The organism is Lwoffella lincolnii, from assembly GCF_002014765.1.
In the GTDB taxonomy this organism is placed as follows: Bacteria; Pseudomonadota; Gammaproteobacteria; order Pseudomonadales; family Moraxellaceae; genus Psychrobacter; species Psychrobacter lincolnii.
Genome location: NZ_MUYT01000015.1, coordinates 1 through 55,829 on the forward strand (window position 1 = coordinate 1; position 55,829 = coordinate 55,829).

A 55,829-nucleotide genomic window follows, 5' to 3' on the forward strand; every position below is an offset into this window, starting at 1 on the left:
GGGCTTCACCGTCTTGCAGAAGGAATCCCCGAACGATAGGGAGGGGAGGAAGTCAACTGCATAACAGCCAAAGCATCGTTTTTGGCACTAAATTCACATGCCTTTGCTACCTCTTTATATAAGAAAGGTTGGCAGGGCTTAAAATTATTTTGCTTTTGGTTGTTATTGATATGACAACACCAAAAGACATGTTTAGGAGCTTGCTGGCATGGCTAACCAGAGAATCCGTATTCGACTCAAGTCATTTGATCATCGATTGATTGACCAGTCAGCACAAGAGATTGTGGATACCGCTAAGCGTACTGGTGCACAAGTGTGTGGTCCTGTTCCACTACCCACTCGCATCGAACGCTTTAACGTATTGACCTCGCCACACGTAAACAAAGACGCTCGTGACCAATACGAAATCCGTACTCATAAACGCATGGTTGACATTGTTCAGCCAACTGACAAAACTGTCGATGCGTTGATGAAATTGGACTTGGCTGCTGGTGTTGATGTTCAAATCGCATTGAGCTAATCACTTATTTGATGGTTCAACTTAATTAAGACAAATCATAGAGGTTTAACATGGCAATCGGTTTAGTCGGTAAAAAATGCGGCATGACCCGTGTCTTCACTGAAGCAGGCGTATCCATTCCTGTTACAGTGGTTGAGGTCACTGCAAACCGCATAACTCAAGTAAAAACAGAAGCAACAGATGGTTACACTGCCATTCAAGTGACCACAGGTGAGCGTCGTGACAGCCGTGTCACCGCAGCCCAAAAAGGTCATTTTGCCAAAGCAGGTGTGGCTGCAGGTCGTGGTATTTGGGAATTTCGTGCTGAAGAAGCTGAATTAGAAGGTCGTGAATTGGGTAGTGACATCTTGGCTGATTTGTTTGAACAAGGTCAATTGGTGGATGTGACTGGTCAAAGCAAAGGTAAAGGCTTTCAAGGTGGTGTAAAACGCCATAACTTCAGAACACAAGATGCCACTCATGGTAACTCAGTATCCCATCGTGTGTTGGGTTCAACAGGTCAAAACCAAACCCCAGGTCGAGTATTTAAAGGTAAAAAAATGCCAGGTCAAATGGGTAATAAACGGGTAACCGTTCAAGGCCTTGAAGTCATCTCGGTCGATGCTGAAAAAGGCATTCTGGTCATTAAAGGTGCCATTCCTGGTGCCAATGGTGGCGATGTCATCGTACGTCCGTCAATCAAAGCCTAAGCAAGGGGATTAACGTGAATTTAAAAACAGTTACAGGTGCGGCGGTAGAACTTTCTGACACAGCTTTTGGTCGTGAATATAACGAAGCATTAGTACATCAGGTGGTAACAGCCTATTTGGCGGGAGCTCGTCAAGGCACACGTGCCCAAAAAACCCGTGCCGAAGTTTCTGGCGGTGGCAAAAAGCCATGGCGTCAAAAAGGGACTGGTCGTGCTCGTGCAGGCTCTATCCGTAGCCCAATCTGGGTTGGTGGTGGTCGTGCTTTTGCTGCTAAACCACAAGATTGGTCACAAAAAGTGAACAAAAAAATGTATCGTGGTGCGATGCAGTGCATTTTGGCTGAGTTGGTTCGTCAGGATCGTTTGATTTTGGTTGACCAAATCAGCGTTTCTGCACCAAAAACCAAAGAACTGGTAGCCAAATTGGCAGAACTTAAAGCACCAAGAGCTTTAATCGTAACCAACGAAGTTGATGAAAATTTATATTTAGCAGCCCGCAACATTCCACATGTGAATGTATTGGGTACTAGAGAAGTAGACCCAGTTAGCTTGGTTGCGTACGACAAAGTCATCATGTCTGTCGAAGCAGCAAAACAATTTGAGGAAGCACTAGCATGAATAACGCAAGACTTTATCAGATTATAAAGAAACCCATCTATTCTGAAAAAACTCAAATGCTTGAGCCTCAAGGTGTACAGACATTACAAGTCGCTAGCAACGCCACTAAGCTTGAAATCAAAAAAGCAGTTGAGCTTATGTTTGATGGCGTAGAAGTGGTCAAAGTAAACACCTTAAATGTCAAAGGTAAAACCAAACGCTTTGGTCGTACCATTGGTCGTCGCCAAGATTGGAAAAAAGCGTATGTCACGCTAAAATCTAATCAATCATTGGTTGATGAAGAACCATCACAGGCTGACGCTGGTGAAGTAAATAATACTTCAGCTAGTGAAGACACTGCCAATAACGAATAAGGATACTCATCATGCCTATCGTAAAAGCAAAGCCGACATCACCAGGTCGCCGTTTTGTCGAAAAAGTGGTGCATCCACACTTACACAAAGGTCGCCCTTATGCACCTTTGTTGACTTCAAAATCAAAGACAGGTGGTCGTAACAATAACGGTCGTATTACCACTCGTCACATTGGCGGTGGTCATAAACAGCATTATCGCATCATCGATTTTAAACGCACCAAAGATGGCATTCCAGCCATCGTTGAGCGTATTGAATATGACCCTAACCGAACAGCTCACATTGCCTTATTAAAGTATGCTGATGGTGAGCGTCGCTACATCATCGCTCCTAAAAAATTAAGCGTTGGTGATACTGTACAATCAGGTGAAGGCTCACCAATCCGTCCAGGTAACTGTTTACCACTTAAAAATATTCCAGTGGGTACAGTGATTCACAACATTGAGTTAAAAATTGGCAAAGGTGCTCAGATGGCACGCTCTGCTGGTGCAGCCGTTCAACTGTTGGGCCGTGATGGTACTTACGCCTTGATTCGTCTACGTTCTGGTGAAACTCGCCGTGTTCACATTAATTGTCGTGCCGTTATTGGCGAAGTCTCGAACACAGAGCATAATCTAAGATCACTAGGTAAAGCAGGTGCATCACGTTGGCGTGGTATTCGTCCGACTGTCCGTGGTACTGCCATGAACCCGATTGACCACCCACATGGTGGTGGTGAAGGTCGTAACTTTGGTAAGCACCCAACCAGTCCTTGGGGTCAGAAGGCTAAAGGTCTTAAGACACGCTCTAATAAGCGTACTGACAAAATGATTATCCGTCGCCGTCGTGCCAAGAAATAAAGGAAAAATTTCATGCCTCGTTCATTGAAAAAAGGTCCATTCATTGATGTGCACTTGTTTGAAAAAGTCGAACATGCGTTAGATACTAACTCACGCAAACCAATAAAAACTTGGTCACGTCGCTCAATGATTTTGCCTCAAATGGTTGGTCTAACCATCTCTGTTCATAATGGTCGTACTCATGTACCCATCATTATTAGCGAACAAATGGTTGGTCACAAATTAGGCGAATTTGCCCCCACCCGTACCTACCGTGGTCACGGCATAGACAAAAAAGCTAAGAGATAAGGTGCTTACTATGGAAGTAACTGCAAAACTACGCGGTGCCGCCATTTCGGCACAAAAGGTCAGACTTGTCGCAGACGAAATTCGTGGCAAATCAGTAGAACGTGCACTTGATATTCTTGCCTTTAGCAACACCAAAGGTGCTAAACTGGTTAAGAAGTGCTTAGACTCAGCCATTGCCAATGCAGAACACAACAATGGCTTAGACATTGATACCTTGCGTGTTTCTACCATCTATGTGGATGAAGGAATTACCCTAAAGCGTATCTTACCTCGTGCTAAAGGACGTGCTGACCGTATCAGCAAACGTACTTGTCACATCACCATCAAGGTAGGAGAATAATCATGGGTCAAAAAGTTCATCCAATCGGAATTCGTTTAGGTGTCGTCAAAAAACACAATGCCAACTGGTATGCTGATCCTAAGCAATATTCAGAGTTTCTGATTAACGATTTGCAAGTACGTGAATATTTGCGTAAAGAGTTGCAAAGTGCCATGGTCAGTAACATCACCATCGAACGACCAACGGGTGCAGCTAAGATTACCATCTCAACTGCTCGTCCAGGCATCGTTATTGGCAAAAAAGGTGAAGACATCGAAAAGTTACAGAAGCAACTGACCAAAATCATGGGTGTGCCTGCTCAAGTAAGTATTGAAGAAATCACATCACCTGATTTAGATGCTCGTTTGGTTGCTGATGGCATTGCTAGTCAGCTAGAACGCCGTGTGATGTTCCGCCGTGCCATGAAACGTGCGGTACAAAATACCATGCGTTCTGGTGCTGAAGGCATCAAAGTTGAGCTTTCAGGTCGTTTGGGCGGTGCTGAGATTGCTCGTACCGAATGGTATCGTGAAGGTCGTGTGCCATTACATACCTTGCGCGCTGACATTGACTATGCGTCAGTTCGTGCTGAAACCACTTATGGCACCATCGGTGTCAAGGTTTGGATTTTCCGTGGTGAAATTCTAGACGGCATGGACCGCATTTATCATCCAAAAGAAGAAGACAAAGCCCGTGCACCTAAGCAACGTCGTGGTCGTGGCAACCGTCGCAACTCAGACAGAGGTTAATTATGTTACAACCAAAACGTACCAAATTTCGCAAAATGCAAAAAGGACGTAATACTGGGTTAGCTCAACGTGGTAACACGGTTGCGTTCGGACAAATTGGTCTTAAATCTGTTAGCCGTGGTCGCATGACTGCTCGTCAAATTGAAGCGGCACGTCGTACCATCACCCGTAAAATTAAACGTGGTGGTAAGATTTGGATTCGTGTGTTCCCAGATAAACCCATTACTGAAAAACCATTAGAAGTGCGTATGGGTAAAGGTAAAGGTCCTGTAGAATATTGGGTAGCCGAAATCAAGCCAGGGAAAATGTTGTATGAAATTGAAGGTGTGAGTGATGAATTAGCATCAGAAGCCTTAAAATTAGCTGCAGCAAAACTTCCTTTCAAAACCACCATTGTTAAGCGGACGATAATGTAATGAAGATCAGTGAATTACGTGAAAAATCAGTAGAAGAACTGACCCAATTACTTGATGAAAAGCAATTAGCCGCTTTTCAGTTGCGTATGGCAAAAGCAATTGGTCAGTTGGGCAACACGCATGAGATTAAACAAAATCGTCGCACCATTGCCCAAATTAAGACTTTGATTAATGAAAAACAGCGAGGCGACGCATGAGCGAGAATAATCAGCAATCATCAACCGTTGGTGTGGTGACTGGCAAAGTCGTTAGCGATAAAATGGACAAATCCATTGTTGTGCTAATCGAGCGTCAAATCAGACACCCAATGTACGGCAAGCAAATCCGTCGTTCAACCAAGCTTAAAGCTCACGATGAGAATAACGTTTGTCAGCAAGGTGACATTGTCCGCATCAAAGAGACCAAACCTTTTTCTAAAACCAAATCTTGGGTTTTAGTAGATGTGGTTGAAAAAGTAAGTCAAGTATAATTAAATTGCATAAGTTGTTTGTATTTGATAGTATGTATGCCCCTTAATAGGGAATGGCTTTATATACAGAATATACAGACAATTTTTGCTTAAGTTGGAGTAACGCGATGATTCAGACTGAAACAATGCTGGAAGTTGCAGACAACAGCGGTGCAAGGCGAGTTCAGTGCATTAAAGTACTGGGCGGATCTCATCGTCGTTATGCATCAGTCGGCGACATCATTAAAGTCACAGTAAAAGAAGCCATCCCTCGTGGTCGTGTTAAAAAGGGCGACGTAATGAATGCGGTGGTTGTTCGTACCAAAAAAGGCGTACGCCGTCCAGATGGATCGGTGTTACGCTTTGACGACAATGCGGCGGTATTGTTAAATAATAACAAAGCACCGATAGCCACTCGTATCTTTGGTCCAGTAACTCGTGAATTGCGTAGTGAACAGTTTATGAAAATTGTTTCACTAGCACCAGAAGTATTGTGAGGAAAACCATGGCTAAGTTACGTAAAGGTGATACCGTTGTTGTTATAACCGGTAAAGACAAAGGCAAGCAAGGAACAATCCTTGCTGTTAAAGATGATAAAGTGAAAGTAGAAGGCATTAATATTGTTAAAAAACACCAAAAACCCAACCAAATGACGGGTCAAGAAGGTGGCATTATCAAAAAAGAAGCTTTCTTACACATTTCTAATGTGGCAATTTTTAACCAACAAACCCAAAAGGCTGATCGTATTGCTTATCAGATAGACGAAGATGGTAAAAAACAACGCATCTATCGTTCAACTGGTGAAGTGGTGGCGACAGCATAACTCACTAAGGGTCATAGTAATGGCAAGATTAAAAACTTTATACAATGACCAGCTCAAACAACAGATTAAAGAGGAGCTGGGCTTAAATAACGTGATGGAAGTGCCTAAAATCACTAAAATCACACTCAATATGGGTGTTGGCGGTGCCGCTCAAGACAAAAAAATTCTTGAGGGTGCGGTCAGTGATATGACAGCGATTGCAGGTCAAAAACCCGTAGTAACCAAAGCACGCAAATCAGTGGCGGGTTTTAAAATTCGTGAAGAATGGCCCATTGGCTGTAAAGTCACTTTGCGTGGCGAACGCATGTACGAATTTTTGGATCGTTTGATTGCCATTGCTATTCCACGTATTCGAGATTTCAGAGGCTTTTCTCCAAAGGCATTTGATGGTCGAGGCAATTACTCTTTGGGTATTAAAGAGCAAATCGTTTTTCCTGAAGTTGACTTTGATAAAATCGATCGCATTCGTGGTCTTGATGTTACCATCACAACGACAGCAAAAAATGATGACCAAGGTCGTGCGTTACTAAAAGCATTCGGCTTCCCATTCAAATAAGGTAAAGACGTTATGGCAAAAAAGAGCATGATCAATCGTGAATTAAAACGTGAAAAAATGGTCGCTAAGTACGCTCAAAAGCGTACTGAGCTTAAAGCAATCATCAGCGATATGAATGCCAGTGACGAAGAGCGTATGGACGCAATGTTGCAATTGCAATCATTGCCACGCAACTCTTCTCCTGTGCGTTTACGCAATCGCTGTGGTATTACTGGTCGTCCACATGGATATTTCCGCAAGTTTGGTCTATCACGCAATATTTTGCGTGAACGTGTCATGCAAGGCGATGTCCCCGGTGTACGCAAGTCAAGTTGGTAAGGATTAGGGAGTATCATCGATGAGTATGCAAGATCCTGTTGCAGATATGCTAACCCGTATCCGCAATGCCCAAGCAAGAAATAAAGTATCTGTTGCCATGCCTAGCTCAAAGTTACGCAAATCCATTGCTGATCTGCTGGTAACCGAAGGTTATGTGGCTTCAGCAGAGGTTGAAGAAGGCGACAATGGTCATAAGACATTGACCATTGAGTTAAAGTATTACAATGGTAAGCCTGTGATTGAGCAACTAAAACGCTATAGCCGACCAGGTTTGCGTCAGTATCGTGGCAAAGATGAAATCCCCAGTGTTAAAAAAGGATTGGGCGTTACCATTGTTTCTACCAGTCAAGGCATCATGAGCGATCGTTCTGCTCGTGAAGCAGGTATTGGTGGTGAAATTATTGCTTTCGTAGCATAATTTCATCATAACAATCACATTTTTATAACAATCACATTTTTATTAGAATGTGCTTTTGAAATGGATAAGTTAATTGGATTGATGCCATAGGCTTATTAAAACCCTTTAAGTTGGCTTATTAACAATTTAATTTGTTGCTATGCTTGCTTTTGTGATAAACTAACGGGTTTGACACTCGTTAGTTTTTCATTATTGGTCTTGTCATTTTTTATTTTATTCATTATCTATTTTTAACGATTGAAAAATGATTAAAAGCAGAAAGTGGCTAATTTTTTTATCTCTAAGGAATTTTTTATGTCTCGTGTGGCTAAAGCCCCTGTGACGCTACCAAAAGGTACGACTGTCACTTTGAACGATCGGCAGGTAGAAGTTAAGGGCAAAAATGGTAATTTGTCTTTGCACCTGCATGAATTGGTCGAGCTAAAACAAGAAGATGATGCCATCATCTTATCGCCTGTTGCTGATACTCAAGATGCGTGGATGCACACAGGCACGGTACGTGCTCTGTTAAACAATATGGTGCAAGGCGTCAGCGAAGGATTTGAACGTCGCTTACAACTCATTGGTGTTGGTTATCGTGCCCAAGCGGCTGGTAACAAAATAACATTAAACGTCGGTTATTCACACCCTATTGAATACACTTTGCCAGAAGGTGTCAGCGTTGAAACCCCAAGCCAGACTGAAATTATCTTAAAGTCTAGCGACAAGCAAAAATTGGGGCAAGCTGCTGCCAATATTCGTTCGTATCGTCCACCAGAGCCATATAAAGGTAAAGGGATTCGCTACAGCGATGAGCATGTGGTTCGTAAAGAAGCTAAGAAAAAATAAGATAAGGTGAGCTAATCATGTTTGATAAAAAATCGGCTCGTCTGCGTCGAGCTAAAAAAACCCGCGCACATATTCGTCATTTAGGTGTTCATCGTTTGGTGGTTAACCGTACTCCTAAGCACATCTATGCTCAAATCATCTCCCCTACGGGTGGTGAAGTCATTACCCAAGCATCTACTTTAGATGCCAGCTTACGTTCTGGTGCGACAGGTAATATTGATGCTGCCACTTCTGTCGGTGCTTTGATTGCTGAGCGTGCTAAGTCAGTGGGTGTCACTAAGGTTGCATTTGACCGCAGTGGCTTTAAATATCATGGTCGAGTTAAAGCATTGGCAGAAGCCGCTCGTGAAAATGGACTGGAGTTTTAATCATGGCAAAAATTGAACAAACAGACGGATTGGTGGAACGCTTAGTTTCTGTTGACCGTGTGGCAAAAGTAGTAAAAGGTGGTCGTATTTTTTCTTTCACTGCCCTAACTGTGGTTGGTGATGGTAATGGTCGTGTTGGTTTTGGTCGTGGTAAAGCTCGTGAAGTACCTGCAGCCATTCAAAAAGCACTTGAAGCTGCTAAACGCAACATGATTACTGTGGAATTAGATGGTACAACACTTCAACACCCTATTAATGCTCGTCACGGTGCTTCTAAAGTATACATGCAGCCAGCTTCTGAAGGTACAGGTGTGATTGCTGGTGGTGCTATGCGTGCTGTATTGGAAGTGGCTGGTGTTGAGAACGTATTGGCAAAATGCTATGGCTCAACCAATGCTGCTAACGTGGTACAGGCAACTTTTAAAGGGTTGCGTGACATGACTTCTCCTGAACAGATGGCCGCCAAACGTGGCAAATCTGTTGAAGAGATTTTGGGCTAATCAGAGAATAGGTGAGTTAGATGAAAACGATGAAAGTCACTCAGACGAAATCAGGTGCCCATCGCCTAAAAAGCCATAAGGCTTGCCTAAAAGGCTTGGGCTTGCGTCGCATCGGTCATACAGTTGAGGTGGAAGATACCCCTTCAACTCGTGGCATGGTCAATCGCATCAACTACATGGTTAAAGTGGAGGAAGCGTAATGGGACTGAGATTAAATGAATTATCGCCAGCTCCAGGTGCTAAGAAAAAAGCACTACGTCGTGGGCGTGGTATTGGCTCAGGTCTTGGTAAAACAGGTGGTCGTGGTGTAAAAGGTCAAACTTCTCGCTCAGGTTCTAGCATTCCTGCTGGTTTTGAAGGTGGTCAGATGCCGATTTATCGTCGTCTACCTAAGTTTGGTTTCACCAGTAAAATGGCAATGACCACCGCAGAAGTGCGTCTTTCTGAATTAAACAAAATTGAAGGTGATGTGGTGAGTATAGACACATTGAAGCAGGCGAATATCATTCGTCGTGATATGCAACGTGCTCGCATTATCTTATCAGGTGAAGTCAATAAAGCCTATACATTTAAAGGTGTTAAAGTCACCAAAGGTGCCAAGCAAGCCATTGAAGCGGCTGGTGGTAGCGTCGAGGAGTAATAAGCTGTGGCTAAATCGAACACATCAATGACCTTAGCAGCAGTTCCGCTTAATCCAATTGCTTTTATCCGTAAGTATGATGAGTTATGGAGACGGCTGTTGTTTTTAATTGGTGCCTTGATAGTGTATCGACTTGGTTCACACATTCCTGTGCCAGGTGTTAATCCTGACGCCCTAGCAGATTTGTTTTCACGTAATGAAAATACCATTTTGAGCATGTTTAACATGTTTTCTGGTGGGGCGTTAGAACGTATGTCCATCATGGCGCTGGGTATCATGCCGTATATTTCAGCATCCATTATTGTGCAGATGATGTCTGCTGTCATTCCTTCGCTTGAGGCGTTAAAAAAAGAAGGGGAGTCAGGTCGTCGTCAAATCAATAAATACACTCGTCAAGGCACATTGGCTTTGGCTTTTGTGCAAGCAGTTGGTATGAGTACAGGCTTAATAAGTCAAAACTTAACCCTTACTCAAGGTTTGGCATTTTATATTCCTGCAGTGTCATCATTGGTTGCAGGAGCGATGTTTTTGATGTGGCTTGGTGAGCAAATTACCGAGCGAGGCGTTGGTAATGGCATTTCAATGTTAATTTTTGCCAGCATTGTTGCCAGTATGCCAGGCATGTTGGCTCAAACGTTTGAGCAAGTACAACAAGGGCAGATGAATTTGATTTCATTGTTTTTGTTTGCCTCCCTTGGCATCGGTGTGACGGCGGGCATTGTTTATATAGAACGAGCTCAGCGTCGTGTGCCTGTTAATTATGCCCAAAAACAAGCCCAAGGTCGTAAAATTTATGCTCAGCAACAATCACATTTGCCTTTAAAGCTGAATATGGCAGGCGTTATTCCTGCCATTTTTGCCAGCTCACTTTTGTTAGTGCCTGCAAGTTTGGGGCAATGGGTAAGCCAGTCACCAAACCCAACGACATTACAGTCTATTTTGCAAAACATGGTGCTGGTGTTATCACCTGGGCAACCGTTGTATCTGATGCTATTTGCAGCGATGATTATTTTCTTTTGTTATTTTTATACGGCTTTGGTGTTTAGTCCTAGAGAAGTGGCAGAGAACTTAAAACGCAGTGGTGCCTATGTTCCTGGCATTCGACCTGGGTTACAGACTGAGCGTTATTTGGACCATGTGCTTAATCGCTTAACTTTCATTGGTGCCATGTACATGACTGTCATCTGCTTGATGCCTATGGTATTACAATCATCATTTGGTGTGCCTTTTTATTTGGGTGGTACGTCTTTGTTAATCATGGTGGTCGTTATCATGGACTTTGTGGCTCAATTGCAGGCACATTTAATGACCCATCAATACCATGACCAAGGTTTGATTTAATTTTTTACTTTTATCTACAGGAGTATGCTATGAAAGTTCAAGCATCTGTGAAAAAAATTTGTGGCAACTGTAAAATTGTTCGTCGCAAAGGTCGTGTTCATGTTATTTGTAGCTCAGAGCCTCGTCATAAACAGCGTCAAGGCTAAGAGAAATAAAAACTTGAATTTTATTGGTGGATAAGCTATTATCCGCTCCTTGCCAAGATGATTTATTTGTATTTTTCTTTTTATCACATACAAATGATTGGTCAGTAGGTAAGTTCATCACATCATGAAAAGGTCATATGAATGGCTTTTTTGTCAATGGAGAAAAATCAATGGCTCGTATTGCCGGCGTTAACATTCCGGATAACAAGCATGCTGTTATTTCATTGACTTACATTTTTGGGATTGGTCGCACCACTGCCAAGCAGATTTTATCTGCTGTTGGCATTGAACCGACCACCAAAGTCAGTCAGTTAGATGATGCTCAGCTTGACGCTATCCGTTCAGAAGTTGCAAATCATACCGTCGAAGGCGATCTTCGCCGTGAGGTTTCAATGAATATTAAACGTTTGGTTGATTTGGGTTGTTACCGTGGCTTGCGTCATCGTCGCAATTTGCCTGTTAACGGTCAACGTACTAAAACCAACGCACGTACCCGTAAAGGGCCACGTAAAGCAATTAAAAAATAATCAACTTAGGAAGCTAAAAGATGGCTAAAGACACTCGCAGTCGCAAAACTAAAAAAGTGACTCGTCGTTCAGTATCCGAGGGTATTGCCCACGTTCATGCGTCTTTTAATAACACCATTATCACCATTACCGACCGTCAAGGTAATGCTTTGGCTTGGGCCACCTCAGGTGGACAAGGCTTCCGTGGTTCACGTAAATCTACCCCATTTGCTGCTCAGGTGGCAGCAGAAGTTGCTGGTAAAGCTGCACAAGAATATGGGTTAAAGAATGTCGATGTTTTGGTTAAAGGACCAGGACCCGGCCGTGAGTCTGCGGTAAGAGCATTGGGTGCTTTGGGTTATAAAATTAACAGCATCAGTGATGTAACCCCCATCCCACATAATGGTACTCGTCCGCCTAAAAAGCGTCGTGTATAAGACGGATTAAGGAGACTCAAACATGGCCCGTTATATTGGTCCAAAACTTAAATTGTCTCGTCGTGAAGGCACAGATTTGCAATTAAAATCTGGTGTGAAACCTTTTGACGTAAAGACAAAAAAAGCGGGTAAAGCACCCGGTCAACATGGCAGTAGCCGTAATAAAACGTCAGAATATGCCCAACAATTACGTGAAAAACAAAAAGTTAAACGTATGTATGGTGTGTTAGAGCGTCAATTCTCAAACTACTATAAAGAAGCAGCTCGCATGCGTGGAGCGACAGGTGAAAACTTGTTACAAATGCTAGAGCGTCGTCTTGATAACGTTGTGTATCGTATGGGTTTTGGCTCAACTCGTGCTGAAGCTCGCCAACTGGTCAGTCATCGTTCTATTTTGCTTAAAAAGGCAGGGCGTGATGAGTTTGTGCGTGTGAACATTCCATCTATTCAGTTACAAGATGGTGATGTGATTGCTGTGTATGAAAAGTCAAAAGAACAGTTACGCATCAAAAATGCCATGGAGTTGGCCTCTCAGCGTGGCATTCCTGAGTGGTTAGAAGTTGATACCAGCAAAATGAGTGGCACTTTTAAACATGCGCCAGATCGTATTGATTTACCAGCTGAAATTAACGAAAACTTAATCGTTGAGCTGTATTCTAAGTAACCATCATATCAATATTATCAATCGAGGTGACACCATGATGCTAAATGCAACCGAGTTTCTTACACCGCACACCATTAATGTGGAAACGGTTGATGAAACCACTGCAAAAGTCACGCTCGAGCCGTTAGAACGTGGCTTTGGGCATACCCTAGGTAATGCCCTTCGTCGTATATTACTTTCCTCCTTGCCTGGTGCTGCTGTTATCGAAGCTCAGATTGAGGGTGTTGAGCATGAGTATTCAACCCTTGAGGGTTTGCAAGAAGATGTGCTGGATTTGTTGCTTAACTTAAAAAATCTTGCCATCGTATTGCACGATGACCATGAGGCCAATTTAAGCATTGATAAAAAAGGTCCTGGCGTCATCACAGCTGCTGACCTTGTTTTGCCTCATAATGTCGAAATCATGAACCCTGATTTGGTGCTTGGTACACTCAGTGACCGTGGATATCTTCAGATGCGTCTGCGTGTGGTTATTGGTCGTGGTTATCAACCTGCTAATCAGCGTCGTGAAACGGCAGACAGTAAAGTCATTGGTCGTTTAAAGTTAGATGCCAGCTTTAGCCCAATAGTCAAAGTTTCTTATCAAGTTGAAAATGCTCGTGTTGAGCAACGGACTGATTTGGATCGTTTGGTAATCAATCTTGAAACCAATGGTACGATTGATCCTGAAGAGGCTATTCGTAAAGCTGCAACGATTTTGCAACAGCAAATCTCCATCTTTATCGATTTAGAGACAGAGGAAGCCCCAGAGCCAATCAAAGTGAAAGAAGAAATCGACCCAGAGCTATTGCGTCCTGTGGATGATTTGGAGCTAACGGTTCGCTCAGCTAACTGCTTAAAGGCAGAAAATATTTATTATATCGGCGATTTGGTACAGCGTTCAGAGACTGAATTGCTAAAAACACCGAACTTAGGTAAAAAGTCATTAACCGAGATTAAAGACGTATTGGCGTCTCGTAATCTAGAATTGGGTATGCGTTTGGATAATTGGCCACCATCTGATTTGCGTGTTGATGATCGTTTTTCGTACCGTAGCCGTTAACATTTAAGGATACTTGACCATGCGACATCGTAAAAGTGGAAGAAAGCTGGGTCGTACCAGCAGTCATCGTAAGGCAATGTTCCAGAACATGACCAACTCTTTGTTTGAGCATGAACTGATTAAGACCACATTGCCAAAAGCAAAAGAACTTCGCCGTGTTGCCGAACCATTGATCACGTTAGCAAAACAAGATTCGGTGGCTAATCGCCGTCTTGCTTTTAGCCGTATGCGTAACAAGGATATGGTAGGCAAATTATTCAGCGAATTAGGTCCTCGTTATCAACAACGCCCAGGTGGTTATTTACGCATTATTAAATGTGGTCATCGTGATGGTGATAATGCCCCAATGGCTTATGTTGAGTTGGTAGACCGTAATCAACAATGATATTTATACCAGCTAGGTTTTTATGCCAGCTAAAAAATCCCAGTAAATGCTGGGATTTTTTATTGCTGGTTATTTATAATTTATTACCTAGTTTGATTTATTATTTGGGTTGGTATGGTTATGATTAGAACACCAATGTACTAGAATCAACAGCACCTTCTCGAATTACCATAGGGCTATTGTTAGTCATATCAATGATGGTGGTTTGTTCGGTGGTAAGCAATCCTGCATCAATCATCAAATCTACTTGATTAGATAAGGCTTGTTCAATAATAAAAGGGTCATCTGTTTGTAGTTCTGTGTTTGGTAAGTGAATTGAGCTGGTTAACATGGGTTCATTAAGCTCAGCTAATATGGCTTGAGCAATGGGATTGGCTGGAACACGAATGCCGATGCTGTGTTTTTTTGCGTGTGCCAGTTTTTTTGGTACGTCTTTGGTTGCGTTGAGGATATAAGTGATGGCAGCTGGGGTGTTGGCTTTTAATATTTTAAATTGTTGGTTGTCGATACTGGCATAAGTGGCAATTTCGCTTAAATCTCGACATAGTAGGGTAAATTGATGCTTATCGTCCAGTTGACGAATGTGTTTAAGCTTTTGTAAGGCTAACTTACTGCCGATTTGACAGCCAAAAGCATAGCTGGTGTCAGTGGGATAGATGATGAGTTGGTCTTGTTTGAGTGCGGTAACAACTTGTTGGATTAAGCGTGGTTGTGGGTTTTCTGGGTGGATATAAAGTGTTTGCATGACATTCCTAATGATTGATTTTATTGGATAATAATTGGTTTTCTTGATAAGAATAATATGTCATGGATAATCTAATGCGACTGATGGTTTATGTTTGCTTTAGCATGACATGACATTGTGATAAGGCTTGTAGTGCTTTTTTTGCTGATGGGGGTGGGTTGGTCATCATGCTTTCATGGTGTTTTTTTAGCGCATGTACAAATGTTTCAGATGCCTGTTTACCAGAAAAATCATCTAAACTTGGGCAAAATGGCAAGCCAATGTGTTGACAAAACGCTTTTTCTAATGCTTGTGGTCTGGCTTCTACGTTTTCAAAGGCTTGTTGTTGTTCAGCCGTGCGTCCACAAGGAGCATACCAATAGCCATAGTCGTCCAGCTGTCGCCGTTTTTGCCCCGCCAAGCAATAATGGGCCATTTCGTGTAATAGGCTTCTTGGGTAGTTGGCTTTATAATAGATGATGGCAGGGGTGTTTTTGGTAGGGGCTTGATAAAAAGGCTCTTCTGCACCACCGATGATCTGCACATTAAAACTGGCTTCAAATACTTGTTTTAGTATGGCACAGTAATCGTCATCTGTGTATGGGGGATTGTTTGTGTTCATGGTATCGGTTGTATCGGTTGTATTGATTGTGTCGGTGTCTGCGAAACTTTGCATCTTCTGTCCATGGCTATGTGTTGGTGTATTGGGTGTTTTTGGTTGGGTGTTTTTAATGGCTACTTGGGTTTGATGTGGTTTGCCCCCATTTTATTTGGCTTGTTGCTTTAAGATGCCCAGTTTGCCCCAGTTCAGTCATGACAATCACTGGCAATGACTGATAATGACATAATGACAGTGAAAAGGATAATTATGAGTACTTCTACTACAAGCGTCAATAGGATAAATCAAGCAATGATAAATCAGGCATCAGAAAAAACCTTGCCCAAACGTTTGGATTTGAATAAATGGCAAGACACGGGTTTTTTTTGGCAAGGGAATTTGCCTTTATCATCATTTTCTCGTTTAGCGAATTTATGTGATGACGGTGATGCCACTGATGTGGTTTGTCAGTTGTCATGTACATTGAAAAAATCGGGTCAAATTCTATGGTTATCATTTTCAGCAAATGCCAACTTACCGATGCAATGTCAGCGTTGTCTTGAGCCTGTTGATGTGATTTTGGATAAATCACATCGCCTTGCTTTGTTGACAGACAATACGCAATTATCAGCAGTGCCAGAGCAAGACCATGTGCTTTTGGCAGATTTACCAGACTATGATGAAAAAGAGCAAATGTTGCCTTTGGCGATGCTGTTAGAAGATGAGCTGTTGCTTGATTTGCCTTTATCACCAAAGCATGAAGATTGCAAAGTTAGGCTACAGCAAGTGGGCGAGTTGCCTAAGGTCAAAATGGACAATCCATTTGCGGTATTGGCAACATTAAAAAATTGATGCTGTCCTTTTGATGTGAGAGATGATGTGAAAAAATTTCAGTAGATTGAATATGGTCTTATTTAATGCTTTATTTATGATGCTAAATTGCGTATAATTGGGGGTTTATTGTATTTGGTTATATTTGGCTGATTTTTAGCACCAATCTGTTTTTTTGTTACAGAATTTTTGTTATAGATTAGTATTTTATCGAATTTAGAAGCACAGGAGTTATCTCATGGCTGTTCAACAAAACCGCAAAAGCCGTTCACGCCGTGACATGCGTCGTTCACATAACCATATGTCTGTGGCTGAGCTGAGCGTCGATGCCACCACTGGTGAAAAACATCGCCGTCACCACATGACCAAAGATGGTTTTTATCGTGGTCGTCAGTTATTCACTGTTAAGCAAGACGACTGATTTGCTTAATTGATGGGGCAGTTTATGCCGATAAATTGTTCTCAATATTTTTTAACATGATTGATTGTATTGACTGTTTGGTAAGTGGTCATAACCAAGTGATTTGTTCTTCAATAATATGGACAAATCACTTGGTTTTTTATTGTTTAAGCCATGTGGTTTAAGCTTGTTGTTTAAGTTTTGTTGCCACTTATTCAAAAAAAACTTGCTCAAAAAAACCTTGTTAAGTTAGCAGGCTAACATAAAAATACTTTTACATTCAATCATTGATGTTTAGTTATTCATTCATATTATTTAATTAATCATTCATATTTAATCAATCACCATTCATGAGTGTCGGCATGAGTACAGCTGAAAATAACGCAAAAGCCAGTTTGGGTAAGCATGGTCATATGGACAGCAAGCATCGCATTGCTGTTTTGTTTCCAGGGCAGGGGTCACAGCAGGTAGGTATGCTCAGCGAGCTTTGGGACAGTTATCCTATGATTGAGCAAACATTTACTGAAGCCAGTGATGCTTTGGGATTTGATTTGTGGCAGGTGTGCCAAGATGATGTGCTGTTGGCACAGACTCAATACACACAGCCTGCTTTGTTGGCTGCCAGTATGGCACTGTGGCGAATAATTGAGCCTAAATTGCAATATTCTCCCATTTATTTGTTGGGTCATTCTTTAGGTGAATTTAGCGCATTGTGTGCATCAGGGGTATTCAGTTTGGCTGATGCGGTGCGATTGGTGCATCAGCGTGGTCAGTTTATGGCATCGGCGGTGATGGGCATGGATACTAAAATGGCTGCCATTTTGGGCTTGGAAGACAGCCAAGTTGCCAATATGTGTGAGCAGATAGGTGATATGAATCCTACAGCATTGGTTGACCCTGCTAATTTTAATAGCCCCGGACAAGTGGTGGTGGCTGGTAATGCGATTGGGGTGGATGCGGTGATTGAGCAAACTCAAACCTGTCATGGTAAAAAGGCAGTACCGCTAAAAGTGAGTGTGCCATCACATTGTCGGTTGATGACTCCTGCGTGTGCCAAACTCAAAGATAAACTGGATAATATTGAGTTTTTACCTGCCAATATCAATGTTATCCAAAACCGTCACGCACGAGTTGAACAAAGTACGGATGAGGTTAAGACTGCTCTGGTTGAGCAGTTAAACCACCCAGTACGATGGTCTGAAAGTATGCAAATGTTGGCAGACATGCACATTGATGTGTTAATTGAATGTGGTAGCGGTAATGTGTTGAGCAATTTAGCAAAACGCCAAGCTGATCCCATAATCGCTTATCCCACAGACAAAATCAGTCGTTTACAAAAATTAGATGAGATATTGTTATGAGTCGTAATATCGCTTTGGTGACAGGAGCCAGCCGTGGCATTGGCAAGGCCATTGCTAAACGCTTGGCAAAAGAGGGCTACTTTGTTATTGGCACAGCAACCAGCAATGCAGGGGTAGAGGGCATTGATGCGTATTTGCATGAGTTTGGTGGCATTGGTCGGATACTCGATGTGCGTCAGCAAGAAAATATTGATAAGCTTTTTGAAGAAATCGAAAGTGTCTATGGCAATGTGCAATTATTGGTGAATAATGCAGGCATTACCCATGATGGCTTGCTGATGCGTATGAAAGATGAAGATTGGCTTGATGTGCTTGAGACCAATTTATCATCTGTCTATCGCATGAGTAAACGTGCCATTCGTGGCATGATGAAAGCTCGTAAAGGTCGCATCATCAACATCACATCTGTGGTGGCTCAAATGGGCAATGCAGGGCAAGCCAATTATGCGGCAAGTAAGGCGGCGGTTGAAGGTTTTACCCGTACCTTGGCTCGTGAGGTTGGCTCTCGGCAAGTTACCGTCAATTGCGTGGCTCCCGGTTTGATTGAAACCGACATGACTGATAAGCTAGATGAGCGTTTACTCAACTCCATGCTTGATGCTGTGCCTGTTGGGCGTTTGGGTCAGCCTGAAGACGTGGCAGCGGCGGTGATATTTTTGGCAAGCGATGAAGCCAGCTACATCACAGGGGCAGTATTGGCGGTAAATGGTGGCATGTATATGTAAGATTTTGTTGATTTACCCACCAACACAAAACGGTCAGACAAAATAAAGGGGAGAATTGTGCAAATATTATTAGCCAATCCAAGAGGGTTTTGTGCTGGGGTTTATCGTGCCATTGCCATTGTCAATCAAGCTTTAGAACGTTTTGAACCGCCCATTTATGTGCGTCATGAAGTGGTGCATAATAAGTTTGTGGTGTCGGATTTGGCAGCTCGTGGGGCGGTGTTTGTTGAAGAATTAGATGAAGTGCCAGATGGCTCAATCGTGATTTTCTCGGCTCATGGGGTATCAAAGGCGGTGGAAGATGAAGCCAAACGCCGTGATTTGACCGTATTTGATGCCACCTGTCCACTGGTTACCAAAGTGCATATTGAAATCAATAAATTTGCCAAAACAGGCATGGATGCAGTTTTGATTGGACATGCAGGACATCCAGAAGTTGAAGGCACGATGGGACGTTTTGATCCGCAATATGGCGGACGCATTCATCTGATTGAGGACATTGCAGACGTTGCTAAGTTAGACATGCCAAAGAACAGTGAACTGGCGTTTGTTACCCAAACCACTTTGTCTATAGATGACACCGCAGGGGTGATAGATGCCTTAAAAGATAAATTTCCCAAAATTCATGCCCCACGTAAAGATGACATTTGTTATGCCACTCAAAACCGTCAAGATGCAGTTAAGCAACTGGCGGATAAATGCGATGTGGTATTGGTGGTAGGCTCACCCAATTCGTCCAATTCCAATCGCTTGCGAGAATTGGCTGAACGCATGGGCTGTCAAGCGTATTTGATAGATAATGCCAGTGAAATGGATAAAACTTGGTTTGATGGTATTCAAACGGTTGGTGTGACAGCAGGGGCATCTGCTCCAGAAGTACTTATTCAAGAAGTGCTTAGACAGCTACAAAATTGGGGCGGCAGTTTGCCTAAAGAAATTGAAGGAATCGCTGAAAACGTTACTTTCAGCTTACCAAAAGAATTAAGAGCATCACCCACTGATGCGTCTACTTAAAAGTGGCGTTAAAAATACCTTGAAAAATTATCGCCTTGTCCTTATTTGATGTCATAACTGCTTGGTATTTATTCACCATAAAGACAAGCTGATTTTTAAACAAAAATCATTCACATCAATGAAAGGATAACGATTTATGAGTGATAATTCTCAGTCTCAGCAATCCACTCAACACCAACCCACTCAACATCAGTTTGAAGCTGAGGTTGCCCAGTTATTACATTTGGTAACACATTCTTTGTATTCCAATGCTGATATCTTTGTGCGTGAGCTGGTTTCTAACGCATCAGACGCTTGTGATAAACTTCGTTTTGAAGCCACCAATGATGACAGCTTATATGAAGATGACAGCGAATTACATATTCGCATTGAGCTGGATAAAGACGCTAAAACCATCAGCTTTATTGATAATGGCATTGGCATGAATGAAGCTGATGTCATCGAAAATCTAGGTACGATTGCTAAGTCTGGCACAAAAGCCTTTTTAGAAAAACTATCAGAAGATAAGAAAAAAGATGGTCAGCTGATTGGTCAGTTTGGTGTGGGATTTTATTCTGGTTTTATCGTTGCTGATAAAATCACTGTAGAAACCCGCAAAGCGGGTGAGAATGCCAACCAAGCTGTGCGTTGGATATCAGATGGTACAGGGGCATACACCACTGAGACCATCAGCAAAGACAGTCGTGGTACGACGGTGATTTTACACCTAAAAGATGAATACAGCGAAGGTGATGATAACTATCTTGACCGCCATAAAATTAAACAACTGGTCAATAAATATTCTGACCATATTAGCTTGCCGATTGAGATGCGTAAAGAAGTCTGGCAAGAAGAGGTCAAAGAAGATGAAGATGATGACACCCCAGCAGGTGGTGATTATGTGCTAACGGACGAATGGGAAGTCATTAACCAAGCATCTGCCCTATGGACTCGCTCAGCCGATGACATCAGTGATGAAGAATACAGCGAGTTTTATAAAAATATTAGCCATGATTATGCAGACCCCTTAGCGTGGACGCACAATCGTGTGGAGGGGCGTGTGCAGTTTACCCAACTGCTTTATATTCCCCAAAAAGCCCCATTTGACCTATATGCTCGTGAGCAACAGCGTGGATTGAAGCTTTATGTCAAACGTGTATTTATCATGGATGATGCCGAACAGCTGTTGCCCATGTATCTGCGATTTGTTAAAGGCATCATTGATTCAGCTGATTTACCATTGAATGTCAGCCGTGAATTACTTCAAGAAAGTCGTGATGTGAAATCCATCAGAGAAGGCAATGCTCGACGTGTGTTGACTCTACTGGCAAGCTTAGCCAATAGTGAAGACGCTGAAAAACAAGCGAAGTTTAAAGCATTTTATGCTGAATTTGGTGACGTGTTAAAAGAAGGTTTGGGTGAGGACATAAGCAACCAAGCTCGCATTGCCAAGCTATTACACTATGTTACCAGCACGCATGATGGGTTAGAAACCAGCTTTGCCGATTATAAAGAACGTATGAAAGATGGACAAAAAGCCATCTATTATCTGACCGCTGATAACTTGGCATCTGCCAAAAATAGTCCACAACTTGAGTTGTTTAAGAAAAAAGGCATTGAAGTCATCTTAATGACCAACCGTGTTGACGAATGGGCAATGAACTTTTTACACGAGTTTGATGGCACACCACTACAAAACATAGCCAAAGGGGCGGTGGATTTGGGTGATTTGCAAGATGAAGAAGAAAAGCAAGAAGCCGAAAAAGCCCAAGAAACACTGAAACCTGTGGTGGATAAATTAAAAACTGCCCTAAGTGAGCGTGCCAAAGATGTGCGAGTGTCTAACCGTTTGGTGGACAGCCCTGCATTGTTGGTTACCGCTGATGGTGAGCTGTCCCCTCAAATGGTGCAAATGCTCAAGCAAATGGGGCAGGAAGTACCCGAGACTAAGCCCATTTTGGAAATTAATCCCAATCACCCACTCATTAAACGCCTTGAAACCAGTGAACAGTTTGATGACCTGGCTCAAGTCATTTTTGATCAGTCCTTGCTTGCTGAAGGTGGTCACTTAGAAGACCCAGCAGGGTATTTAAAGAGAATAAATGAGTTGTTGATGAAATAATCATTGATAAATTTATCCACCAACAAAAAACGCCAAGCAATCATCTTGGCGTTTTTTTGCTTTATCGAATTCAATGTTTATCAAACTCAACATATTCATACTTTTTGATATTCATGACACTTTAACAATCGGTCATGCCGTCTGGTTGAGTTGGACAATACCTCTACCAATAATACAGGCTTAGTCAATGTGTCTTTGTCATCGTTATTATCACAATCGACTGCCACATCAGGAAAAAAAGTAGTTATTGCCAACATTGACTTTTAGGCATTCCATATAGGTTTGATAAGGCTTGCCTTTTAAATGTGAGCGTAATAAAATGGTAAGATTTAGTGCCAATATATTATGTACTTTACTGGTATTACCCATCATATAAACGTCTAAACGTCATTATCAATCAATTCATAACCAATCAATTCATAACGGTGATTGTCATCACAGGCATAATTTTTCAGATAATCAGCAACTGAAACAAAACTGACTTCTTTTTTGCTAACGGTATTCATGTTTGACATCTCTTAATATTAAGGCTTGGTAAGCATGTATTTATAGCAGCATTATCAAGATGTTTTGTGTTGCGGACATTGTTCAGATTAAAGCCTGTGTCAGCCCAAATACGATTTAAAACCATTTAACAACATCTGCACTGAAATCGAGATTAAAATCATTCCCATCAGCCGTTCAATTGCTTTTAGCCCCCGACTGCCCAAAATTTTATACAATTTGGTTGAAAAATATAAAATCACCGCTGAGACCGACCATGCCAATACAACCGCTGATAGTGATTTCATGATTTGATCAGGGTTACGTTCCACCAGTAAAATCAGTGTTGCCAAAATTGAAGGACCTGCTACCAAAGGAACGGCAAGTGGTACGATAAACGGCTCACCACCATCATCACTGTCATCAGGTAAAACCCCACCTGGAGCAGGAAAAATCATGCGAATGGCAATAATCATCATCACCACACCACCGCCAATAGCGACCGCTTCACGACTTAGCCCAAGTGTGTGTAAAATGCTACCACCAGCAAATAAAAACAACACCATCAGCCCCAATGCGATGAGCAATTCACGCACGATGATGGGTTTGCGACGCTTTTCTGGCACGCTGTCTAGCACAGACAAAAATATGGGAATATTTCCCAATGGATCCATGATTAAAAATAAAGTCAGAGCAGTGGCAAAAATTTCCATAAAAAATCTCTAGGGTGTGTTCATATTTGGATAATATGGCTAAAAAGTTGGTTAAGATAGTCAGTAAAAACCACTAAAAATAATGGATAAAACAAAAAACCCCACGCAAGAGCGTAGGGTCATTGTGCTGGCAGGTGATGAGTGATTAACATCATAACTGCTAAAGAATATTGGCATCCCGTAGGGGATTCGAACCCCTGTTACCGCCGTGAAAGGGCGGGGTCCTAGGCCTCTAGACGAACGGGACGCAAGAACCGAACTTCAATTGCTATGATACTATACTGCTGCCGCTTTTACCGTATCGTATCATGTTGAAGTGGGGCGTATTCTAATGAATATTGCCAATGATGTCAAGGAATTATTAATAAATAATATAATTAAGAGCTTGAAAGTCAAATGATAATGATTTATATTATTGTCTATTACATTTTAATAAACTTTTCAATAAATATTATATACTTTAATAACAAAGTAACAAAGTATATAGTTTTCTTTATACAGGCAATAATCATGAACCAAATAAAAAAATCCAGACATGTATTAAAACTCAGCATGCTGTCTTTAAGTTTATTAAACATTACTCAAATAGCAATGGCAGAAGATACGTCTAATATAACAGATAAAAAAATAGCCCCATCTGTTATATTAGATGAGCTTATTTTGACAGCAGAAACCATTAAAGAGACCCAAAAACCCTTTACCAAAGCATCGGCCACCAGCGTGCGAGAAAATGTATTTAATGCCAGTGAGAATGTTGATGCCATTGTGCGTAGTATGCCAGGGGCGTTCACTCAGCAGGATAAATCCTCTGGGCTGGTATCATTAAATGTACGAGGCGATAGCGGATTTGGGCGTGCCAACAGCATGGTTGATGGTGTAACCCAAACCTTTTACAGCACCTCAACCGATGCTGGGCGTGGGGGTGGTACCTCACAGTTTGGTGCGGTGATTGACCAAAATTTCATTGCAGGCGTTGAATTAAACAAGGGCAGTTTTAATGGCAAAGGTGGTCTAAATACCTTAACAGGTTCGGCCAATTTTCGTACGCTAAATGCTGATGATGTGATTAAAGATGACAAGAATTTTGGCGTCATTGCCAAAGGTTTGACTGGTAAAAATGTGACGGATAAAAATTTTATGCTGGCAGCTGGCGTTCGTGGGTGGCTTGATAATGGCAGTATCAGTGCTTTATATGCTTATAGCCACAAAGACATTAGCCAAAATTATAAAGTTGGCGGTGGCGGGACGCACATTGGCAATGTTGGCGATGATTTGCTACTTAGTAAACAAAAACAAGTTTTTGCCAAAGAGCATGCACTCACTTACGATGAAGCCAGCCAGTCTTGGCAAAAAGATTTGACCAAATTAGATGAAGAAACAGGCAAGCCTTTATGGGACAGAAAATATCGATTTGGCGGTAAGTGCTATGGGCTGGGCTGTATTGATACAAAAGAAAAATTTGATGAATATGTTGCTGACAAACAGAAACAATGGCAAAAGCATGGTGCAAAAGAGTACAGCATTACCCCCATTGACATAACCGCCTTAAACCAAACCTCAAAAAGTCATTTGGCAAAAATTAACTACAACAATGACACCAGCGATGTTGGTCTACAACTGCGTAAAATGGACACCAAGATAGGCAGTCGCCGTATCAGTAATGATAATTATCAGCTTGATGTTGCTTACAATCCAAATGAGATCATTGATTTAAAAGTGTTGGCAGCTCATAATGTGGGCGTACAAAAATACCCCAAAGGTTCAACTTTTACAGGCTGGAAATTGGATAAAGACTTTGAAGCCAAAAACACTGCCAATCTTTTTGACCTAAACAACACTCACACCTTTAATTTGCCAAAGCAAATGGATTTGACCACAACTATTGGGCTTAACATATTGCATAATGAATATTCAAAAAATCGCTTCCCAGATGAGCTTGGGCTATTTTATACCAATGATTTATTATGTGGCGGCGGTTATGATGCCTGTGGCGGTCGTTTTCAGGGGACAAGCAGCACATTGCCAAAAAAATCGGTGATTGTACAGCCCTCAGGCAAACAGCGTTTTCATTCTATTTATTTGGACACATCATTACAAAAAGACAAATATCAGTTAGATTATAGCGTTAATGCCAGTCAGTACCGTTTTAGTGGTGAGCATGCCAGTTATTATAGTAGCCAAAAAGAGTTTAAAGATAAGTTTGGTGAAGATTCGCAAATTTATAAACAACACTGCTCGCCAAGTTGTGATGTGTATGAGCCTTTGGTAACCACTTCTGGTAAAAAACACGCCATCAACCATTCTGTTACTTTAAGTGCCAAATATGACACAGGTTTTATGCCTTTTGTCAGCTTTGCACGCACGCACAGAATGCCCAACATTCAAGAAATGTTCTTTTCTCAAATTGGTGATGTTGGTGTCAATACCGCATTAAAACCAGAACAAGCCAATACATATCAGTTGGGTTTTAATGTTTTTAAGCACAATCTATTGACAGACAACGATACTTTGGGGCTAAAAGTATTGGGTTATGAAAGCCGTATCAACAATTACATTCATAATGTTTATGGCAAATGGTATGACACAAAAAATCCGCCCAGTTGGGTTGCCAGTGGTGCATTAAAAGGCGATACCATACAACATCGCAACTGGCAAATGCCTGTGCATAAACAGGGCTTAGAGCTTGAAATCAACTATGATGCTGGGCGTTATTTTACCAATTTGTCTTATGCCAGACAAAAGACCGACCAACCAACCAATTATAGCGATGCCAGCGAGTCCCCACTAAATAGCTCAAAAGAAGACCAATTAACACAAGGCTATGGGCTAAGCAAAGTGTCAATGTTGCCCAAAGATTATGGACGATTTGAGTTTGGTGTGCGTGCATTTGATAATAAACTCACCGTGGGCAGTATGGTGCGTTATTATGGACAAAGCCCACGAGCGACCATTGAACCCAGATACATTGATGGCACGCATGGCGGTAATACATCGCATTCAGATGATAAAGGCGCCCATGTCATCAAACAAATTGAGATGCTAAAAAGACAACCTTTGGTGCATGATTTTTATGTTGCTTATGAACCGATGAAAGATTTGGTGATGCGTCTTGATGTGCAAAATGCGTTTGATAAACTGTATATTGACCCCTTAGATGCCAACAATGATGCCGCCACTCAGCGTTATTATCATTCATATTATAATGATGCAGATGAAGGTGCACCTTGTGCAGCGGGGCAGTTGTGTAAGCCTGATGCAAAATACGGCGGTACTACTCGCTCGGTATTGACCAATTTTGCCAAAGGGCGTTCTTTATTATTTTCAATGACTTATAAGTGGTAGTTGTTTTACTTATCATGGGTCATTCTCCACCTAAATCAAAAATTTAGGTGGAAATTTCAGCCTTAAGCCTAAGTGGCGTGTTCTTGTTTTTCAATATACTATCTAATGCACATCTACCATTCAATCAACTCACCTAACTAACATACCTAAACCGCTAGGTTTGGTGGGGAGGTTGGGTTAATAACATCGGATAGCTGTTCATGATAAAACAAAATAGCTCGGCAGTTTTTTGAGTGTCATAAATGGCAGAGTGGGCTTCACGACTGCTAAACTCAATACCAGCAGTGGCACACGCCCTTGCCAAGACTGTTTGTCCAAATGCTAATCCTGCCAAAGTTACGGTATCAAACACCGAAAACGCATGAAAGGGACTGTGATTTTTGCTATTGGTGCGTTCGATGGCAGCATTTAAAAATGCTAAGTCAAAATGGGCATTATGCCCAATCAACACACATTGGCGACAGTCGTTATCTCGGCGAATGTCTTTGAGTTGTTTAAAAATACGTCTTAGGGCGACTTTTTCGTCTTCGGCGATTGCTTTTCTTAAAGGGTTGTTGGGGTCAATGCCTGTAAATTCTAGGGCACTGGCTTCTAAGTTTGCTCCTTTAAAAGGGTTTATATGGGCACTGATGGCATCGCTTGGATAAAGTTTGCCATCAGTATCCATTAAGATGGGCTGGCAGGCAATTTCAAGTAGGGCATCGGTTGTGGCATTGAAGCCTGCGGTTTCAACATCGACCACCACAGGCAAAAAGTTGCGAAATCGTTCGGCAATTTTAGGCTTGGTGGGCTTGGTAAGATTGGCAATATTTGTCAGTGATGCGTTTGTACTTTGGTTTTGTGATTCGTTACTCATGCGTCGTGTCTGCTTACGTTGTGCCTGTTACGTTGTGCCTGTTACGTTGTGTCTGCCTGGCTTTTTAACTGGTCTGTTGGATTATCTGTCAGTCTGTATTTGCCAAGTGGTTATTGTCCCTGCCAATAGTGGGGTTAGGGTTTTGTTGTCAAAATAGGGATAATGCTCAGGAATGGTCAAGGGTGATTTGATTAATGTGATGTGTGTGTTATTGACTGGTAAGCCATAAAAAAGTGCCCCAAAAATGCTGGCAAATCCTTCTAATTTGTCCAATGCCCCTACTTGTTCAAAGGCATTGGCATACAGTGATATGGCGATGGGAGCTGAGTAACAGCCTGCACAACCACAAGCATTTTCTTTGGTGTTGGTGGTGTGTGGGGCAGAATCTGTGCCTAAGAAGAATTTTGGGTTACCACTGGTGGCGGCTTTGATAAGGGCGTGCTGATGGCGTTGGCGTTTTAGGATTGGCAAGCAGTAATAATGGGGTTTGATGCCACCAACCAGCATGTGATTGCGATTAAACAGCAAATGTTGTGGCGTGATGGTTGCTGCCACATTATCACCATGAGCCATGACAAATTCAACAGCATCGGCGGTGGTGATGTGTTCAACCACGACTTTTAATTCAGGAAAATCCTTTAATAATGGCGATAACACACTGTCTAAAAAGCAAGCTTCACGGTCAAAGATATCCACGTTGCCATGCGTAACTTCACCATGTACCAGTAAGGGCATTGCGTATTTTTGTAAGGCTTCTAGCACGGCATGGCAGTTTTTTAAATCCGTAACACCTTCCGCTGAATTGGTGGTTGCTCCTGCTGGATAGAGCTTGACTGCTTGTACCACACCGCTGGCATGAGCGTGGGCAATCTGCTTGGCATCGGTGTTATCTGTCAGATATAGCACCATGCGCGGGTTAAAGGCATTTTTGCGAGATGGACTTAGGTCGCTGTCTGCCAATGCTTGTAAGATACGCTCACGATAAGCAGATGCTTCTTGTGTGGTTTTGATGGGTGGTACAAGATTTGGCATACATATGACCCGATTAAAGGTGGCAGCTGCGTGTGGCACGGTGGTGGCAAGGGCATCGCCATCACGCAAATGAATGTGCCAGTCATCAGGTTGGATAATGGTCAAGCGGTTGGGTGTTTGTGCTGTGTTTGTTGGGGTCTGTGTGGGCATGATGTTGCGTTTCCTAAGTGTTGGATAATCCATCGCCATTGAATAACCACTGGATTGTTTAATCACTGGATTGTTATTAGGGACATGCCCTAAGAATCTACATTGATTGGGCATTGATTTGGGCTACTTGTTATTTTTTTGTCTCTTTTGTCTGGTTATTGACTGTTTGTTTATCAACTTTTGGGTCAGATGGTGGTTCAGGTGTGTCGTCTTCATTCACTCTTAAAATCACCACGTCTTGTGATGGGGCAATGGTTGGTGTGGTTGGAGCAGATGGTTGATGGGCAGGTTGCTGATGGTGATATTTTAGCACTGTTAATAACAATAGTCCGCCAATCACCGCCACAATCAGTAAAATCACTGGATTTTTATAAAAGGGTGCAGGTTCATCAAACTCAAATGGCGTTTCATTGGTGGCCAGTGGTCGGTTTTCTTGCAAAAACCCAAAGTTCACCAAAGGACGAGAGTGCGATATGTTGGGTTCTTCATTGATTTTTAGCCGTTGTCTGCTGAGATAAACATCTGTTACTTGGGCTAATTGTAATAGCCAACGCCGATGCGGCAGGTGAATGCCTGTCATGCTGGTAAACTGTGTGACTAAGGGTGGTTGGTTGGTGGTGGTTGGCATGTTTGCTAAGGTTGCTGATTTTGCTGTCGATGTGGTTGTCAATGCCTTGGGTGTTTGGGTACGTCCGATGGCTTTGGCATAGCTTGGTAGACCTTTATCAGCGTTACCATGGTTGGTATTGTTGTTTGTATTGGTTATTAGGTTGTTTGTTGCATTGCTTGCTGAGCCATCAGTATGGGAATTGTCAGTATGGGTGTTGTCAGTTGGTGTTGGCGGCGTTGGTAGTATCATTGCCAATAGGGTTTGCCAATGCTTGACATCGATGGTGGGGGGTGTGGCATTATCTGATGATGATTGTTGAGTTAATTGGTCTGATTGCTCGATTTGTGTGGTTACTGTGGGGCTTGTTTTTTCCACATTTGTTTTTTTCTCGTCAGTCATGGCAAAACGTTTGGCTTGCAAAAATTGTGGCTGTAGGGACAACCATTGGGCAATTTCATCACTGTTAAGCTGAGCATAATCAACAATGATGCTCAGTTCCCTGAGTGCCAAACCGATGACCAAATCCAATAAAATTTCTGCTTGATGTGGTTTGGTCGCAAGATGTTTGGCAATGTCATCGCTGATGACAGAGGCTGTGTTTGCACCGTGAAATAACAGGGTTGCCATACCCTGCACATTAAGGCTGACTTGTTGCATGGTATGTAGGTTCATGGCATTGTATTGGCGTAAGGTTTTGATATTGGCACGTTGTAACAAACGTTTGTGAACAGTGTCTGCATCTAAGGCTTGATGAGCCTTAATCAAACCAAAGCAAAATGATTGTAAGCACAATGTCAGACCTTGTCGAGCTTGGGGCAGAGACAGTTGGGTGGCATCTGCCAACAGTGGCACGATAGGCTGGGTATCTTGGTACAAGAAATCATAAACAGAAACACGAGTGGGAGATAAATGCGACATAAAAGCATCAAATCATGATTAAAATTGATGACAATCTTACGCATTTATGACCCAATAGACAACCCAAGCGTTATCATTTAAGCTTTATTGACAAATGTTTCAGTGATGAATGTTAATTTATCAATGGATTTTTAACAATTAAACAATATGGTATGCAACACATCAGACGACATGACTCACATCATCATCAACATCGCCAAGCAAACGCTTTTTCTTTACCAATCCGATGTCTTGACAGAGATGTTTACCATCTCGACAGGCAAAAATGGCATTGGCAATCTTGAAGGCAGTGGACAAACGCCACTGGGCAGACACGTCATCACGGAAAAAATCGGAGCAGACGAGCCGATGAATGCGGTGTTTGTTGGGCGTGTGCCAACAGGGGAGACATACACACAACTGCTTGGTGAGCAAGCACCTAAGCGAGATTGGATATTAACTCGCATCTTATGGTTATCAGGCTGTGAGCAAGGCATCAATCAAGGGCATAATTCACAGGGTTGTTGTGATACACATGCCCGCTATATTTATATCCATGGCACACCAGACAGTGAGCCAATGGGTGTGCCGATGTCACATGGTTGTATTCGTATGCGTAACGCTGATGTGATGCGGTTGTTTGATGAAGTTAGCATAGGGACAAAAGTCGATATCATTGCTAAATAGTCATTACTGATTTAGTCATTAATAACAGGTTTTAACATTGAATTTTAACAATGTAATTAAACTTAAAGTGTGATTAAGCATCAATTATTAACTGATACTGTTAACTGACACTGTTAAACAAAAATCAGATAAATCTGTGCCATAATTTTTTATTCAATGCTATCGTACCTTGATAGCATGCCAATAACTCATCGTATCTTATCGTAAATAATAATTATTATTATTTACATTTAAGTAGTCATCTTGTAATATTTGCACCCATTACCGTTATGAAGGATATTGATTGATGAGTGCTTATTCCCGACCCTTTTCTTTTAAACTTTCTGTGTTGGTTCGTTGTTTAAGCGTGGTTTTATTGATGGGCAGTTCCACGGTTTATGCCGAAGTGGTTGCCGACGAAATGGATATCAATGGCATTTCTAAAGAATTTCAAGTCACATTACCAACCATCATCATCGAATCCACCTCTGACCAAAAACAGACACTTGGCTATAACAAGTATCATCAAGCGTCAATCACTCGTGGTGAGATGGCCGTTAAAGATGTGCCTCAAACCATAGAGACCATCAATGTGCAAAAAAATAAACTATATGGTACGAATGACTTAAGCTCGATTGTGGAAGGCAATGCAGGAATTGATGCGACCTATGATATGCGAGGTGAAAGTATCAACATTCGAGGCTTCTCTGCCGATGCCAGCGATATCTACCTTGATGGTATCCGATCTAGTGGTCAAGTGCGTCGTAGTACCGCCAATGTTGAGCGGGTGGAAGTGTTAAAAGGGCCTGCTTCGGTGTTGTTTGGGCGTAGCCGTGGTGGTGGTGTGATTAATCTGGTCAGCAAAAAAGCCAATTTTGCCCAACGTAACTCAGTTAATGTGCGGGGTGGTTCGTGGGATAGAATGGGCATTTCGCTTGATAGCAATCAAGTGCTAAATCCCAATACTGCTGTGCGTTTGACCACCGATTATGAACAAGGCGATTCTTTTCGGTCAGGCATTGAATATAAAAACAAAATGGTTTCACCCAGTATCATATGGCGTTCAGATGATAAGAAACTGCGTTGGGAAGGGCAATATACCTACGATGAAGCATGGCGTGTCCCTGACCGTGGCCCAGAAAAATCAGTATATGACACCCTAAAACTTGGCTATGATAAAGGTTTTGCCCATGATGGTGATGAAGTGACTGATAAATTGCACTTTTTACGCTCATCATTGGCATATGATATTTCGCCAAACTGGACAGCGGAATGGACGGCAGGCTATCGTAAAGCCAATCAAGACTTTGACCATTACTATGGTGGAACACTCACACCCGATAATCGACTTAGACAAAGCTATGCGTGGCAACAAACTGAAAATAAAACCCTATCTTCAAGTGTGATGTTAAAAGGTACTGCCACGACAGGGAAAATCGACCATCAAATCTCACTTGGTTATGACTTTTCGCAAGAACAACGTAATCCGCTATTATTTGCAAGGTCAGGAGCAGTAACGATTGATCCCTATTTGCCAAATACTTGGATAAAAAATACCCATCGACTGTCCCCTGCTAGCATCGATAACCACCATAAAGGGACAACACATTCATTATTTGCTCAAAATTTAGTCAGCTTAACCCCTGATTTTAAAGTCATGCTGGGTGGACGTTGGGATAATTACAGCTTTGAAAGTGAAAATATCACCCACCAAAAACAAAAAGTCGATGATACCGCCTTTAGCCCAAATATTGGCTTGGTTTGGAATGTTACTCCAGAACATACTCTCTATACCTCGTATGCCAAAAGCTATTCTCCGTATGGTGGCAACGGCTATTTGGGTGTGACCATCGGTGACCAACGAAAAGTCAATCAAGCCCCCGAACATAATAAACAATATGAAATCGGACTAAAAAGTGACTGGTTGAATGGTAAACTTAGCACCACCGCCTCACTTTATCAATTGTCGCACTATGACATTCGCTATCGCCCCGACCCCGAAAATCGCCCATTCGATTTTGCGATACGAGGTGAAGAACAATCTCAAGGGATTGACCTAAGTGCTGTCGGTAAACTAAGTGATAAATGGTATCTGCGTGGCTCTTTGGGCGTGATGTCTGCCAAAGTCAAAGAAGACAAAAGCAACCCCATCTTTGAAGGTAAACATCTAAATGGCACCAGCGATATTCAAGGCAATTTATTCGTACGTTATGTACCAAACCCTACTTGGTATGGCGAAATGGGCGTCACTCACTCAGATGAACGTTACAATTATAATACCAGAACAGGTGTGGATAGCAACATTGAAGGCTTTACCCGTGTCGATGCGATGTTTGGTTATCAAGTTAACAAGCAACTGAGTACCACGCTGGCAGTCAACAACCTATTTAACACGGAATATTGGCGGTCTGGCAGTATGCCCGGCTCACCACGGTCATTTATGGCACGGTTAAATTATGAGTTTTAAATCGTATAAAAATATTTGACCCAGAGATGCTGATGACCTTTCGTGAACTGAATATTCATATTCACCGCTATATTGGCTTAACCATGGCGATATTTTTAATAATAACGGCGATAACTGGCATGGTGCTGCCCTTTTACGACCCATTGGATGAATGGTTTAACCAACGCCTAGCGTATGTTGAACCCAGTAATTCTGATGTTTTACCAATTGCCGTATTGCATGACAAAGTTGTGGCAAGTTTTCCTGATAAAAAATTCTCGTCAATGCCTGTGCAGATTAAGCCAAATCGCTCGGTAAAATTTGTCGTGGACAGACAACCCCAAAAACCCAATCAACCACAAGCAAAGCCTACTTTTAACCAAGTATTCGTCAATCCTTATACAGGTCAAATCATCGGTACTCGTAACCAAAATATGTGGGCATGGCAAAACACCATGTACAAAGTTTTTTGGTTTCATAGAAACCTGTTATTAGACAACTTTGGTAAAACCATGATGGGAATGGTGGGTTTGTTATGGACAATAAATTGCTTTATCGGCTTTTATCTGACGTTTCCTCGCAGACCAGCTAAGAAAAAGCAAAAACCCACCACCACATCACAACCAAATCGGTTCAAAAATTGGTTTCAACGCTGGTCTCGGGCGTGGAAAATTCGCAAATTTTCTAGCGTATTTAAGCTTAATTTTGATATGCACCATGCGTTTGGGCTGTGGTTTTGGGGCTTATCGCTGATGGTGGCGTGGTCAAGTGTGGGTTTTAATCTCAAGCCTGTATATCAACCTGTCATGCAAGCAGTGGTTGGCTTAAAACAACCTGCACCCAAGCCTATAATAGAAAAATATCAAGAAGTACAATCCGATCCAATCAATACCCTAGCGATTGATAAATATCATGCCATTGACACTTTAATTCAAATTGCCCAAACCCAAAGTCAACAAACAGGCAAAAGCTTTGAAAGACCGCTTAGTTTGCGTTGGGTGAGCGATGAACAAGCGTGGCAACTCCGATTTACCACCAATGAGGATTTTGGCACAGGTCGTGGTGCATCTAGCGTAACCGTTAATGCGGTAACTGGCAATGTCGAAAAAGTAACGTTTGGCTCAGAAGCGAATTTTGGCAATCGGGTGGAACAGGTAATTTACGCCATTCATTTGGCTCAGATTGATTCGATTGCGTATCGATTATTTTTGAGTGTGTTTGGTGTGATAGTAGCGATATTGAGCGTTACAGGTGTGTATCTGTGGTGGCATGGCCACAAGAATCGTAGGCATGCCAAACAAAAATTTGCAAAAAAAATACGCAAAGAAAGCATGTCCTGAGGCACTCATTTAAACTTATCGTGCGTCATTTTCCACCCATAATTTTTTGATTTAGGTGGTTTTGATTTAGGTGGAGATGTCAGCACCAACATGGTATCATCTAACCATTAAACATGATGACAATTAAACATGATGACCATCAATGAAAAATCCAAGCATTGACTAAAATAAATCTGTTTAGCTGATGTGCTGGGACTTGGTGCTGTGTAACTTGGGACTTTGTAAACAGTTCTCCAGTACGTAACTTTCAGCGTAAGTGTACTGGCGAAAGGCAGCAACTCAATTATTGGTAAGCAACTATTGGCAACCAACACAGTAAAAATCATTGTTCACTTCAATGACCATGTGTTTAAATATTAACATTACCCATTTACCCATTAAGTTTAACTAAAGGAAAAAAATCTATGTCAGCAAGCCTACACGCCCTACATGATGCCCACAAAAATCGCCGTACAGTTTATGCGTTAAACAATCAATTGCCTGTTGCCAAACAGTCAGTGATTGATGCGGTTGAACACGCCATTTTGCACACGCCTTCATCATTTAACTCACAATCCACTCGCATTTTAGTGCTGTTTGGTGAAGAACATCAAAAGTTGTGGGACATATGCAGTGTTCAACTAAAAGCGATTGTCGGTGATGGCGATTTTTCTGCCACCAAAGACAAGATGGCAAGTTTTCGGGCAGCGGCAGGCACGATATTGTTTTATGAAGACCAAACAGTGGTTAAAGAATTGCAAAAGCAATTCCCAACCTATGCAGACAGTTTCCCTGTGTGGTCAGAGCATACCAATGCCATGCACCAGTACGCCATTTGGGTTGCTTTGCGTCAAATGGGCATTGGGGCAAATTTACAGCACTATGCTCCTGTGTTTGAAAAACAAGTCGCCAATGAATTCAATGTGTCGTCAAATTGGCAATTGATTGCTCAAATGCCATTTGGTGGCATTGTAGAGCCAGCTGGCGAAAAATCGTTTAAACCTGTGAGCGAACGTATGAGAGTGTTGGGTTAATGGAGTGATTTAACCCAAAAAATCAATCTAAAAAAAGACAGCCAACTTGGGCTGTCTTTTTTATTCAGTCATTTCAATCCAGATACCCAAGCAAGGGTAAACATATCCAAACAGGGCGTGTCCTTATTTGGGTATTTTTAGCCACATTATCCAAATAGAAGCACGCCCTAATATTAACCCCAAATATTAATCCCAAAATTTTGGGGCATCTTTGACTGTTTTTAACGCATTGGCACACACTTTGGCGGCTTGCTGTCTTTGAGCATAAAACCAACCCACCGCAAAGTAGGCATTGGGGTCAGTGCTGGCTTTGTGTTGATAAAAGTCATACCCAACCATGTTGTCATTATATTCGCCCAGTATGTCTTGAGCTGGCTCAAGATGGCGTAGGAATTTTTTGCTCTTTTTTGTTTGATACATGGGGGCGGTGAACTCGCTGATGTAACGGAGACTTTTTAGCTGTTTACGCACGTCATGCTGAGCTTCCACGTCCAAATCTGCAAACCGCTCACTGGCATTGGTGATTTTGCCAAATAACTTAGTCATGATTTTGCTTAATTTGGCTTTGGCGGGTTTTTGAGTGTCGTCTTTGTCATCAGACAAGGCAAACGCCATCAAATCCAATAAAGTCAGCTGAAAATCATTGGCTCGCACCGCATCGATGGGCATCACCTTGATGTCTATTTGCCAGTCCACTTTGGGTGAGCCTTGGGTCTCTAGCATGGGTTGAGTTTTATTTTGCAAGACATCACAATCACGATATTCACCAAGCAAACTGAAAGTCTGCTTAAGCACCAATGCCCAATCAGGATTCAACTGCTTGCTAAAACCGTCAAAAAATTTCAATGCTGTTCGTAAACGGCGAATGCCCACTCGCAACTGATGCACATGGTTGCCGTCCTGACTGCCTGCCACAATGGCACTGGCGTTAGGCAATATCTGCAATAGACAATGATGCACCACCGCACGCATGAATGCTCCTTGGCTCATGTTTTTATCAACTTGTAAGGCAGATAAATCCGCTTTGGTGGCGTTGCCATGTTTTTGACCTGTCAATAACATTGAACCACGTTCCGCTTTTGTTACCGTGGATAAGCACAGCGTATAGCGTCTGCACCACGTCTTGGCAGTGTCAAATAAAAATGCCACGTCCCCTTCAATCAGCTCAAACTCGATTTCTTGTAGTGATTGCTGGTTGTTGCTATCCGTACCGTGAATGACCTTACCTATGTCAAACGCCACTTCCACCACGTTGCCATCTTGCTTAATAAGTCGTTTTGTGCGACTGACGTCGGTGATGTATTGACGTGTCAGTTGCTGTTGTATGTGTTTGTCATTGATGGGTAAATCTGCTTGCTCAGCATATGGGCTTAAGTCAGGTAACAGGCTGTCAGTGGCAAGTGCTTGCTTGATTTGTTGGCTGTCTTGCACGTTGTTAAACTCGGTACGGCTTGTCAGACCGTTACCGTTCATCTTTAAAGTTTGTACCCATTCATCGCCTTCTTGACGGATACGTAACGCCATGCCTGCTTTAGCAAGGTGTTGCTCTGGGGTGTCAAAATAGTGTGCTGCCAACGTTTCGGTTACCGCAGACTTGACGTGCGTTTGGCGTTTGATGGCATCGATTTTGGCATCAGGTACTAAAAATTTTAGCTCAATCTCTTGCATGATGATGTGTGTCCTTACTTTAAATGGCTTTACTTTAAATGGCTTTGCATAAAAAATAACTTTGCATAAAAAAATGTTTAGGGAGAAGGATTGGGCTGTTGGGTATGCACGTTTTCAATTGCTGTCAGCACATCATCAGACAATGTCAGATGGATAGAATCAATGTTGGTTTTTAATTGCTCAAGGTTGGTGGCTCCGATGATGGTACTTTTGATAAAATGACGGCTATTGACATACGCCAACGCCATTTGAGCCATGTCCAACCCTGCCACTTTGGCGATATCGGCATAAGCTTGGGTGGCAACTTGAGCTTGTGGGTTGGTATAACGGCTAAAGCGGTCAAACAAAGTCAATCTTGCCCCATCAGGTTTATTGCCATTTAGGTATTTACCCGATAACACCCCAAAACCCAATGGCGAATATGCCAACAGCCCAACATCTTCTCGGTGGGCAATCTCTGCCAAACCAATCTCATAAGTGCGGTTGAGTAAGTTATAGGGGTTTTGCACACTGCTGGGCGGTTGCAAGCCATGTTTTTGAGCCTCGGTGATGTATCGCATCACGCCCCAAGCGGTCTCATTAGACAACCCATAAGCTCGGATACGTCCTTTTTTGATTTCATCGTTTAATGCTTCGATGGTCTGTAAAAATGAAGTGAGACCCTCTAATGATTGCTCTGCCATCTGATTGTCATAGCCACGCTTGCTAAAGAAGTTGGCTTGACGCTCTGGCCAGTGCAACTGATACAAATCAATGTAGTCAGTTTGCAACCGCTCAAGACTGCCGTCAATGGCTTGAGCGATGTGCTTGGCGATGTAACGGGTGTTGCCATCTCTTAAGTGGTCGGCAGGGGAGATTTTGCTTGCCAGCACCACCTCTTGACGTTTGCCCGTCTTAGCAAACCAAGAGCCAATACAGCGTTCGGTGTTACCTTGGCTGGCAGGCTTGGAAGGCGCAGGGTACATCTCAGCGGTGTCCCAAAAATTGACCCCTTCGCCTAAGGCAAAATCCATCTGTTTGTGAGCGTCAGATACGCTGTTTTGCTCACCCCATGTCATCGTTCCCAAACAAATTTTTGAAACTTTGTCGTCTAATTTTGCTAAATGAGAATATTTCATAAAATCCTTATCAAATTCTATTGTATTTTGATGCCATTCATATTAATCTGACACTTAGGATAAGTGGCCATATTTTATGGTTTGTCAGTCATCTTTATCCTATTTTCTTTGTGATGCCATCATTCATTCATCTAAGCGGTCTTATTTGAACTGCCAGCGGTCTTTTTTGGATTGACGGTTTTGTTTGAATTCATGGCAACCACACTGATTTACTGTAACGCAACTTTGCGTTAATTGCCAATGACTTTTGGTTAGCCAATGTTATTTTGGTCTATTTTGGTCAATGTTATTATGCCTTGATGTTTATTATGCCTTGATGTTCATTGATGACCATAAGTTGAGCAATGTTTTATCCATCATTCATTCATTTTAAATGTTAAATTTTTTTTAAGGAAAATGCCCATGCGTACTGATATGTTCCAACAAATTTTAGAAGATTTAAACAGCTCTTCTGCTGATGTTGAAGCATCTGCCTTGATTTCAACTGATGGTCTGATGATTGCTTCTGCCTTACCTACTGGTGTTGATGAAGACCGTGTGGGTGCGATGTCTGCCGCCTTGTTATCACTGGGTGATCGTGCTGGTAGTGAGCTGGGTCGTGGCAGTACTGACCGTGTTTTGGTACAAGGTGAGCGTGGTTATGTCATCATGACATCAGCTGGTCGTGAAGCGGTATTGACCATCATGGCAAAACCCAACGCCAAACTTGGCTTGATTTTCTTGGACATCAAACGTGCCGCAGAAGCATTGGCAAAGCTTATCTGATTGGGTGGCTTGTCCGCCTTAAGACGGTCTGTTTTACTTTAGGGAAAAAATTTTAGACAAACTAATAGAAAACTAATAGACAAATTGATAAAGACAATTAACACACATCACATAATGAATCATATTAAGGAGAATGTCCATGAGCGTTCAGCTAGATGACATGCCTAAACCTGCTGGCAACAGCACAGAGCACCACATGACCTATCATGATGGTACGACTCGCACGGTCTATGATACCGACATCGAACGAGAATACCCAGATGGCAAGCTCATCGTCTCTCGCACAGACTTAAATGGCATCTTAACCCACGTCAATGATGCCTTTGTGGAAATCAGTGGCTACACCGAAGATGAACTGATTGGTAAACCACAGCACATTTTACGCCACCCAGACATGCCAAAAGCCGCTTATGAAAGCCTATGGTCAACCGTCAAAGCTGGCAAAAAATGGCATGGCTATGTTAAAAACCTGTGTAAAGATGGCACGCATTATTGGGTATACGCCACCGTTGTGCCTAATGTCCGCCGTGGTGAAACCGTTGGCTACACATCTGTGCGTCGCAAGCCATCTCGCAGTAAAATCGAAGACACCAAAGCCCAATACCAAGCCATGAAGCAAGGAGAATAGTTATGGCAGAGACCTTTGTAATCGCTCCCGACTTCTCGCCAGAACGTTTTGCTGGCTGGCACATGTTCAACACGTTGCTACAAAAGCGTTCCCATCTGTCCTTGCATTTAGAAACGCCATCTTCTCATGAAGAGCAAGAACAGCTGATTGCTGATAAAAATCCACCCTTGGTATATGCCAACCCATTTGATGCAGCAGAGCTTATCCGTAAAAAAGGCTATCAAGCTGTCGCTCGCCCCATCAATCATTCAGATGAAATGGTCATCGTATCCTCCGCCAAAGGCGACATCAACACACTTGAGCAACTCAAACCTGGCAGTAAAATCGCCATGGCAGATAACCGTGATGTCAAGCTGATTGGCATGCGATTGCTTGAAGCGGTGGACTTAAGCGAAAATGATGTCAATTTTGAAATTACCGAAAATTATCAGGCGGCCGCTCGCACCCTCATTCAAGGCAAAGCCGATGTTGCTTTTTTTATGGCAGAAGTGTACGAATCACTGTCAAACCTAACCAAATCACAGCTTCATGTGCTGATTGAAAGTGATATTTCTGAAATTAGCCATGTGTTGCTTGTCAAAGAAGACTTTGCTGATGCCCAATCCTTAACCGATGTGGTGCTGTCCCTTAAAGATGATGCTGATGGACAAGCGGTGTTGGCTGAACTTGGCATGACATCAGGTTTTGAGCCGATGAATGAAGAAGATGCTGAGTTTATGATTGATTTGATGGCGACACTGCTGGATTAACTCAGCCAAATTTAGATGAATCAGAGTAAATCACATGGGTTGCTTAAGCGTTGCCCATGCTGGATTTAAAGTTGGATTTAACATCAGCCATTTTTGTTGTTATTATTAAGTTGTTATTGTTAATTTGTTATTGTTAAACTGTAAAAAGAAGCCATGATATTGCCCATGACGCCTAAAATCACGCCTCTGCCTGCTCAGTTTTCTACCAGTCATCAGATAAAAACCCACTTTCGGCAACTATCACGCCACATTGCCAAAATGCCTAATGATGCTCGTTTACATCATGAACGGATTGATGTCGCCATGCAGTTTTATGAATCTGACCCTGTACAGGGGGCGTTGGCAGATTATTTTTTTGGTTGTTGGTATGATGTGGCATTTGAAGGTAGGGCGATATTGGATAAAGTCGCTGATAAATTGCGTGCTGGTGTGTATGATGATTTTGCTGAATGCGTGAATCGACAAGGGTTTGTGATGCGTAGCAGTCAGCTTGCCACCGAATGGAGTGTGTTGCTCACGCCATCGTTGCAAGTGCCTGTCCATCGACAACGCACCAACCGTGACCATTCATTTTATGTGGCTGATAGGGTGATTGAACAGCTGTTATTAGCAAGGCAGAATCATGATGTGGCACAAATTCTACATTTAGAAGAAGAATTTTTTTTGCATTGTTTGGCATGTGGCGACAAAATAGCCTTTATGAAAGTGTGGTTTTGGTTAAATAAACAAAATTGGGTATTAGATGCCCGCTGGCAACGCTGTCGTGAGTCATTAGAGTCTTTAAGTGGTGAAGATTCATAGCTGTCGCTTTGTCCATTGCTTTTGCTTTGCTTGTGGCGTTGAGTGTTGTTTTGAATATTTTGGCTGATGGCACGATTTTGATGGCATTTAAATTTGATGGTATTTAAATTTTGATGGTATTTATTTTGTGGTACTTAAATTTTTGTGGTACTTAACTGTTAATCATTTTACCTAGGACAATAAACCCATGAGCTTATCCAGTCAATGGTCAGCACAAACCAAATCAACACAAAACACAATCATGACCCAATTAAAAATGAATGAAACAATCAAAGACCTGCTACAAAGGCATTTTAACCATGTTGGCAATCAAAAATTTATCCTTGGATTGTCTGATTTGTTTGCCAAAACCACTCCGTTTATCATCAAAGTACATCGCACTTGCACATTGGTACACCCACCACAAGGCTATGCCATCAGTGAAAATCTGCCAAGAATACTTGAATACTTATCACTGACCAAAAGCTATAACGTGTTAAGTGATATGATACAAATTAATGAAATTAGTGAACAAGAAGCCCAACAATATCTCAACATGCTTAAAAAACTTGGCGGCCGTCAGATGAGCGTTAATGTCTTAATGTGGCAAGTGTATCAGACGGTATTAAGCGAAGAAGTGGCTTATGATGGTCATCGACTGTCTTTAAAGCTCAGATACATGCCCAATCTGGCTCATCTGGGTGATGTTGATGCGTCTGTTGGGCGGGTATTTGCCACGTGTCTGAATTCGCCCCAAAATGTCAAACAATTAAAAGATTTTTTTCCTAATGTCAGTGAAGACCGTTTAAATGCCATTTTATTGCTCAGCATCTTATCCAAAATGGCAGATTTTTCAGTCATCACATCGCAAATCATCGCACAAGGTGTTGATGCCACAAGTTTTGATGCCAAAAAAAATGTGGAACAATTCGCTACCAAGGCAAACTGGCAACAAAATAATGACATCAACCGAGCCAGAAAATCGGGATTTTTTCAGCGTTTGTTAAGCAAATTATCTTGGTAATGCAGCCTTGGTAATGCAGCTTATCTTGGTAATGCAGCATTCAGTAACACAAAATTGAATGACGCAACATTGAATGTTCAATCTGATTTTTATCAGATAAAAGGTTGCAAAAGTTTAAACGTTTCACAACGCTTTTAATTCGTTGACGATGACAAATGAATAATAAATTGATGATAAAAAGGTCGAATTATGCCCAAAAATGACATCTATAAACTGATAGTGGCAGGCCCTGTGGGAGCAGGTAAAACAGAAGCCATTCGCTCCCTATCTGATAAGGACATACTGACCACAGAAGAAATGGCATCAGATGATGTTAGATTCATCAAACGCACCACCACGGTGGCAATGGATTATGGGGTGATGAAGCTAGATAGCGGAGAGACCGTACGCATCTATGGCACACCAGGGCAGCGCCGATTTGACTTTATGTGGGAAATATTAAGCGAAAACGCACTGGGTTTAATATTGCTACTCAACGCCACCGATGCTGACCCCTTTGACGATTTGGATTATTATTTGGATAAGTTCATGCCCCTAATTAACAGCAGTGCTTTGGTGGTGGGCGTAACCCATGCCGAAGACATTCCATGGGATTTACATGAGCGGTTATCTGAGCATGTCGTTAATAAAGGGGTAACTGCCAATGTGATTTTGGTTGATGCTCGCAAACGTGAAGACATGCTAGAATTGGTAAAGTCATTGATTTATATGATTGTCAGTGGATTTTAGTAACTGAAGTTGCCCAAATGACTGACGTTGCTGATTGATAAAATGACATTATTGGATAGATTGATAAGAAATTGGACAGATTGATAAGAACATCATGATTTTAAATTCTGAGACCGAACAGTCATCACAACATCAAAGCCAAGATAACCCCCATCTGATGCTGACCCCAGAAGGGGTGTTCGTGGCATTTGCCCAAGATAAGCCAAGCGAAGAAGCACTGTCGTTACAAGCACTGCTTGCCAATAAGCGAAGCTGGCTTGTTCGTGATTGGACAGATAAGTATGACCATGAATGGCTAGATACCTTTATTGATAAGGGTTGGGTACAAAGAATCAATCAAGGCATTACCGCGCCCAATTTGCCGTTAGACCAGTTTTTGCCCTATGTGGTCGCCAGTCTGTCAGGCAGTCGCCGAGCTGCCATTGGCAATACAGAAGGCTTTTGTTTGGCTAGGGTTGGCTATAGTCAACAAGAAGCCGATACCCTATGTGTGGCAGGGGCGGATTTGGGAGAATTTTTAAACCGTCAACGTCAGCGTGGTTGGGTCATTCAAGAGCAGGCGGTTTCTTTTTTTCGTCATGTGGATTTATTGTTACCAGCAACTAGCTTTATGTTTTTATGGATTGATGGCAATGGCTTTATTCTAGTATTAGAAGACGAGCCTTTGACCAACAGTCGTGCCTTTGTGGAGTTGATATGGGCGATTAAAACATCGGGTTTGCGATTTGTACAAGAGTAATACCATTTATCGGTTGATTTTGTCATCTGATATCGCCATATTAAAACAGTCATGATGGCTTGGCTGTTTTAACTGACGCTGTCTATTAACAATATTTATCAATCATGTCTATTCACAATAAAATAAGGAATGTTATGACTCGCTTAACCGTAAATACCCTTGAATCTGCCCCAGAAGAAGCCAAATCCAGAGTGGAAGCGGTACAAAAAGCCAATGGTTTTATCCCAAATTTAATTGGTGTGTTGGCAAACTCACCACACGCCCTACAAATGTATCAAGAAGTGGGCAAAATGAATGCCAGTAACAGCTTGACCGCCGAAGAAGTTGAAGTGGTACAAATCACGGCGGCTGCTCATAATGGTTGTGATTTTTGTGTGGCAGGGCATACCAAGGTTGCCACCAGATTAAAAATGCCTGAGACAGTATTGACCGCATTGCGTTCACGCACCAATATTGATGATAACCAAAAGTATCAAGCCTTAGCCCAATTTACCATGCAATTGATAGACAACCGTGGTAAAGTGTCTGATGAGCAAGTCAAAGCCATCAAAGAAGCAGGCTATGGTGAACAAAATATTTTAGACATCATCATGGGTGTGGCATTGGCAACCTTATGTAACTATGCCAACAACGTTGCCAAAACTGACATTAACCCAGAGTTGCAGGCATTTGCTCCGTAAAATTATATTATGGATAGTTCATATTCCTTACAAAAAACCCCTTAGATTTCTAAGGGGTTTTTTATGGGTAGGTTTTTTGGGTTACATCATTAGGGCATGCGTTAATACAACACCCTTACTCGTATGGTTTCTTTGACGTCTTTGAGCATTTGTAAGGCTTTATCTGAGTTATTATCGTCCACGTCCATCATCAGATAGCCAACATCATCTTGCGTCATCAGACTTTGTGCCAAAATGTTCACGCCAGCGGTTGCAAATAGGCTGTTGATTTGTGATAGTACCCCAGGGACGTTTTGGTGAATGTGTAACAAGCGGTGTGTGCCTTCTTTAAAGGGAATGGACACTTCTGGGAAATTCACAGCGGTGATGGTGTTCCCTGTGTCTGAGTAGTTAACCAGTTTTTCAGCCACTTCTAAGCCAATATTGGCTTGGGCTTCTTGGGTTGAGCCACCGATATGGGGGGTTAATATCACGTTATCAAAACGGCGTAAGGGCGATATGAATTCTTCATCGGTGGATTTTGGTTCATTAGGGAACACGTCTATGGCAGCTCCCAGCACTTTGCCTGATTCAAGCGCATCGGCTAAGGCATCAATGTCGACACAGCCACCACGAGCGGCATTGATAAAGTAACTGCCATCTTTCATTTTAGCGAACTCTTTGGCGGTCATCATGTTGCGAGTGTTGGGGGTATCTGGCACATGTAAGGTTACCACATCAGCTTGGCTTAACAGTTCATCAAAACTGCCAACTTGCATGGCGTTACCTAATGGCAACTTGGTGATGATGTCGTGATAGATGACTTTCATGCCCAGACTTTCAGCAAGCACTGATAATTGTGAGCCGATAGAGCCATAGCCAACAATGCCCATGGTTTTGCCACGCACTTCATGCGAGTTTTTGGCAGATTTACTCCAACCACCACGATGAACGGTGGTGTTTTTTTCTGGAATGCCACGGTAGAGCATGATGGTTTCAGCCAGTACCAACTCAGCGACTGAACGGGTGTTGGAGTAGGGGGCATTGAACACCACAACCCCCAGCTCACGGGCGGCATCTAAATCCACTTGGTTAGTGCCAATACAAAAACAACCCACTGCCACCAGCTTTTCCGCTTGTTCAAGCACTTCACGGGTTAATTGGGTGCGTGAGCGAATGCCAATAAAGTGCGCGTCTTTGATTTTATCAATCAACTCGTCTTGGTCCAGAGCAATGCTTAAGTATTCAATGTTGCGATAGCCTGCCTTTTGCAAGGTGGTCAAAGCATTGTCATGAACGCCTTCTAACAGCAAAATGCGAATTTTTTCTTTGTTTAGTGAATGGGTCATCAAGGGCTTCCTTATGCAAAAAATGATGCCTGATTATCATACCTAAAAAAAAGCCCTAACGTTAGGGCTTTTGTGTCAAATTCGTTGGATTGGTTGGGGAGTGATGCTATTTTTTATAGGCTTCAACCTGAATGGTTAATTTCACATCTTGCATGCTTTTAAGGTCGCTGTATTTATCCATGCCCCATTTGTTGCGGTTAATCACGGTCTCAAAGTCGCCACCACAGGTTTTTGCCTTGTGCATGGGGCTGTCATAGCAGTTAAATTTGGTGGCGGTTAGGGTAATTGGGTGCGTTTGCCCAAGTAGCGTTAAGAGACCGTCAATCTTGCTGGGCTGATTGCCATTAAAGTGCCATTTGGTGGATTTAAAATAAGCGGTTGGGTGTTTTTCAATATTAAAAAAATCAGCAGATTTTAGGTGTTTGTTAAAGCCGTCAATGCCTGTGTCTAAATTTTCGATGGGAATGGTGATGCTAACAGCACCTGTTTTTTTGGCTGGGTCAAATTCCACTTGACCTTGTAAATCATAAAATGCCCCATGATTGGTGGATGTGCCAAAGTGGTCAATGGCAAAGCGAGCCACCGTGTGCTTGGAGTCAATGACAAAGGTTTCGGCTTGAGCCACACTTGTGATGGCAGATAGGGCTAAAATGGCAGATAAGGTCAGTTTTTTCATAACAGCTCCTTTAAGAAAATGGCGAATAAATCATGGTGGAAGTGGATAGGTAAGGACCAATGAATTTGGTTGTCAATCTGGTTGTAAAGAAAAAGTTAATAACCACTCGTTTATGTTACCATAAAAAAACGAATTCACATCAGCATCATGGTTATTTTTAGTAACTGACTGCCAATGATTGATAAAGAATTGATGAAGGAGCTTGGGTTGTGTGTGTAAAAAAATTATTAGAAAACCTTCATAATACAACCCAAGCATGGTACAACCCAAGCTTATCACTGATTGGCTTATCGTTTGGGAATATGGGCCAAAGTCATTTTTAACCAGTCAAAGAACACAGCGACTGTGTCCACCTTCACTCGTTCATCAGGTGAGTGAGCCCCTGTGATGGTTGGTCCAAAAGAAATCATGTCCCAATGTGGGTAATGTCGTGCCAATATGCCACACTCTAACCCTGCATGAATGCCTTTTAGGGCAGGTGATTGCCCAAACAGCTCTTTGCCTGTGTGTTGCATGACTTTTAAGATATCTGAGTTCATATTGGGCGACCACCCTGGGTAATTGCCAGACAGCTCAACGCTTGCCCCTGCTAAGGTGTATAGGCTTTGTAATTGGCGAGATAAATCTTGTTTGCTGCTGTCTAGTGATGAACGGATGAGCTGACTGATGGTGATTTGATGCTCATCAGTGCTGACAATGCCCATATTGACCGAAGTTTCGACCAAGTCATTCATGCTCACACTCATGCGATAAACCCCATTGGGGCAGGCATGTATCACATTGAGCACCTTTTGGGCATCATCAGGCACAATGGCATCAGTTGGCTGTTTATCCTGTTGTGTATTGCCATGTTGCACAGGTTCAATGGTCATGCTCATCTGATTTTTGACATTTTCGATGCCTTGATATTCGCTTGCCAAGGTTAAAAGATGGTCTGTAAGATGTCGTTTGATGTCATCAAGATGGACAGGGTCAAAAGCGATGATGGCATCTGCTTCACGGGGAATGGCATTGCGTAAGTTGCCACCATCTAAGCGTATCAATCGCCATTTATCGCCTAAGACATCATCTAAATCAAGCAACCACCGCACCAATAGCTTATTGGCGTTAGCACGCTGGTCAATGATGTTTAGCCCAGAATGTCCGCCACGCAGTCCTGTCAGCTTGATGTGATGGATTGCCATGCCATCAGGTATGGGCTGGCGGCGAATGGTCATCTTGGCGGTTACATCAACTCCGCCAGCACAACCAATGTACAATTCTCCCAACTCTTCTGAGTCTAAATTAAGTAAAATCTCACCCTCTAACATATTGGGCTGTAGTCCAAACGCACCCACCATGCCTGTCTCTTCAGTGCTGGTAAATAAGGCTTCTATGTCAGGGTGAGCGATGTCATCACTGGCAAGCACCGCCATGATGGCAGCCACACCCATGCCGTTATCTGCCCCTAAGGTTGTGCCATGAGCCTTGACCCATTGTCCCATTTCATTGGTGTTGATGTTGGCAGGCGTGTCAGAAGTTACTTCATCAATGTATACTTGTAAAGGGTCGGTGGCAAAGTCATGTTGGCTGTCTTTGTTGGCTTGTGCCACCATGTCCAAATGTGATTGTAAAATCACTGGTTTACAATGTTCCATGCCTTGGGTGGCAGGTTTTTTAATGATGATGTTGCCCACTTCATCTTTTAGCGTGTCCAATCCCAAGCTTTTACCAAAATCTAGCATAAACTGTTGAATGGCTTCTTCATGGTGTGATGGTCTGGGAATTTGCGTGAGTTGATAAAAATATGACCAGACCTCTTTAGGCTCTAGATTGGCAACGGGGTGATTAAGTGTGTTGCTGGGGGTGTTGTTAGATGTGTTATTGGGGGTGTTGATGGTGTTATCGGTGGTCATAAATTTTCCTTTTGAATAAAAATGAATGGCTAATCATCAATTATCAATTGTTAACAATCAATCGTCAACAGATGACAAATTAGGAACACGCCCTAAGGTAGGTAACCGATAACTAACCCCTAGGGAAAATAACTAAGACAAATAATAAATCTCATCAGTCAGTTGCTGGATTTCTGATTTGTCATGGCTGACATACAGCATGGGAATGTGAGTGGTGCGGATAATCTGCTCAAAAAATGGCAAAATCTCTTGTTTATGAATGCTGTCTAAGGCGGATAACGGTTCATCTAAAAGTAACAAATTTGGCGAATAAAGCAACGCTCGCCCAAGTGCCACTCGCTGTTTTTCACCGCCTGACAGTTTGGTGGGCATACGCTGGGTCAGATGCCCTAATTTTAACAGCTCAATGATTTCATCAGGGTGAAAGCGTCTTTGGTCATCATCAATGTTGTGATAACCAAATAGCAAATTATTCATCACCGATTTATGGGGGAAAATTTGGGCATCTTGAAACACCAAGCCCACTCGTCGCTGCTGAATGGGCATGTTGATTTTTTTTTCGCCATCAAACCAAGTTTGCCCATTGATACGGATACTGCCTTTTTTTGGGGTGTTTAGCCCTGCGATGGTGTGTAAAATGCTGGTTTTGCCAGAGCCTGAAATCCCAAACAGCCCCATGACAGGCTGTGATGATTGTAAGTCAACGGATAAATCCAGCCTGCCAAGCACCAGTTGAAACTGACAATCAAATATCAAAGGGTCATCTTTTGATGTTTGGGCGGTTTGTGTTTGTGCGGTTTGGGTCAGGGTGGTTTGTGTTTGTGCGGTTTGTGTCATTGTGCAAGTCTTCTTTTTTGATAACGGGCATACCACTGCGACAACCATAACGCCGAAAACGCCACCCCAACCGACAACATCAACAATCGCATGATTTGGGCGTCGCTGTCAGGTTGTTGTAATAGGCTATAAATCGCCAATGGCAAGGTGCGAGTCTCCCCCGATATGTTGCCCACAAAGGTGATGGTTGCCCCAAATTCGCCCAAACTGCGACAAAACGATAAAATCGCCCCAATCACAATCCCAGCACCCGCCAATGGCAAGGTTATCTGAAAAAATGCCTGTAAACGGCTTGCCCCCAATGACATGGCGGTCAGTTCAAGGCGTTTATCCACCAATTCAATGGCAAGGCGTACCGATTGCACCATCAAGGGAAAGCCCATGACCGCTGATGCCAGTACCGCCCCTTTCCAATTAAATGCCAAATCAAACCCCAACTGTGATAAATATTGTCCGATGACCCCTTGATTGCCAAATAAGACCAGCAAAATATAGCCCGGCACGACAGGGGGCAGAACTAAGGGCAAAAACACAAGGGTTTCAAACAAAGATTTGCCAAAAAAATCTTTGCGAGCCAACAGCCAGCCCATGGCAATCGCTGGCAATAGGTTGACCAGAAGACTCACGCTTGCGATTTGATAGGACAGTTTGATGACTTCCATCTCATCAGGCGACAGTGTTAGGTTCATGCCTGTACCAAACCTTGATAAAAATGATGACAAGACACTGATTACAAGACACTAAAACCATATTTGCGATAAACCGCTTTGGCTTCTTTGGTCTGTAAAAAGTTATAATACTGCTGGGCTTCACGACTTTGCTTAACCATGCTGATGGGGTAGACAATTGGCGTATGTGTGGTGATTGGGAAGGTGTTAATCACTTGCACATTTTTGACCACTTTGGCATCTGTGGCATAGACAATGCCCAACTGGCATTCACCACGGTTCACAAAGTTTAGTGCAGCACGCACATCTTCGGTCTCTACCAAACGTGGTTTGATGGTGTCCCACCAACCCAGGTTGGTTAGGGCTTCTTTGGCGTATTTGCCCACAGGCACGCTGGCGGTGTTGCCAGTGCATAGCTTGCCTGTAAAGGCATTGCCTATGTCAAAGGATTTGTCTATTTTGATGTTGGTCTTGATGGGGTTGTTTTTGGGGGTAATCATCACCAAGCGGTTGCCCAATAGGTTTTTGTAGCTGCTGGTAACAATCTTATCTTTTTTGGCAAGATAATCCATCCAAGAGGTGTTTGCTGAGATATAAATGTCAGCAGGCGCACCTTGCTCAATTTGTTTGGCAAGGGTAGATGAAGCGGCGAATGAGGTTTTTACTTTGCTGTTGTATTTTTTTTCATACAACTTATTGATGTCTTCGACGGCGTTGGTCATGCTGGCGGCGGCATACACGGTGATGTCTGCATGAGCCGATGTTGCCCCCATGACCATCATGGCGATGAATAAAGGTTTGATGGCTGATTTGATGGTTGTTGTCATAACATGCTCCTGTTTGTTCTGTGGTTGTGGGGTTTGGGCGTTACTTTTTGACACCAAGAACGATGTGTGATGCTTTAATTAAGGCAGTAACAGACGAACCCACGGCTAGGTTTAGATTTTGACAGCTTTGGCTGGTGATGATGGCACTAATCACTGTACCGCTGGCGGTTTTGATGGCAATTTCGGCATTCACCGCACCGTCGGTGATGCTCTCCACTGTGCCTTGCAATTGGTTGCGAGACGATAAAATCAGCTCATCATCTGTTGCGACGATGACCGATGGGGCTTTAAAAATCGCCACCACGCTGCTGCCAACAGCAAGGTTAAGACGCTTGGTACTCTCCGAGGTAATCACAGCTGTTAATTCATCGCCATCGGTTAAGCTAAGTTTGATGACATCATTGACCGCCCCTGATTGAATGTGTTTGACGGTGGCGTTAAGTTGATTTCTTGCACTGATTGCCATGGATATTCTCCTTGATTGGCGGTTGATAAAAATTGATTATGATAATGACTTAGCCATTATTACTTAGCCATAAACTTTGGTTGCTGTCGGTATAAAATTCTTGCTTCCATACAGGAATGTCTGCTTTGATGGCATCAAGTAGCCAGCGACAAGCATCAAAAGCAGAATGGCGATGTGCAGACACCACCCCTATCCATACCGCCAAATCACCAATCGCCAAATCACCAATGCGATGTATGGCGACCGCAGTTTTGATGTCAAAGCGTTCTTTGGCTTGGTCAATGAGTTTTTTGCCTTGATTTACTGCCAGCTGTTCATAGCCATAGTAGGTCAGCTTCTTGACTGGGCGAGCATTGTTGTGGTTACGTACCCAGCCTTCAAAGGTGGCCAACGCCCCACAATCGTCATACATTAGGGCAGATTTGAGCCGTTTGTCATCTATGGGTTTATCCACCAGAGCAAAGCCTTGTGATATGGCAACTTGATAAGCATCGTCAATGCTTGATGTGATGACAGATGACCCTTGATGTATCGATGTTTGATGTGCTGATGATGTCATGTTATCCTCCTGCCACAGGTGGAATAAAGGCGATGATGTCGCCATGGGTAATGGGTGTGTGCCAATCACCCATTTGATGGTTAATGGCAACCGCCAATTCATCTTGTGTTAAATCAAAAGCGTATTGCTCACTTAACTGTTCATAAAGTTCGCTCAAGCTTGTCCCAACAAATTGCAGATGCTCTTCATCTTTGCCTGCCTGTTCAGCAAGGCTTGCAAAATACAGCAGGTGTAATGTTTTGGCAGTTGAGACATTAGCGGTTGACATTTTAGCGGTTGACATAGTCAGACTTCCCCCCAATTTTGTTCACAAGCTTAATGTTGCTGATGTTGATGTCGTGTGATAATGCCTTGGTCATGTCATAAATGGTCAGACACGCCACTGACACAGCGGTTAATGCTTCCATTTCTACGCCTGTTTTGTGGGTAACTTTGGCGGTGGCGGTGATGTTAATGGCATGGTGTTTGTCATCGTATTCAAAGCTAAGTTTGACGCTGTCTAGGGGCAGTTGGTGGCAAAGTGGAATCAGCTCATGGGTATGTTTGGCAGCCATCACACCTGCAATGTGGGCGGTTTGGGTAATTGACCCTTTTTTTGTCATACCGTCGGTTGATTTTATTGCTTGATAAATATCGGCAGGAAAGATGACTTGTCCTGTGGCGGTGGCGGTGCGATGGGTGGCGGTTTTGTTTGACACATCAACCATGGCGATATCACCATCTGCTGTCAGGTGGGTGAATTGTTTATTTTCGGTCATTGGATTCTCTTTTTTTATGCCATTTTTCAAATAATGTAGGGCGGTATGAAATTCTTGAATGGTATTAAAATTGGTCAGCGATTGCCATTGATGAGGTATGTTGATGGCATGGCTGTTAATTTGTGATAAAAATGCCATTACCGAACGGTTACCCTTGTCCAAAAATTGGGTTAATTTTGCCAATAAATTGGTATGATACATGGCTAATAATGGATACTCTTTATCGCCTTTTAAATAAATCACATCGGCATGATTGCCATGTGTTAATTGCTCAAACACAATGTCCGCCCCAAGTAGGCTATCACAGCTTAACACAAGCAAAAATCCATCTTCTGAGCAATGTTTCATTGCCCCTGCGATTGCTGATAATGCCCCTGCTCCTTTACCATGTTTGTCATGGTTTAGATGGTCATCAATGATGGTTATGGTGTTAGACTGACAAAAATTTTTACCATTGTCTGCCACCATGATGGGCAGATTTAAGCGTTGGGCATGGCGAATGTGAAAATCAAGCAAAGTTTCATCATGCCTCTCATCATGCGTTAATGGCAACAACGCCTTGGGCGACCCCATGCGAGACGATTCACCCCCTGCTAAAATCACAACCCCCACTGGCATCATCATGTGTTTTGGCTCAATCATGCGTCGGATTTTCACGCATCAGATGTGGCACAAAGTTACATGGGCGGGTACGATTATCAAGCTGTTCTTTTAAAATCCCTTCCCAGCCTGTTCGGCATGCCCCTGTTGAGCCGGGTAAACAAAAAATCACGGTGTTATTTGCCATGCCTGCCACCGCTCGAGATTGTAAGGTACTCATGCCAATGTCATCTTTGGATAAGATGCGAAACATCTCACCAAAACCTTGCACTTCTTTATCAAATAACGGTGATACCGCCTCTGGCATGCTATCACGGACATAAAAACCTGTGCCACCTGTGGTAATCACCGCATGAATGGCTGGGTTGGCTATCCATTTGCTGATGATGGCGCGGATTTGATAGATGCAATCGGTGGTTAAGGCCCGCTCCGCTAAGGTATGACCTGCTTGGGTTACGCTGTCAGCTAAGTATTTGCCCGATGTGTCTTCATCAAGCGTGCGAGTATCGGACACAGTTAAAACAGCGATGTTTAAGGGGATAAAAGATTTTTCGGATTTGGCGGTGTCATTCATAAAGTCTCCTTAACCAGACATTGACATAAGATGATATGATGCTAAGAATAGATGCTAAAGTCAGATGGTGATAGCTCAATGTGATGAGATGTGATGAGATGTGATTAGCCACCCACCATGGACAAGTTTTGCATGATGCCACTGTTGTTATCCAACAAATGATGATGTTCAGGCTTAATTGGCATCAAGCGTTGTAATGTGGCGATTAGACCATGAACATCGCCTGCCGTTAAAAACTGGCGAATGTCATAATTGGCCTGGTCAAATAAACACAAATGCACTTTGCCCAAACTGCTGACTCGCAAACGGTTACAACTGTTACAAAACTGTGGTGCATATGGCTCAATGATGCCAATTTTGCCCATATAATCAGCATGATGATACTCAATGGCAGGCCCTGCATCATCAGCTTTTGGGGTCATTATCCAACCATGGTCTAATAAATATCGCTGAATTATCTTACCGCTGGCATGTTGAGCAAAAAACAGCTCACGATTATCGCTGGTCTGCATAAATTCAATAAAGCGATAAGTAACAGGACGGTCTTTAACATACGCCAATGCGTGCTGTAGATTATCAAAGGCAGTATCTGCCTTTAAAATACCATTGAGCTTTAAACGAATGTCTGTGGTTTCTAATAAGGTGTCCAAATCTTTAAGCAAAGTTGGCAACATATCAAACCCTGTGATTTGGCGAAAAACATCAGCATCAAAGCTGTCAATACTGACATTTAATTGCGACAACCCTGCCGTTTGCCAAGCAGATAAATGCTTGGCAAGTTTATAGCCATTTGAGCTGACTGCCACAGTATTTAAGGTGGGATATTGACGAGCCAAGGCGATGATGTCCGCCAAATCACGGCGAATGCTTGGTTCACCCCCAGTTAGGCGAATTTTTTTTGTTCCAAGTATGCTAAAGCCATCGAACAAAACCGCCATTTCATCAAGGGTCAGTTCATTATTTGGGCGTTTTTTGCCATGAGCAAGATAGCCATTTGGTAGGCAATAATCACAACGGAAATTACAAAAATCGGTAACAGATAACCGAAGATAAGTTAGGCGACGCTGAAAATTATCAATCAAAGGCATCATGGGCGGATTGTGGCTGGCGATGGGCTGGCGAGATTGATGTAGACCAAGCCCAATATTGGCTGGTTGCATGATTGATAAGGTTTTCATAAAGGTATCTTGCGTTAAGCGTTGCCTCGGTGATGGGTGAATTGATACGGTAACAAATTTTTAATAAAATTACCATTCACCTAATAGTAAAATACCTACCACTTTAGTGGTAGATGGCTTTAATGGTGGACATCAAAGCTGATTAATGCCCATGTGATGTCAAATGGTGATTTATCAAACACATGATGATGGTCATCAAAATAATCTTGAAACTTTTGCATGTCTTATTGGGATAAATTTTGGTTTTTTTGCTGAGTAATTAAAAAGCTGAGTAATTAAAAAAAATCAAAATCCTTGCAATGACGAAATTTGCCTTTGATTTGCACAAAATATAATTTTGCCATATAACCTAACTGATAATATTTGCCGCATAAATATAATCAGCAAACGGTGGTTTTGGTTTGCCCAATAAGTGTGAAATGACCGCTGGCTTAAAATAACCGCCAACCAAATATGAATAATAAATCCAATAAAAAAGAAGCTTAATTTTTAAGTGTATCGAATACATTAAAAACCAATTCATCTTTGATTAAGACAGTCCAAGGAAAGATAGAACTTAAATATAAATACGATGGGATGGCTCTATATTTTAATGAGGTCTTAGGTTTAAATTTAGATGTCACCAAACCAGATTTTGCTTTTATTGGAGATTATTATGTACATTGTAAGATACCAAATAAACATAAGATTAATTCCAATAAAGAAATGGCTGCTAAAGTCATTAATCAACAGCGTTGATGGTCTGTCATAGATTTAATAACTTAGATTTTAAATAATAACTTAAATTTTAAATATAAAACCATTTTGCTTATTTCAACTTTGTTTACTCCAACATCTGCTTTAAAAACTGCCCAGTACGCGACAATGCAATTTGAGCCACTTGCTCAGGTGTGCCTTCAGCGATGATTTCACCACCACCTTTGCCCCCTTCAGGACCTAAGTCAACAATCCAATCTGCTGTCTTAATCACATCTAAATTATGCTCAATCACCACAATGGTATTGCCCTTATCACGTAAGGCATGCAAGATATTAAGCAATTTGGCAATGTCATGAAAATGCAATCCTGTGG

70 protein-coding genes, 1 tRNA gene and 1 pseudogene (1 of these 72 running past the window's edge) are annotated in these 55,829 nt (G+C 42.5%); 47 read left to right on the forward strand and 25 right to left on the reverse strand.

Going from position 1 to position 55,829, the window contains the following annotated elements; translation table 11 throughout:
* The first annotated feature begins 208 nt into the window (after positions 1–208).
* From rpsJ to rplQ, 28 genes are all read left to right on the forward strand, one after another.
* Positions 209–520 (forward strand): 30S ribosomal protein S10, encoded by a 312-nt coding sequence (gene rpsJ, locus B0682_RS08285; RefSeq protein ID WP_078308175.1) that lies wholly within the window; start codon positions 209–211, stop codon positions 518–520.
* A 50-nt stretch (positions 521–570) separates the two neighbouring features.
* Positions 571–1,209 (forward strand): 50S ribosomal protein L3, encoded by a 639-nt coding sequence (rplC, locus tag B0682_RS08290; protein ID WP_078308176.1) that lies wholly within the window; start codon positions 571–573, stop codon positions 1,207–1,209.
* Between the two features lie 14 nt (positions 1,210–1,223).
* The gene (rplD, locus tag B0682_RS08295; RefSeq protein WP_078308178.1) at positions 1,224–1,826 is read left to right on the forward strand and encodes a 50S ribosomal protein L4; all 603 of its coding nucleotides are present in this window, start codon (positions 1,224–1,226) and stop codon (positions 1,824–1,826) included.
* Positions 1,823–2,179 (forward strand): 50S ribosomal protein L23, encoded by a 357-nt coding sequence (gene rplW / locus B0682_RS08300; RefSeq protein ID WP_078308179.1) that lies wholly within the window; start codon positions 1,823–1,825, stop codon positions 2,177–2,179. Before rplD ends, rplW begins: the two co-directional genes overlap by 4 nt.
* 11 nt (positions 2,180–2,190) lie before the next feature.
* Positions 2,191–3,018 (forward strand): 50S ribosomal protein L2, encoded by an 828-nt coding sequence (gene rplB / locus B0682_RS08305; protein ID WP_078308181.1) that lies wholly within the window; start codon positions 2,191–2,193, stop codon positions 3,016–3,018.
* A gap of 12 nt (positions 3,019–3,030) precedes the next feature.
* Positions 3,031–3,306, forward strand: a complete 276-nt coding sequence (gene rpsS, locus B0682_RS08310; protein WP_078308182.1) for a 30S ribosomal protein S19 — start codon at positions 3,031–3,033, stop codon at positions 3,304–3,306.
* Between the two features lie 10 nt (positions 3,307–3,316).
* Positions 3,317–3,646 (forward strand): 50S ribosomal protein L22, encoded by a 330-nt coding sequence (rplV, locus tag B0682_RS08315; protein ID WP_078308184.1) that lies wholly within the window; start codon positions 3,317–3,319, stop codon positions 3,644–3,646.
* Between the two features lie 2 nt (positions 3,647–3,648).
* Entirely contained in the window at positions 3,649–4,374 is a 726-nt protein-coding gene (gene rpsC, locus B0682_RS08320; protein ID WP_078308186.1) for a 30S ribosomal protein S3, read from the forward strand.
* A 2-nt stretch (positions 4,375–4,376) separates the two neighbouring features.
* Positions 4,377–4,790 carry a 50S ribosomal protein L16 gene (rplP, locus tag B0682_RS08325; RefSeq protein WP_078308187.1) on the forward strand — a complete coding sequence of 138 codons (414 nt, stop codon included), beginning with the start codon at positions 4,377–4,379 and terminating at the stop codon, positions 4,788–4,790.
* Complete coding sequence (rpmC, locus tag B0682_RS08330) at positions 4,790–4,987, forward strand: 50S ribosomal protein L29 (protein ID WP_078308189.1); 198 nt, start codon at positions 4,790–4,792, stop codon at positions 4,985–4,987. Before rplP ends, rpmC begins: the two co-directional genes overlap by 1 nt.
* Positions 4,984–5,259 (forward strand): 30S ribosomal protein S17, encoded by a 276-nt coding sequence (gene rpsQ / locus B0682_RS08335; RefSeq protein WP_078308190.1) that lies wholly within the window; start codon positions 4,984–4,986, stop codon positions 5,257–5,259. The genes rpmC and rpsQ overlap by 4 nt, the downstream gene beginning before the upstream one ends.
* A 107-nt stretch (positions 5,260–5,366) precedes the next feature.
* Positions 5,367–5,735, forward strand: a complete 369-nt coding sequence (rplN, locus tag B0682_RS08340; RefSeq protein WP_003656976.1) for a 50S ribosomal protein L14 — start codon at positions 5,367–5,369, stop codon at positions 5,733–5,735.
* An 8-nt stretch (positions 5,736–5,743) separates the two neighbouring features.
* Complete coding sequence (gene rplX / locus B0682_RS08345; protein ID WP_078308192.1) at positions 5,744–6,061, forward strand: 50S ribosomal protein L24; 318 nt, start codon at positions 5,744–5,746, stop codon at positions 6,059–6,061.
* 19 nt (positions 6,062–6,080) lie between these two features.
* A complete protein-coding gene (gene rplE, locus B0682_RS08350; protein WP_078308193.1) occupies positions 6,081–6,617 on the forward strand; it encodes a 50S ribosomal protein L5 in 537 nt (178 codons plus the stop codon).
* Between the two features lie 12 nt (positions 6,618–6,629).
* Complete coding sequence (rpsN, locus tag B0682_RS08355; RefSeq protein WP_078308195.1) at positions 6,630–6,935, forward strand: 30S ribosomal protein S14; 306 nt, start codon at positions 6,630–6,632, stop codon at positions 6,933–6,935.
* Between the two features lie 19 nt (positions 6,936–6,954).
* Positions 6,955–7,353: a 30S ribosomal protein S8 gene (gene rpsH, locus B0682_RS08360; protein WP_078308196.1), complete on the forward strand. Its 399-nt coding sequence runs from the start codon at positions 6,955–6,957 to the stop codon at positions 7,351–7,353.
* A 294-nt stretch (positions 7,354–7,647) separates the two neighbouring features.
* On the forward strand, positions 7,648–8,181 hold the full coding sequence (rplF, locus tag B0682_RS08365; RefSeq protein ID WP_078308198.1) for a 50S ribosomal protein L6: 534 nt from the start codon (positions 7,648–7,650) through the stop codon (positions 8,179–8,181).
* A 17-nt stretch (positions 8,182–8,198) separates the two neighbouring features.
* Entirely contained in the window at positions 8,199–8,549 is a 351-nt protein-coding gene (gene rplR, locus B0682_RS08370) for a 50S ribosomal protein L18 (protein WP_078308199.1), read from the forward strand.
* 2 nt (positions 8,550–8,551) lie between these two features.
* Positions 8,552–9,049 (forward strand): 30S ribosomal protein S5, encoded by a 498-nt coding sequence (gene rpsE / locus B0682_RS08375; RefSeq protein ID WP_078308201.1) that lies wholly within the window; start codon positions 8,552–8,554, stop codon positions 9,047–9,049.
* Between the two features lie 20 nt (positions 9,050–9,069).
* The gene (rpmD, locus tag B0682_RS08380; RefSeq protein ID WP_078308203.1) at positions 9,070–9,249 is read left to right on the forward strand and encodes a 50S ribosomal protein L30; all 180 of its coding nucleotides are present in this window, start codon (positions 9,070–9,072) and stop codon (positions 9,247–9,249) included.
* On the forward strand, positions 9,249–9,689 hold the full coding sequence (rplO, locus tag B0682_RS08385) for a 50S ribosomal protein L15 (RefSeq protein WP_078308205.1): 441 nt from the start codon (positions 9,249–9,251) through the stop codon (positions 9,687–9,689). The genes rpmD and rplO overlap by 1 nt, the downstream gene beginning before the upstream one ends.
* A gap of 27 nt (positions 9,690–9,716) precedes the next feature.
* Positions 9,717–11,030, forward strand: coding sequence for a preprotein translocase subunit SecY (secY, locus tag B0682_RS08390; RefSeq protein WP_078308206.1), 1,314 nt, complete (start codon positions 9,717–9,719; stop codon positions 11,028–11,030).
* A 29-nt stretch (positions 11,031–11,059) separates the two neighbouring features.
* Complete coding sequence (gene rpmJ / locus B0682_RS08395; RefSeq protein ID WP_078308207.1) at positions 11,060–11,176, forward strand: 50S ribosomal protein L36; 117 nt, start codon at positions 11,060–11,062, stop codon at positions 11,174–11,176.
* A gap of 170 nt (positions 11,177–11,346) precedes the next feature.
* Positions 11,347–11,703, forward strand: a complete 357-nt coding sequence (rpsM, locus tag B0682_RS08400) for a 30S ribosomal protein S13 (protein ID WP_078308309.1) — start codon at positions 11,347–11,349, stop codon at positions 11,701–11,703.
* 20 nt (positions 11,704–11,723) lie between these two features.
* Entirely contained in the window at positions 11,724–12,119 is a 396-nt protein-coding gene (gene rpsK, locus B0682_RS08405; RefSeq protein ID WP_078308209.1) for a 30S ribosomal protein S11, read from the forward strand.
* Between the two features lie 22 nt (positions 12,120–12,141).
* The gene (gene rpsD / locus B0682_RS08410; RefSeq protein ID WP_078308210.1) at positions 12,142–12,783 is read left to right on the forward strand and encodes a 30S ribosomal protein S4; all 642 of its coding nucleotides are present in this window, start codon (positions 12,142–12,144) and stop codon (positions 12,781–12,783) included.
* A gap of 34 nt (positions 12,784–12,817) precedes the next feature.
* Positions 12,818–13,825 (forward strand): DNA-directed RNA polymerase subunit alpha, encoded by a 1,008-nt coding sequence (locus B0682_RS08415; protein WP_078308211.1) that lies wholly within the window; start codon positions 12,818–12,820, stop codon positions 13,823–13,825.
* Between the two features lie 19 nt (positions 13,826–13,844).
* Positions 13,845–14,210, forward strand: coding sequence for a 50S ribosomal protein L17 (gene rplQ / locus B0682_RS08420; protein ID WP_078308213.1), 366 nt, complete (start codon positions 13,845–13,847; stop codon positions 14,208–14,210).
* Positions 14,211–14,334: 124 nt separating this feature from the next.
* Here the strand turns inward: rplQ and B0682_RS08425 are convergent, their stop codons facing one another.
* Together B0682_RS08425 and B0682_RS08430 are read right to left on the reverse strand one after the other, a co-directional pair.
* On the reverse strand, positions 14,335–14,955 hold the full coding sequence (locus B0682_RS08425) for an L-threonylcarbamoyladenylate synthase (protein ID WP_078308215.1): 621 nt from the start codon (positions 14,953–14,955) through the stop codon (positions 14,335–14,337).
* A gap of 88 nt (positions 14,956–15,043) precedes the next feature.
* Positions 15,044–15,610 (reverse strand): elongation factor P hydroxylase, encoded by a 567-nt coding sequence (locus B0682_RS08430; protein ID WP_205760128.1) that lies wholly within the window; start codon positions 15,608–15,610, stop codon positions 15,044–15,046.
* A gap of 192 nt (positions 15,611–15,802) precedes the next feature.
* Between B0682_RS08430 and B0682_RS08435 the strand changes: the two genes are divergently transcribed.
* From B0682_RS08435 to htpG, 6 genes are all read left to right on the forward strand, one after another.
* Entirely contained in the window at positions 15,803–16,384 is a 582-nt protein-coding gene (locus B0682_RS08435) for a YceD family protein (RefSeq protein ID WP_158077887.1), read from the forward strand.
* A gap of 217 nt (positions 16,385–16,601) precedes the next feature.
* A complete protein-coding gene (gene rpmF / locus B0682_RS08440) occupies positions 16,602–16,784 on the forward strand; it encodes a 50S ribosomal protein L32 (protein WP_078308218.1) in 183 nt (60 codons plus the stop codon).
* Positions 16,785–17,176: 392 nt separating this feature from the next.
* Entirely contained in the window at positions 17,177–18,124 is a 948-nt protein-coding gene (fabD, locus tag B0682_RS08445) for an ACP S-malonyltransferase (protein WP_143823347.1), read from the forward strand.
* Positions 18,115–18,849 carry a 3-oxoacyl-ACP reductase FabG gene (gene fabG / locus B0682_RS08450; protein ID WP_240494956.1) on the forward strand — a complete coding sequence of 245 codons (735 nt, stop codon included), beginning with the start codon at positions 18,115–18,117 and terminating at the stop codon, positions 18,847–18,849. The genes fabD and fabG overlap by 10 nt, the downstream gene beginning before the upstream one ends.
* A gap of 57 nt (positions 18,850–18,906) precedes the next feature.
* Positions 18,907–19,863, forward strand: a complete 957-nt coding sequence (gene ispH, locus B0682_RS08455; protein ID WP_078308222.1) for a 4-hydroxy-3-methylbut-2-enyl diphosphate reductase — start codon at positions 18,907–18,909, stop codon at positions 19,861–19,863.
* A gap of 136 nt (positions 19,864–19,999) precedes the next feature.
* Positions 20,000–21,964 carry a molecular chaperone HtpG gene (gene htpG, locus B0682_RS08460; RefSeq protein ID WP_078308224.1) on the forward strand — a complete coding sequence of 655 codons (1,965 nt, stop codon included), beginning with the start codon at positions 20,000–20,002 and terminating at the stop codon, positions 21,962–21,964.
* A 228-nt stretch (positions 21,965–22,192) separates the two neighbouring features.
* Here htpG and B0682_RS09525 read toward each other — a convergent pair whose 3' ends face one another.
* From B0682_RS09525 to B0682_RS08470, 4 genes are all read right to left on the reverse strand, one after another.
* Entirely contained in the window at positions 22,193–22,336 is a 144-nt protein-coding gene (locus B0682_RS09525; protein ID WP_158077888.1) for a hypothetical protein, read from the reverse strand.
* A gap of 8 nt (positions 22,337–22,344) precedes the next feature.
* A complete protein-coding gene (locus B0682_RS09725; protein WP_276206638.1) occupies positions 22,345–22,470 on the reverse strand; it encodes a hypothetical protein in 126 nt (41 codons plus the stop codon).
* Positions 22,471–22,569: 99 nt separating this feature from the next.
* Complete coding sequence (locus B0682_RS08465; RefSeq protein WP_078308226.1) at positions 22,570–23,160, reverse strand: YhgN family NAAT transporter; 591 nt, start codon at positions 23,158–23,160, stop codon at positions 22,570–22,572.
* A gap of 171 nt (positions 23,161–23,331) precedes the next feature.
* A tRNA-Glu gene (locus tag B0682_RS08470) sits at positions 23,332–23,407 on the reverse strand.
* Positions 23,408–23,670: 263 nt separating this feature from the next.
* On the opposite strand from B0682_RS08470, the gene B0682_RS08475 reads away from it, so the two are divergent.
* Positions 23,671–26,502, forward strand: coding sequence for a TonB-dependent receptor plug domain-containing protein (locus B0682_RS08475; RefSeq protein WP_078308228.1), 2,832 nt, complete (start codon positions 23,671–23,673; stop codon positions 26,500–26,502).
* A 154-nt stretch (positions 26,503–26,656) separates the two neighbouring features.
* Here B0682_RS08475 and rnt read toward each other — a convergent pair whose 3' ends face one another.
* From rnt to B0682_RS08490, 3 genes are all read right to left on the reverse strand, one after another.
* On the reverse strand, positions 26,657–27,310 hold the full coding sequence (gene rnt / locus B0682_RS08480) for a ribonuclease T (protein WP_205760129.1): 654 nt from the start codon (positions 27,308–27,310) through the stop codon (positions 26,657–26,659).
* Positions 27,311–27,439: 129 nt separating this feature from the next.
* The gene (gene pyrC / locus B0682_RS08485) at positions 27,440–28,540 is read right to left on the reverse strand and encodes a dihydroorotase (protein ID WP_078308232.1); all 1,101 of its coding nucleotides are present in this window, start codon (positions 28,538–28,540) and stop codon (positions 27,440–27,442) included.
* 130 nt (positions 28,541–28,670) lie between these two features.
* Positions 28,671–30,068, reverse strand: coding sequence for a hypothetical protein (locus B0682_RS08490; protein ID WP_078308234.1), 1,398 nt, complete (start codon positions 30,066–30,068; stop codon positions 28,671–28,673).
* 171 nt (positions 30,069–30,239) lie between these two features.
* Between B0682_RS08490 and B0682_RS08495 the strand changes: the two genes are divergently transcribed.
* From B0682_RS08495 to B0682_RS08510, 4 genes are all read left to right on the forward strand, one after another.
* Positions 30,240–30,734: a L,D-transpeptidase gene (locus B0682_RS08495; RefSeq protein ID WP_078308312.1), complete on the forward strand. Its 495-nt coding sequence runs from the start codon at positions 30,240–30,242 to the stop codon at positions 30,732–30,734.
* Positions 30,735–31,020: 286 nt separating this feature from the next.
* The gene (locus B0682_RS08500; RefSeq protein WP_078308235.1) at positions 31,021–33,180 is read left to right on the forward strand and encodes a TonB-dependent receptor; all 2,160 of its coding nucleotides are present in this window, start codon (positions 31,021–31,023) and stop codon (positions 33,178–33,180) included.
* A gap of 26 nt (positions 33,181–33,206) precedes the next feature.
* A complete protein-coding gene (locus B0682_RS08505) occupies positions 33,207–34,499 on the forward strand; it encodes a PepSY-associated TM helix domain-containing protein (RefSeq protein ID WP_240494947.1) in 1,293 nt (430 codons plus the stop codon).
* A 404-nt stretch (positions 34,500–34,903) separates the two neighbouring features.
* Entirely contained in the window at positions 34,904–35,512 is a 609-nt protein-coding gene (locus B0682_RS08510; RefSeq protein WP_078308237.1) for a nitroreductase family protein, read from the forward strand.
* A gap of 186 nt (positions 35,513–35,698) precedes the next feature.
* Here B0682_RS08510 and B0682_RS08515 read toward each other — a convergent pair whose 3' ends face one another.
* Together B0682_RS08515 and B0682_RS08520 are read right to left on the reverse strand one after the other, a co-directional pair.
* Entirely contained in the window at positions 35,699–37,180 is a 1,482-nt protein-coding gene (locus B0682_RS08515; RefSeq protein ID WP_078308239.1) for a CYTH and CHAD domain-containing protein, read from the reverse strand.
* A gap of 77 nt (positions 37,181–37,257) precedes the next feature.
* On the reverse strand, positions 37,258–38,298 hold the full coding sequence (locus B0682_RS08520; protein WP_078308241.1) for an NADP(H)-dependent aldo-keto reductase: 1,041 nt from the start codon (positions 38,296–38,298) through the stop codon (positions 37,258–37,260).
* A 402-nt stretch (positions 38,299–38,700) separates the two neighbouring features.
* On the opposite strand from B0682_RS08520, the gene B0682_RS08525 reads away from it, so the two are divergent.
* From B0682_RS08525 to B0682_RS08560, 8 genes are all read left to right on the forward strand, one after another.
* Entirely contained in the window at positions 38,701–39,063 is a 363-nt protein-coding gene (locus B0682_RS08525) for a roadblock/LC7 domain-containing protein (protein WP_078308243.1), read from the forward strand.
* A gap of 139 nt (positions 39,064–39,202) precedes the next feature.
* On the forward strand, positions 39,203–39,691 hold the full coding sequence (locus B0682_RS08530; protein WP_078308244.1) for a PAS domain-containing protein: 489 nt from the start codon (positions 39,203–39,205) through the stop codon (positions 39,689–39,691).
* Positions 39,692–39,693: 2 nt separating this feature from the next.
* Complete coding sequence (locus B0682_RS08535; protein WP_078308246.1) at positions 39,694–40,440, forward strand: PhnD/SsuA/transferrin family substrate-binding protein; 747 nt, start codon at positions 39,694–39,696, stop codon at positions 40,438–40,440.
* A gap of 153 nt (positions 40,441–40,593) precedes the next feature.
* The gene (locus B0682_RS08540; RefSeq protein WP_143823341.1) at positions 40,594–41,241 is read left to right on the forward strand and encodes a hypothetical protein; all 648 of its coding nucleotides are present in this window, start codon (positions 40,594–40,596) and stop codon (positions 41,239–41,241) included.
* Positions 41,242–41,428: 187 nt separating this feature from the next.
* Positions 41,429–42,244: a hypothetical protein gene (locus tag B0682_RS08545; RefSeq protein WP_078308250.1), complete on the forward strand. Its 816-nt coding sequence runs from the start codon at positions 41,429–41,431 to the stop codon at positions 42,242–42,244.
* A 189-nt stretch (positions 42,245–42,433) separates the two neighbouring features.
* Complete coding sequence (locus B0682_RS08550; RefSeq protein ID WP_078308252.1) at positions 42,434–42,973, forward strand: GTP-binding protein; 540 nt, start codon at positions 42,434–42,436, stop codon at positions 42,971–42,973.
* Between the two features lie 94 nt (positions 42,974–43,067).
* A complete protein-coding gene (locus tag B0682_RS08555; RefSeq protein ID WP_078308253.1) occupies positions 43,068–43,712 on the forward strand; it encodes a hypothetical protein in 645 nt (214 codons plus the stop codon).
* Between the two features lie 134 nt (positions 43,713–43,846).
* Positions 43,847–44,392 (forward strand): carboxymuconolactone decarboxylase family protein, encoded by a 546-nt coding sequence (locus B0682_RS08560; protein ID WP_078308255.1) that lies wholly within the window; start codon positions 43,847–43,849, stop codon positions 44,390–44,392.
* Positions 44,393–44,493: 101 nt separating this feature from the next.
* Here B0682_RS08560 and serA read toward each other — a convergent pair whose 3' ends face one another.
* The 14 genes and pseudogenes from serA to uvrA all read right to left on the reverse strand — a co-directional run.
* Positions 44,494–45,720 (reverse strand): phosphoglycerate dehydrogenase, encoded by a 1,227-nt coding sequence (serA, locus tag B0682_RS08565; protein WP_078308256.1) that lies wholly within the window; start codon positions 45,718–45,720, stop codon positions 44,494–44,496.
* Positions 45,721–45,826: 106 nt separating this feature from the next.
* Complete coding sequence (locus B0682_RS08570) at positions 45,827–46,396, reverse strand: YceI family protein (RefSeq protein ID WP_078308258.1); 570 nt, start codon at positions 46,394–46,396, stop codon at positions 45,827–45,829.
* A gap of 287 nt (positions 46,397–46,683) precedes the next feature.
* The gene (locus tag B0682_RS08580) at positions 46,684–48,291 is read right to left on the reverse strand and encodes an aminoacyl-histidine dipeptidase (RefSeq protein ID WP_078308261.1); all 1,608 of its coding nucleotides are present in this window, start codon (positions 48,289–48,291) and stop codon (positions 46,684–46,686) included.
* Positions 48,292–48,423: 132 nt separating this feature from the next.
* Positions 48,424–49,044, reverse strand: coding sequence for an ATP-binding cassette domain-containing protein (locus tag B0682_RS08585; RefSeq protein ID WP_205760130.1), 621 nt, complete (start codon positions 49,042–49,044; stop codon positions 48,424–48,426).
* Between the two features lie 80 nt (positions 49,045–49,124).
* Entirely contained in the window at positions 49,125–49,817 is a 693-nt protein-coding gene (gene modB, locus B0682_RS08590; RefSeq protein WP_003657683.1) for a molybdate ABC transporter permease subunit, read from the reverse strand.
* Between the two features lie 41 nt (positions 49,818–49,858).
* Entirely contained in the window at positions 49,859–50,623 is a 765-nt protein-coding gene (modA, locus tag B0682_RS08595) for a molybdate ABC transporter substrate-binding protein (RefSeq protein ID WP_078308263.1), read from the reverse strand.
* Positions 50,624–50,663: 40 nt separating this feature from the next.
* On the reverse strand, positions 50,664–51,089 hold the full coding sequence (locus B0682_RS08600) for a TOBE domain-containing protein (protein WP_078308265.1): 426 nt from the start codon (positions 51,087–51,089) through the stop codon (positions 50,664–50,666).
* A gap of 49 nt (positions 51,090–51,138) precedes the next feature.
* Entirely contained in the window at positions 51,139–51,648 is a 510-nt protein-coding gene (locus B0682_RS08605) for a molybdenum cofactor biosynthesis protein MoaE (RefSeq protein WP_078308267.1), read from the reverse strand.
* Position 51,649: 1 nt separating this feature from the next.
* On the reverse strand, positions 51,650–51,931 hold the full coding sequence (locus B0682_RS08610; protein WP_240494949.1) for a MoaD/ThiS family protein: 282 nt from the start codon (positions 51,929–51,931) through the stop codon (positions 51,650–51,652).
* The gene (moaC, locus tag B0682_RS09675) at positions 51,918–52,406 is read right to left on the reverse strand and encodes a cyclic pyranopterin monophosphate synthase MoaC (protein ID WP_240494957.1); all 489 of its coding nucleotides are present in this window, start codon (positions 52,404–52,406) and stop codon (positions 51,918–51,920) included. Before moaC ends, B0682_RS08610 begins: the two co-directional genes overlap by 14 nt.
* A 138-nt stretch (positions 52,407–52,544) precedes the next feature.
* Positions 52,545–53,048: pseudogene (mobA, locus tag B0682_RS09680) on the reverse strand (molybdenum cofactor guanylyltransferase); the annotation flags it as partial.
* Positions 53,041–53,580, reverse strand: coding sequence for a molybdenum cofactor biosynthesis protein B (moaB, locus tag B0682_RS08620; RefSeq protein ID WP_078308272.1), 540 nt, complete (start codon positions 53,578–53,580; stop codon positions 53,041–53,043). The pseudogene mobA and the gene moaB, both read right to left, overlap by 8 nt.
* A gap of 104 nt (positions 53,581–53,684) precedes the next feature.
* Positions 53,685–54,671 (reverse strand): GTP 3',8-cyclase MoaA, encoded by a 987-nt coding sequence (gene moaA / locus B0682_RS08625; RefSeq protein WP_411350806.1) that lies wholly within the window; start codon positions 54,669–54,671, stop codon positions 53,685–53,687.
* A gap of 910 nt (positions 54,672–55,581) precedes the next feature.
* Positions 55,582–55,829 carry the 3' portion of an excinuclease ABC subunit UvrA gene (gene uvrA, locus B0682_RS08630; protein ID WP_078308274.1) on the reverse strand. 2,641 nt of this gene lie beyond the right edge of the window, so only the last 248 of its 2,889 coding nucleotides appear in the window; the start codon falls outside the window, past its right edge; the stop codon is at positions 55,582–55,584.

Bases quoted from the DNA above. Each gene is read 5' to 3' on its own strand.
- rpsJ (WP_078308175.1), top strand. From the start codon at position 209: ATGGCTAACCAGAGAATCCGTATTCGACTCAAGTCATTTGATCATCGA.
- rplC (WP_078308176.1), top strand. From the start codon at position 571: ATGGCAATCGGTTTAGTCGGTAAAAAATGCGGCATGACCCGTGTCTTC.
- rplW (WP_078308179.1), top strand. From the start codon at position 1,823: ATGAATAACGCAAGACTTTATCAGATTATAAAGAAACCCATCTATTCT.
- rplB (WP_078308181.1), top strand. From the start codon at position 2,191: ATGCCTATCGTAAAAGCAAAGCCGACATCACCAGGTCGCCGTTTTGTC.
- rpsS (WP_078308182.1), top strand. From the start codon at position 3,031: ATGCCTCGTTCATTGAAAAAAGGTCCATTCATTGATGTGCACTTGTTT.
- rplV (WP_078308184.1), top strand. From the start codon at position 3,317: ATGGAAGTAACTGCAAAACTACGCGGTGCCGCCATTTCGGCACAAAAG.
- rpsC (WP_078308186.1), top strand. From the start codon at position 3,649: ATGGGTCAAAAAGTTCATCCAATCGGAATTCGTTTAGGTGTCGTCAAA.
- rplP (WP_078308187.1), top strand. From the start codon at position 4,377: ATGTTACAACCAAAACGTACCAAATTTCGCAAAATGCAAAAAGGACGT.
- rpmC (WP_078308189.1), top strand. From the start codon at position 4,790: ATGAAGATCAGTGAATTACGTGAAAAATCAGTAGAAGAACTGACCCAA.
- rpsQ (WP_078308190.1), top strand. From the start codon at position 4,984: ATGAGCGAGAATAATCAGCAATCATCAACCGTTGGTGTGGTGACTGGC.
- rplN (WP_003656976.1), top strand. From the start codon at position 5,367: ATGATTCAGACTGAAACAATGCTGGAAGTTGCAGACAACAGCGGTGCA.
- rplX (WP_078308192.1), top strand. From the start codon at position 5,744: ATGGCTAAGTTACGTAAAGGTGATACCGTTGTTGTTATAACCGGTAAA.
- rplE (WP_078308193.1), top strand. From the start codon at position 6,081: ATGGCAAGATTAAAAACTTTATACAATGACCAGCTCAAACAACAGATT.
- rpsN (WP_078308195.1), top strand. From the start codon at position 6,630: ATGGCAAAAAAGAGCATGATCAATCGTGAATTAAAACGTGAAAAAATG.
- rpsH (WP_078308196.1), top strand. From the start codon at position 6,955: ATGAGTATGCAAGATCCTGTTGCAGATATGCTAACCCGTATCCGCAAT.
- rplF (WP_078308198.1), top strand. From the start codon at position 7,648: ATGTCTCGTGTGGCTAAAGCCCCTGTGACGCTACCAAAAGGTACGACT.
- rplR (WP_078308199.1), top strand. From the start codon at position 8,199: ATGTTTGATAAAAAATCGGCTCGTCTGCGTCGAGCTAAAAAAACCCGC.
- rpsE (WP_078308201.1), top strand. From the start codon at position 8,552: ATGGCAAAAATTGAACAAACAGACGGATTGGTGGAACGCTTAGTTTCT.
- rpmD (WP_078308203.1), top strand. From the start codon at position 9,070: ATGAAAACGATGAAAGTCACTCAGACGAAATCAGGTGCCCATCGCCTA.
- rplO (WP_078308205.1), top strand. From the start codon at position 9,249: ATGGGACTGAGATTAAATGAATTATCGCCAGCTCCAGGTGCTAAGAAA.
- secY (WP_078308206.1), top strand. From the start codon at position 9,717: ATGACCTTAGCAGCAGTTCCGCTTAATCCAATTGCTTTTATCCGTAAG.
- rpmJ (WP_078308207.1), top strand. From the start codon at position 11,060: ATGAAAGTTCAAGCATCTGTGAAAAAAATTTGTGGCAACTGTAAAATT.
- rpsM (WP_078308309.1), top strand. From the start codon at position 11,347: ATGGCTCGTATTGCCGGCGTTAACATTCCGGATAACAAGCATGCTGTT.
- rpsK (WP_078308209.1), top strand. From the start codon at position 11,724: ATGGCTAAAGACACTCGCAGTCGCAAAACTAAAAAAGTGACTCGTCGT.
- rpsD (WP_078308210.1), top strand. From the start codon at position 12,142: ATGGCCCGTTATATTGGTCCAAAACTTAAATTGTCTCGTCGTGAAGGC.
- B0682_RS08415 (WP_078308211.1), top strand. From the start codon at position 12,818: ATGATGCTAAATGCAACCGAGTTTCTTACACCGCACACCATTAATGTG.
- rplQ (WP_078308213.1), top strand. From the start codon at position 13,845: ATGCGACATCGTAAAAGTGGAAGAAAGCTGGGTCGTACCAGCAGTCAT.
- B0682_RS08425 (WP_078308215.1), bottom strand. From the start codon at position 14,955: ATGCAAACACTTTATATCCACCCAGAAAACCCACAACCACGCTTAATC.
- B0682_RS08430 (WP_205760128.1), bottom strand. From the start codon at position 15,610: ATGCAAAGTTTCGCAGACACCGACACAATCAATACAACCGATACAACC.
- B0682_RS08435 (WP_158077887.1), top strand. From the start codon at position 15,803: ATGAGTACTTCTACTACAAGCGTCAATAGGATAAATCAAGCAATGATA.
- rpmF (WP_078308218.1), top strand. From the start codon at position 16,602: ATGGCTGTTCAACAAAACCGCAAAAGCCGTTCACGCCGTGACATGCGT.
- fabD (WP_143823347.1), top strand. From the start codon at position 17,177: ATGGACAGCAAGCATCGCATTGCTGTTTTGTTTCCAGGGCAGGGGTCA.
- htpG (WP_078308224.1), top strand. From the start codon at position 20,000: ATGAGTGATAATTCTCAGTCTCAGCAATCCACTCAACACCAACCCACT.
- B0682_RS09525 (WP_158077888.1), bottom strand. From the start codon at position 22,336: ATGATGGGTAATACCAGTAAAGTACATAATATATTGGCACTAAATCTT.
- B0682_RS09725 (WP_276206638.1), bottom strand. From the start codon at position 22,470: ATGAATACCGTTAGCAAAAAAGAAGTCAGTTTTGTTTCAGTTGCTGAT.
- B0682_RS08465 (WP_078308226.1), bottom strand. From the start codon at position 23,160: ATGGAAATTTTTGCCACTGCTCTGACTTTATTTTTAATCATGGATCCA.
- B0682_RS08475 (WP_078308228.1), top strand. From the start codon at position 23,671: ATGAACCAAATAAAAAAATCCAGACATGTATTAAAACTCAGCATGCTG.
- pyrC (WP_078308232.1), bottom strand. From the start codon at position 28,540: ATGCCCACACAGACCCCAACAAACACAGCACAAACACCCAACCGCTTG.
- B0682_RS08490 (WP_078308234.1), bottom strand. From the start codon at position 30,068: ATGTCGCATTTATCTCCCACTCGTGTTTCTGTTTATGATTTCTTGTAC.
- B0682_RS08495 (WP_078308312.1), top strand. From the start codon at position 30,240: ATGACTCACATCATCATCAACATCGCCAAGCAAACGCTTTTTCTTTAC.
- B0682_RS08500 (WP_078308235.1), top strand. From the start codon at position 31,021: ATGAGTGCTTATTCCCGACCCTTTTCTTTTAAACTTTCTGTGTTGGTT.
- B0682_RS08505 (WP_240494947.1), top strand. From the start codon at position 33,207: ATGCTGATGACCTTTCGTGAACTGAATATTCATATTCACCGCTATATT.
- B0682_RS08510 (WP_078308237.1), top strand. From the start codon at position 34,904: ATGTCAGCAAGCCTACACGCCCTACATGATGCCCACAAAAATCGCCGT.
- B0682_RS08515 (WP_078308239.1), bottom strand. From the start codon at position 37,180: ATGCAAGAGATTGAGCTAAAATTTTTAGTACCTGATGCCAAAATCGAT.
- B0682_RS08520 (WP_078308241.1), bottom strand. From the start codon at position 38,298: ATGAAATATTCTCATTTAGCAAAATTAGACGACAAAGTTTCAAAAATT.
- B0682_RS08525 (WP_078308243.1), top strand. From the start codon at position 38,701: ATGCGTACTGATATGTTCCAACAAATTTTAGAAGATTTAAACAGCTCT.
- B0682_RS08530 (WP_078308244.1), top strand. From the start codon at position 39,203: ATGAGCGTTCAGCTAGATGACATGCCTAAACCTGCTGGCAACAGCACA.
- B0682_RS08535 (WP_078308246.1), top strand. From the start codon at position 39,694: ATGGCAGAGACCTTTGTAATCGCTCCCGACTTCTCGCCAGAACGTTTT.
- B0682_RS08540 (WP_143823341.1), top strand. From the start codon at position 40,594: ATGATATTGCCCATGACGCCTAAAATCACGCCTCTGCCTGCTCAGTTT.
- B0682_RS08545 (WP_078308250.1), top strand. From the start codon at position 41,429: ATGAGCTTATCCAGTCAATGGTCAGCACAAACCAAATCAACACAAAAC.
- B0682_RS08550 (WP_078308252.1), top strand. From the start codon at position 42,434: ATGCCCAAAAATGACATCTATAAACTGATAGTGGCAGGCCCTGTGGGA.
- B0682_RS08555 (WP_078308253.1), top strand. From the start codon at position 43,068: ATGATTTTAAATTCTGAGACCGAACAGTCATCACAACATCAAAGCCAA.
- B0682_RS08560 (WP_078308255.1), top strand. From the start codon at position 43,847: ATGACTCGCTTAACCGTAAATACCCTTGAATCTGCCCCAGAAGAAGCC.
- serA (WP_078308256.1), bottom strand. From the start codon at position 45,720: ATGACCCATTCACTAAACAAAGAAAAAATTCGCATTTTGCTGTTAGAA.
- B0682_RS08570 (WP_078308258.1), bottom strand. From the start codon at position 46,396: ATGAAAAAACTGACCTTATCTGCCATTTTAGCCCTATCTGCCATCACA.
- B0682_RS08580 (WP_078308261.1), bottom strand. From the start codon at position 48,291: ATGACCACCGATAACACCATCAACACCCCCAATAACACATCTAACAAC.
- modB (WP_003657683.1), bottom strand. From the start codon at position 49,817: ATGAACCTAACACTGTCGCCTGATGAGATGGAAGTCATCAAACTGTCC.
- modA (WP_078308263.1), bottom strand. From the start codon at position 50,623: ATGACAACAACCATCAAATCAGCCATCAAACCTTTATTCATCGCCATG.
- B0682_RS08600 (WP_078308265.1), bottom strand. From the start codon at position 51,089: ATGGCAATCAGTGCAAGAAATCAACTTAACGCCACCGTCAAACACATT.
- B0682_RS08605 (WP_078308267.1), bottom strand. From the start codon at position 51,648: ATGACATCATCAGCACATCAAACATCGATACATCAAGGGTCATCTGTC.
- B0682_RS08610 (WP_240494949.1), bottom strand. From the start codon at position 51,931: ATGTCAACCGCTAAAATGTCAACCGCTAATGTCTCAACTGCCAAAACA.
- moaC (WP_240494957.1), bottom strand. From the start codon at position 52,406: ATGACCGAAAATAAACAATTCACCCACCTGACAGCAGATGGTGATATC.
- moaB (WP_078308272.1), bottom strand. From the start codon at position 53,580: ATGAATGACACCGCCAAATCCGAAAAATCTTTTATCCCCTTAAACATC.
- moaA (WP_411350806.1), bottom strand. From the start codon at position 54,671: ATGATGCCTTTGATTGATAATTTTCAGCGTCGCCTAACTTATCTTCGG.